At 63.8% G+C, this 57,671-nt stretch carries 48 protein-coding genes (1 of these 48 running past the window's edge); 34 read left to right on the top strand and 14 right to left on the bottom strand.

Going from position 1 to position 57,671, the window contains the following annotated elements:
* From BLU39_RS23840 to BLU39_RS23830, 3 genes are all read left to right on the top strand, one after another.
* A protein-coding gene (locus tag BLU39_RS23840) for a TonB-dependent receptor plug domain-containing protein (RefSeq protein ID WP_232731340.1) crosses the window boundary here: on the top strand, positions 1-1,992 show its 3' portion. It extends 507 nt beyond the left edge of the window; the window shows 1,992 of its 2,499 coding nt (coding positions 508-2,499); the start codon falls outside the window, past its left edge; it ends in the stop codon at positions 1,990-1,992.
* A 17-nt stretch (positions 1,993-2,009) separates the two neighbouring features.
* A complete protein-coding gene (locus BLU39_RS23835) occupies positions 2,010-2,933 on the top strand; it encodes an SAM hydrolase/SAM-dependent halogenase family protein (protein WP_092717834.1) in 924 nt (307 codons plus the stop codon).
* Between the two features lie 257 nt (positions 2,934-3,190).
* A complete protein-coding gene (locus BLU39_RS23830) occupies positions 3,191-3,544 on the top strand; it encodes a hypothetical protein (RefSeq protein WP_092717831.1) in 354 nt (117 codons plus the stop codon).
* A gap of 137 nt (positions 3,545-3,681) precedes the next feature.
* Here BLU39_RS23830 and BLU39_RS23825 read toward each other — a convergent pair whose 3' ends face one another.
* The 6 genes from BLU39_RS23825 to BLU39_RS23800 form a co-directional block, all read right to left on the bottom strand.
* The gene (locus tag BLU39_RS23825) at positions 3,682-6,741 is read right to left on the bottom strand and encodes an efflux RND transporter permease subunit (protein ID WP_092717827.1); all 3,060 of its coding nucleotides are present in this window, start codon (positions 6,739-6,741) and stop codon (positions 3,682-3,684) included.
* A 9-nt stretch (positions 6,742-6,750) separates the two neighbouring features.
* Positions 6,751-7,899, bottom strand: a complete 1,149-nt coding sequence (locus BLU39_RS23820; protein ID WP_092717825.1) for an efflux RND transporter periplasmic adaptor subunit — start codon at positions 7,897-7,899, stop codon at positions 6,751-6,753.
* Positions 7,900-7,969: 70 nt separating this feature from the next.
* On the bottom strand, positions 7,970-9,475 hold the full coding sequence (locus BLU39_RS23815; RefSeq protein WP_092717822.1) for an efflux transporter outer membrane subunit: 1,506 nt from the start codon (positions 9,473-9,475) through the stop codon (positions 7,970-7,972).
* A gap of 181 nt (positions 9,476-9,656) precedes the next feature.
* Positions 9,657-12,878 (bottom strand): efflux RND transporter permease subunit, encoded by a 3,222-nt coding sequence (locus BLU39_RS23810; protein ID WP_092717819.1) that lies wholly within the window; start codon positions 12,876-12,878, stop codon positions 9,657-9,659.
* A gap of 3 nt (positions 12,879-12,881) precedes the next feature.
* Positions 12,882-14,054, bottom strand: a complete 1,173-nt coding sequence (locus tag BLU39_RS23805; RefSeq protein WP_092717816.1) for an efflux RND transporter periplasmic adaptor subunit — start codon at positions 14,052-14,054, stop codon at positions 12,882-12,884.
* 239 nt (positions 14,055-14,293) lie between these two features.
* Complete coding sequence (locus BLU39_RS23800; protein WP_092718203.1) at positions 14,294-14,719, bottom strand: divergent PAP2 family protein; 426 nt, start codon at positions 14,717-14,719, stop codon at positions 14,294-14,296.
* Positions 14,720-14,967: 248 nt separating this feature from the next.
* On the opposite strand from BLU39_RS23800, the gene BLU39_RS23795 reads away from it, so the two are divergent.
* The 11 genes from BLU39_RS23795 (at position 14,968) to BLU39_RS23745 (ending at position 25,610) form a co-directional block, all read left to right on the top strand.
* Entirely contained in the window at positions 14,968-16,050 is a 1,083-nt protein-coding gene (locus BLU39_RS23795) for a DUF475 domain-containing protein (RefSeq protein ID WP_092717813.1), read from the top strand.
* 102 nt (positions 16,051-16,152) lie between these two features.
* Positions 16,153-16,728 carry a TerD family protein gene (locus BLU39_RS23790; protein WP_086146096.1) on the top strand — a complete coding sequence of 192 codons (576 nt, stop codon included), beginning with the start codon at positions 16,153-16,155 and terminating at the stop codon, positions 16,726-16,728.
* 201 nt (positions 16,729-16,929) lie between these two features.
* Positions 16,930-17,649: a TIGR00266 family protein gene (locus BLU39_RS23785; protein WP_092717810.1), complete on the top strand. Its 720-nt coding sequence runs from the start codon at positions 16,930-16,932 to the stop codon at positions 17,647-17,649.
* A gap of 139 nt (positions 17,650-17,788) precedes the next feature.
* Positions 17,789-18,826, top strand: coding sequence for an ATP-grasp domain-containing protein (locus tag BLU39_RS23780; RefSeq protein WP_092717807.1), 1,038 nt, complete (start codon positions 17,789-17,791; stop codon positions 18,824-18,826).
* Positions 18,823-19,980, top strand: coding sequence for a phosphoribosyltransferase domain-containing protein (locus BLU39_RS23775; RefSeq protein WP_092717804.1), 1,158 nt, complete (start codon positions 18,823-18,825; stop codon positions 19,978-19,980). The genes BLU39_RS23780 and BLU39_RS23775 overlap by 4 nt, the downstream gene beginning before the upstream one ends.
* On the top strand, positions 19,958-20,710 hold the full coding sequence (locus BLU39_RS23770; RefSeq protein WP_092717800.1) for an HAD family hydrolase: 753 nt from the start codon (positions 19,958-19,960) through the stop codon (positions 20,708-20,710). Before BLU39_RS23775 ends, BLU39_RS23770 begins: the two co-directional genes overlap by 23 nt.
* Positions 20,707-21,813 carry a cysteine protease StiP family protein gene (locus BLU39_RS23765; RefSeq protein WP_092717798.1) on the top strand — a complete coding sequence of 369 codons (1,107 nt, stop codon included), beginning with the start codon at positions 20,707-20,709 and terminating at the stop codon, positions 21,811-21,813. Before BLU39_RS23770 ends, BLU39_RS23765 begins: the two co-directional genes overlap by 4 nt.
* A complete protein-coding gene (locus tag BLU39_RS23760) occupies positions 21,806-22,792 on the top strand; it encodes an HpcH/HpaI aldolase/citrate lyase family protein (RefSeq protein ID WP_092717795.1) in 987 nt (328 codons plus the stop codon). Before BLU39_RS23765 ends, BLU39_RS23760 begins: the two co-directional genes overlap by 8 nt.
* On the top strand, positions 22,789-24,033 hold the full coding sequence (locus BLU39_RS23755; RefSeq protein ID WP_092717792.1) for a TerD family protein: 1,245 nt from the start codon (positions 22,789-22,791) through the stop codon (positions 24,031-24,033). The genes BLU39_RS23760 and BLU39_RS23755 overlap by 4 nt, the downstream gene beginning before the upstream one ends.
* 24 nt (positions 24,034-24,057) lie before the next feature.
* Positions 24,058-24,432 carry a hypothetical protein gene (locus BLU39_RS23750; RefSeq protein WP_046682297.1) on the top strand — a complete coding sequence of 125 codons (375 nt, stop codon included), beginning with the start codon at positions 24,058-24,060 and terminating at the stop codon, positions 24,430-24,432.
* A 224-nt stretch (positions 24,433-24,656) separates the two neighbouring features.
* The gene (locus BLU39_RS23745; RefSeq protein WP_092717789.1) at positions 24,657-25,610 is read left to right on the top strand and encodes a hypothetical protein; all 954 of its coding nucleotides are present in this window, start codon (positions 24,657-24,659) and stop codon (positions 25,608-25,610) included.
* Between the two features lie 123 nt (positions 25,611-25,733).
* On the opposite strand, the gene BLU39_RS23740 is transcribed toward BLU39_RS23745, so the two are convergent.
* Both BLU39_RS23740 and BLU39_RS23735 read right to left on the bottom strand, forming a co-directional pair.
* Positions 25,734-28,169 carry a coiled-coil domain-containing protein gene (locus BLU39_RS23740; protein WP_092717786.1) on the bottom strand — a complete coding sequence of 812 codons (2,436 nt, stop codon included), beginning with the start codon at positions 28,167-28,169 and terminating at the stop codon, positions 25,734-25,736.
* 245 nt (positions 28,170-28,414) lie between these two features.
* Positions 28,415-29,428, bottom strand: a complete 1,014-nt coding sequence (locus tag BLU39_RS23735) for a serine/threonine protein kinase (protein ID WP_092717783.1) — start codon at positions 29,426-29,428, stop codon at positions 28,415-28,417.
* Between the two features lie 102 nt (positions 29,429-29,530).
* Here BLU39_RS23735 and BLU39_RS23730 point away from each other — a divergent pair, with 102 nt between their 5' ends.
* A complete protein-coding gene (locus BLU39_RS23730) occupies positions 29,531-30,229 on the top strand; it encodes a UPF0149 family protein (RefSeq protein ID WP_092717781.1) in 699 nt (232 codons plus the stop codon).
* 37 nt (positions 30,230-30,266) lie between these two features.
* Here BLU39_RS23730 and BLU39_RS23725 read toward each other — a convergent pair whose 3' ends face one another.
* From BLU39_RS23725 to BLU39_RS23715, 3 genes are all read right to left on the bottom strand, one after another.
* The gene (locus tag BLU39_RS23725; protein ID WP_092717778.1) at positions 30,267-30,449 is read right to left on the bottom strand and encodes a hypothetical protein; all 183 of its coding nucleotides are present in this window, start codon (positions 30,447-30,449) and stop codon (positions 30,267-30,269) included.
* The gene (locus BLU39_RS23720) at positions 30,437-31,522 is read right to left on the bottom strand and encodes a hemin-degrading factor (RefSeq protein WP_175539408.1); all 1,086 of its coding nucleotides are present in this window, start codon (positions 31,520-31,522) and stop codon (positions 30,437-30,439) included. Before BLU39_RS23720 ends, BLU39_RS23725 begins: the two co-directional genes overlap by 13 nt.
* 201 nt (positions 31,523-31,723) lie before the next feature.
* The gene (locus tag BLU39_RS23715) at positions 31,724-32,623 is read right to left on the bottom strand and encodes a DMT family transporter (protein ID WP_092717773.1); all 900 of its coding nucleotides are present in this window, start codon (positions 32,621-32,623) and stop codon (positions 31,724-31,726) included.
* Between the two features lie 237 nt (positions 32,624-32,860).
* Here BLU39_RS23715 and gcvA point away from each other — a divergent pair, with 237 nt between their 5' ends.
* Positions 32,861-33,805: a transcriptional regulator GcvA gene (gene gcvA, locus BLU39_RS23710; protein WP_092717770.1), complete on the top strand. Its 945-nt coding sequence runs from the start codon at positions 32,861-32,863 to the stop codon at positions 33,803-33,805.
* A complete protein-coding gene (locus tag BLU39_RS23705; RefSeq protein WP_092717767.1) occupies positions 33,802-34,167 on the top strand; it encodes a hypothetical protein in 366 nt (121 codons plus the stop codon). The genes gcvA and BLU39_RS23705 overlap by 4 nt, the downstream gene beginning before the upstream one ends.
* Before the next feature lie 92 nt (positions 34,168-34,259).
* Here BLU39_RS23705 and orn read toward each other — a convergent pair whose 3' ends face one another.
* Positions 34,260-34,868: an oligoribonuclease gene (orn, locus tag BLU39_RS23700; protein ID WP_175444464.1), complete on the bottom strand. Its 609-nt coding sequence runs from the start codon at positions 34,866-34,868 to the stop codon at positions 34,260-34,262.
* Positions 34,869-34,924: 56 nt separating this feature from the next.
* On the opposite strand from orn, the gene BLU39_RS23695 reads away from it, so the two are divergent.
* The 15 genes from BLU39_RS23695 (at position 34,925) to BLU39_RS23625 (ending at position 52,862) form a co-directional block, all read left to right on the top strand.
* On the top strand, positions 34,925-36,205 hold the full coding sequence (locus tag BLU39_RS23695) for a M48 family metallopeptidase (RefSeq protein WP_092717764.1): 1,281 nt from the start codon (positions 34,925-34,927) through the stop codon (positions 36,203-36,205).
* On the top strand, positions 36,202-36,567 hold the full coding sequence (locus tag BLU39_RS23690; protein WP_092717761.1) for a 4a-hydroxytetrahydrobiopterin dehydratase: 366 nt from the start codon (positions 36,202-36,204) through the stop codon (positions 36,565-36,567). The genes BLU39_RS23695 and BLU39_RS23690 overlap by 4 nt, the downstream gene beginning before the upstream one ends.
* Positions 36,564-37,469 (top strand): ribosome small subunit-dependent GTPase A, encoded by a 906-nt coding sequence (gene rsgA, locus BLU39_RS23685; protein WP_092717758.1) that lies wholly within the window; start codon positions 36,564-36,566, stop codon positions 37,467-37,469. The genes BLU39_RS23690 and rsgA overlap by 4 nt, the downstream gene beginning before the upstream one ends.
* Positions 37,470-37,735: 266 nt before the next feature.
* Complete coding sequence (locus BLU39_RS23680) at positions 37,736-38,191, top strand: hypothetical protein (RefSeq protein ID WP_092717756.1); 456 nt, start codon at positions 37,736-37,738, stop codon at positions 38,189-38,191.
* Positions 38,192-38,371: 180 nt separating this feature from the next.
* Positions 38,372-41,221 (top strand): ATP-binding protein, encoded by a 2,850-nt coding sequence (locus BLU39_RS23675; RefSeq protein WP_254789052.1) that lies wholly within the window; start codon positions 38,372-38,374, stop codon positions 41,219-41,221.
* A 275-nt stretch (positions 41,222-41,496) separates the two neighbouring features.
* Positions 41,497-42,417 (top strand): ornithine carbamoyltransferase, encoded by a 921-nt coding sequence (argF, locus tag BLU39_RS23670; protein WP_092717746.1) that lies wholly within the window; start codon positions 41,497-41,499, stop codon positions 42,415-42,417.
* A 70-nt stretch (positions 42,418-42,487) separates the two neighbouring features.
* Positions 42,488-43,723: an argininosuccinate synthase gene (locus BLU39_RS23665; protein ID WP_086140762.1), complete on the top strand. Its 1,236-nt coding sequence runs from the start codon at positions 42,488-42,490 to the stop codon at positions 43,721-43,723.
* A 185-nt stretch (positions 43,724-43,908) separates the two neighbouring features.
* Positions 43,909-45,720: a methyl-accepting chemotaxis protein gene (locus BLU39_RS23660; RefSeq protein ID WP_092717743.1), complete on the top strand. Its 1,812-nt coding sequence runs from the start codon at positions 43,909-43,911 to the stop codon at positions 45,718-45,720.
* A 4-nt stretch (positions 45,721-45,724) separates the two neighbouring features.
* A complete protein-coding gene (locus BLU39_RS23655; RefSeq protein ID WP_092717740.1) occupies positions 45,725-46,183 on the top strand; it encodes a chemotaxis protein CheW in 459 nt (152 codons plus the stop codon).
* Complete coding sequence (locus BLU39_RS23650) at positions 46,180-47,421, top strand: CheR family methyltransferase (RefSeq protein WP_092717735.1); 1,242 nt, start codon at positions 46,180-46,182, stop codon at positions 47,419-47,421. The genes BLU39_RS23655 and BLU39_RS23650 overlap by 4 nt, the downstream gene beginning before the upstream one ends.
* A gap of 9 nt (positions 47,422-47,430) precedes the next feature.
* A complete protein-coding gene (locus BLU39_RS23645; RefSeq protein WP_092717732.1) occupies positions 47,431-48,117 on the top strand; it encodes a chemotaxis protein CheW in 687 nt (228 codons plus the stop codon).
* Positions 48,114-50,423 (top strand): hybrid sensor histidine kinase/response regulator, encoded by a 2,310-nt coding sequence (locus tag BLU39_RS23640; RefSeq protein ID WP_092717729.1) that lies wholly within the window; start codon positions 48,114-48,116, stop codon positions 50,421-50,423. Before BLU39_RS23645 ends, BLU39_RS23640 begins: the two co-directional genes overlap by 4 nt.
* Before the next feature lie 10 nt (positions 50,424-50,433).
* Positions 50,434-51,486, top strand: a complete 1,053-nt coding sequence (cheB, locus tag BLU39_RS23635) for a chemotaxis-specific protein-glutamate methyltransferase CheB (RefSeq protein ID WP_092717726.1) — start codon at positions 50,434-50,436, stop codon at positions 51,484-51,486.
* Between the two features lie 10 nt (positions 51,487-51,496).
* Complete coding sequence (locus BLU39_RS23630; protein ID WP_092717723.1) at positions 51,497-52,522, top strand: diguanylate cyclase; 1,026 nt, start codon at positions 51,497-51,499, stop codon at positions 52,520-52,522.
* Between the two features lie 25 nt (positions 52,523-52,547).
* Positions 52,548-52,862: a pyrimidine/purine nucleoside phosphorylase gene (locus BLU39_RS23625; RefSeq protein WP_092717720.1), complete on the top strand. Its 315-nt coding sequence runs from the start codon at positions 52,548-52,550 to the stop codon at positions 52,860-52,862.
* 111 nt (positions 52,863-52,973) lie between these two features.
* Here the strand turns inward: BLU39_RS23625 and murB are convergent, their stop codons facing one another.
* The gene (gene murB / locus BLU39_RS23620) at positions 52,974-54,002 is read right to left on the bottom strand and encodes a UDP-N-acetylmuramate dehydrogenase (RefSeq protein WP_092717717.1); all 1,029 of its coding nucleotides are present in this window, start codon (positions 54,000-54,002) and stop codon (positions 52,974-52,976) included.
* A 182-nt stretch (positions 54,003-54,184) separates the two neighbouring features.
* On the opposite strand from murB, the gene BLU39_RS23615 reads away from it, so the two are divergent.
* Both BLU39_RS23615 and BLU39_RS23610 read left to right on the top strand, forming a co-directional pair.
* A complete protein-coding gene (locus tag BLU39_RS23615) occupies positions 54,185-54,670 on the top strand; it encodes a YajQ family cyclic di-GMP-binding protein (protein WP_034759416.1) in 486 nt (161 codons plus the stop codon).
* Between the two features lie 183 nt (positions 54,671-54,853).
* Positions 54,854-56,119 carry a nitronate monooxygenase gene (locus tag BLU39_RS23610; RefSeq protein ID WP_092717715.1) on the top strand — a complete coding sequence of 422 codons (1,266 nt, stop codon included), beginning with the start codon at positions 54,854-54,856 and terminating at the stop codon, positions 56,117-56,119.
* 54 nt (positions 56,120-56,173) lie between these two features.
* Here the strand turns inward: BLU39_RS23610 and BLU39_RS23605 are convergent, their stop codons facing one another.
* The gene (locus BLU39_RS23605; RefSeq protein WP_254789061.1) at positions 56,174-57,472 is read right to left on the bottom strand and encodes a leucine-rich repeat-containing protein kinase family protein; all 1,299 of its coding nucleotides are present in this window, start codon (positions 57,470-57,472) and stop codon (positions 56,174-56,176) included.
* Between the last annotated feature and the right edge of the window lie 199 nt (positions 57,473-57,671).

The raw sequence follows: 57,671 nt of genomic DNA, 5'->3' as shown, positions 1-57,671 counted from the left end.
CGCGACGGCGCCGGCGCCCAGTACGGCAGCGATGCCGTGGCGGGTGTCATCAACATCGTGCTGAAAAAAGCGCGCACGGGCGGCGCCGCTTCCGTCAGCTATGGCGCCAACCACACGCATTTCGAGCCGACCGACCAGACCCTGACGGATGGCCAGACCGTCATCGTCAACGCCGACTATGGCGTGCCGCTGGGCGAGGCGGGATTCTTCCGCTTCGGCGCGGAAACACGGCGCCGCTCGCCCACGGAACGGGCCGGCCCCAGCGACGCGGGCTGGACGTCCTACAACTTCACGCCGGCCGACCAGGCGCTCGACGGCAAGGTCGTGTTCAAGTCGGGCGACTCGCGCCAGCGCAACAACTATTTGTTCTACAACACCCAGCTCACCCTGGCCAACGGCATGGACCTGTACTCGTTTGCCACCCTGAACGAACGCAAGTCCGACGGCAGCGCCTACTTCCGCTACCCGGGCGACCCGTCGAACGTACCGGCCCTGTATCCGAACGGCTACCGCCCCGTCACCAATGGCGACAAGCGCGACCTCAGCATCGTGGCCGGCGTGCGCGGCAGTCTGGGCGAATGGAACTGGGACGCCAGCGCGCGTCACGGCAGCGACCGCTTCGACTACGGCGTGAGCCACTCCGTCAACGCCTCGCTGGGCGCCGCCAGCCCCACGCGTTTCAACTTGGCCGGCTTCGACTTCCGCCAGAACGCCTTGAACCTCGATGCCACGCGGACCATCGACATCGGCTTGCCCGCGCCCTTGAGCCTGGCCGTGGGCGCCGAATGGATGCGCGAAACCTACACCAGCTCGGCCGGCGACCCCGCTTCGTACGCGGCCGGCAGCTTCACGGACGCGCCGCCGGGCGCGCAGGCGGGACCGGGCTTGCGCCCGTCGGACGCCTACGACGGCAGCCGCCAGATCCGCTCCGTGTATGCGGACGTGGAAAGCGACCTCACGCCGCGCCTGCTGGTGGGCGCCGCCGCCCGCTATTCCGATTACAGCGATTTCGGCAGCGCCAGCACGGGCAAACTGTCCACGCGCTATAAAGTGACGGACAATTTTCTCGTGCGCGGCTCGCTGTCGAACAGCTTCCGCGCGCCGGCCCTCGTTCAGACGGGTTTCCGCTTCGCCACGCTGAACTTCAACGCCGATGGCACGGCCCTGCAAACGGCGGCGCTGCTGCCGGCCAGCGACCCGCTGGCGCGCAGCTTCGGCGCGCAACAGCTGAAACCTGAAAAATCGACCAACGTGTCCCTTGGCCTTGCCTGGAAACCGGCCGCCGCCACCAGCGTGACGGTGGACGCCTACGTGATCCGCATCCGCGACCGCATCACGCGCTCGAGCGACTTGCAAAGCGACGCCGTCACGGCCTATCTGGCCGCAAATGGGCGCAGCGACATCCAGTCCGTCGCCTACCTGGCCAACCTGCTCGACACCGCTACCCGCGGCCTGGACGTGGTGCTGAACCACGACCTGGCGTTCACGTCAGGCAAGCTGAACCTGAACGCGGCGCTGAACCTGAACAAAACCAGCCTCGACAAGGTGCGCCAGAGTTCTGCTGCGCTGGCCAATATCGATCCGAGTCTGACCCTGCTGACGGAGACGAGTTTGTTCCGCATCAAACATGCGTCCCCCAACAGCAAATTGATACTCGGCGCCGACTGGCAGGCGGCCGGCTGGGGCGTGCAGGCACGCGCCACGCGCTTTGGCGAGCTGAAAGATTTCTCGTACGACAGCGATGCGCCCCTGATCGACGGCATCCCCGCGCAGCGCTTCGGCGCCGTCTGGTCGCTGGACCTGGAAGGCCAGTTAAAGCTGAGCAAGCAACTGACCTTGAGCGTGGGCGGCAACAACATCCTCGACCGCTATCCGCAGCGCGTGCGGGAAACGAATAACGCCACGTATGGCGGCGCCCTGCCCTACAATTTCATCAACCCCATCGGCGTCAATGGCGCGTACTTTTACGCCAAGCTGAACTACACCTTCTAAGGCCACGGAAAGAACACATGATCATCAAGAAAATCTCCCACCTCGTCGCCGGTGCCTGCCTGAGCGCGCTCATGCTGTCTGCCGCCCAGGCCGCCGCGCCGCTGGTGCTGATGACGGACTTCGGCACGGCCGATGGCGCCGTGTCCGCCATGCATGGCGTCGCCTATGGCGTCGATCCCCAGCTCACCATCTCGGACCTGACGCACCAGATTCCCGACTACGATATCTGGCTGGGCGCCTACCGTTTGTACCAGACGGCCAACTACTGGCCGCAAGGCACTGTGTTCGTGTCCGTCATCGACCCGGGCGTGGGGACCAATCGCAAGTCGGTGGTGCTGAAAACCAAGGGTGGACGCTACTTCGTGGGGCCGGACAATGGCCTGTTCACCCTGATCGCCGAGCGCGACGGCGTGGCGGAACTGCGTGAAATCGATGAAAAGGTCAACCGCCTGGCTGGCTCCGCCGAGTCGTACACCTTCCATGGCCGCGACGTGTACGCCTATGTCGGTGCGCGCCTGGCCTCGGGCGCCATCAGCTATGAACAGGTGGGCCCGCAGCTGCCAAGCGAAGCCGTGGTCAAGATCGCGTATCAGAAACCTGTACGCGACGGCAATACCATCCGCGGCATCGTGCCCGTGCTGGACGTCAAATACGGCAACGTGTGGACGAATATCCCGAAATCCCTGCTCGATGAATTGCAGGTCAAACTGCACGATCCGCTGCAAGTGCGCATCCTGCACAAAGGCAAGCAAGTGGCCAAGGTGACGGCGCCGTTCGAGCACACGTTTGGCGGCGTCGCCAAGGGCAAGCCGCTCGTCTACCTGAACAGCCTGCTCGACGTGGCCGTCGCCATCAGCCAGGGCGACTTTGCCGCCAAACACCACGTCGAATCGGGCGTGGATTGGGAAGTAGAAGTGAGCAAGGTTTCGTCGTCGAAATAAACACCGCTGCGGCCAGGGCGTCCTGTCCTGGCCCACTGCCTCTCGTTCACGTGGCACGTTTGCGCCATATCAAAGCGGATCGCCTCTCCTTGCGCCGATGGCCGCTGATTTGTAAATCCGGTGAACCTGCGCGCGCCTGCCTACTCTAATTTTTGCAAGCGATGCCAGCACTGCTGCGATAGCCTGCCCGCACTGTGGCAGGCAACCTGGCAAGGTAGGATCACCCACGACAGCTTTCCAACGAGAAAGGAACAATCATGACGGCCCCACTCCCTAGCACCAGCAAGCTTGTCCTCGGCACCGCCATCGTATGCGCGCTGCTGGGCGGCTGCAACAAGCACAACGAATCGACCACCACCGCCCCGGCCACGCCCGCCACCACACCCGGCACAGGCGGCAGCGGCACTTCTGGTACCAGCGGCACCACCACGCCGGACGCCACCACACCCGCCACCCCATCCGTTGCACCGGGCACCACCACCAATCCCGACGGCACGACCACGCCGCCGGCCACCACGCCCAACAATGGCACCACGCCGGGCACCGGGACCGGGACCGGTACCGGCACAGGAACCGGTACCGGCACCACCCCACCGCCGCGCAACAGCTAACAGCCGCGTTCCGGCGACCGGCCGGAACGCCAGCAACACAAAGCCTGCGGCAGCATACGCAGCAAAGAGCCTTCCGACGAAGGCTCTTTTTCTTGCACAGCGCAGCAATTCTCCCCATCACGAGGCGCCACGGTGCCTCAGTGGGCTGGCGCCGCTGTCGCTGTGCTCCGGGCGCCCAGCGCCTGATGGTCCGCCGCCAGGAACAGATACATGGCCGGCACGACGAACAGGGTAAACAAAGTGCCGATGGACAAGCCCGTGAAAATCACCAGCCCCATCGCGTGGCGCCCGGCCGCGCCCGCGCCCGAGGCGATCACCAGCGGCAGCACGCCGAACACCATGGCGGCCGTCGTCATCAGGATGGGACGCAGGCGCACGGCTGCGGCCGCTTCGACGGCCTCGCGCTTGCTCTTGCCCGTCTTTTGCAGCTGATTGGCCACTTCCACGATCAGGATGCCATGCTTGCTGATCAATCCCATCAAGGTCACCAGGCCCACTTCCGTGTAGATATTGATCGATGCAAAGCCGAGGAAGATGAACATGGTGGCGCCAAACAAGGCCAGCGGCACGGAAACGAGGATCACGACAGGGTCGCGGAAGCTCTCGAACTGGGCCGCCAGCGCCAGGAAGACGATCACCACGGCAAACAGCATGGTGACGATGAAGCCGCCCGATTCCTGCACGAACTGGCGCGACTGGCCAGCGTAATCGGCCGTGTAGCCACTGGGCGCCACTTGGGCCAGCGTCTCGCGCATGAAGTCCAGCACTTCGCCCTGCGAGGCGCCGGACACACCGGACAAGGTGACGGAGTTCAGCTGCTGGAAGCGGTTGATCGATTCGGGCACGACGTCGTACTGGATGTGCGCGACGGTACTGGCCGGTATCATCGTGCCATTGGGCGTCTTGATATGAAAATCCAGCACGGCCGACGGGTTCAGGCGGTCCACCTGCAGCACCTGCGGGATCACCTTGTATGAGCGCCCGGCGATGGAAAAGTAATTGACGTAGCCTCCGCCCAAGGCGGCTCCCAGGGCCGAGCCCACGTCCTGCTGCGTCATGCCCAGCGCGGCGACACTGTCGCGGTCGACCACGACGGTCGCTTGCGGCTTGTCGATTTTCAAGTCCGTATCGATGAAATAGAACTTGCCCGATGCGCGCGCCTTTTCCAGCACCTGCTGCGCGATGGCGTCGAGGTTTTCAAACGGTTCCGTGGTGGCGATGACGAACTGCACGGGCAAACCCGAGGAACCGGGCAAGGCGGGAAACTGGAAGGCGGCCACGCGGGCGCCGGCAATCCGGTTCCAGCCCGCCTGCAAGTCTTGCTGCACTTCCTGGGCGCTGCGCGTGCGCTCGTCCCAGGGCGTCATCAGCATGCCGCCAAAACCGGAGTTGACGGTCGGCACGCCCGTGATCTGGAACATCTGGCTGTATTCGGGCATGGCCTTGGCCACCTGGTAGATTTGCTCGGCATACACCTGCATCTGGTCCGACGTGGCCGTCGGGTCGCCCACCACTTGCGACAGCACGACGCCCTGGTCTTCCTCGGGCGCCAGCTCGGACTGCGCCATCTTGAACATCAACCCCAGCACCACCATCAAGATCGCCGCCAGGACGATGAGCACCACCCAGGTATCGAGCAGCGCGTGCAGCAGGCGCAAATACGTATCATGCACCTTGCCGAAGACGCGGTCGATCGCTTGCACGAAGCGGCCGCTGTCCTGTTCCGGACGGAAAAAGCGCGAACACATCATGGGCGACAGGGTCAGGGCCACCACGCCAGACACGGCCACGGCGCCGGCCAGGGTGAAGGCGAATTCGGTGAACAGCGCGCCCGTCAGGCCGCCCTGAAAACCGATGGGCACGTACACGGCGATGAGTACCACCGTCATGGCCAGGATGGGGCTGCCCAGTTCGCGTGCCGCCAGCAGGCTCGCTTCCAGCGGCGGCTGGCCCTGCTTCATGTGGCGGTCCACGTTTTCCACGACGATGATGGCGTCGTCGACGACGAGGCCGATGGCCAGCACGATGGCCAGCAAGGTCAGCAAGTTGATGGAATAGCCGAGCGCCAGCATGGCCGTAAACGTGCCGATCAGGGACAGCGGCATGGCGATCACGGGTACGATCACGGCCCGCAGGCTGCCCAGGAACAGATAGATGACGATGGTGACGATCAGCAGCGCCTCGACGAGGGTCTTGATGACTTCCCGGATCGACGTATTGATGAAGAAGGTCGAGTCGTACACGATTTCCCCCGTCAGCCCGGCTGGCAGCTGGGCCTGGATGTCGGGGAAACTGGCGCGCACGCGCTGGGCCACGTCGAGGATATTGGCTTCCGGCGCCACCTTGATGCCGATGAAGACGGAACGCACGCCACTGAAGGCCACGTTGAAATCATAGTTTTCCGAACCCAGCACGACGGTGGCCAGGTCTTGCAAACGCACGATGGAGTCGCCGCTGCGCTTGACGACGAGCTGCCTGAACTCCTCGACCGAATGCAGATCCGTGCCGGCCGTCAGGGGAATGGTCACCATCTGGCCCTTGCTGGAGCCCAGCGCGGCCAGGTAATTGTTATTGCCCAGGGCGGTGCTGACCTCGGCCGCCGTCACGCCGAACGCGGCCATCTTGTCCGCATCGAGCCAGGCGCGCAGGGCGAACAGGCGCGCGCCCAGCAGTTCCGCCGTCTGCACGCCGCTGACGGAATCGAGCTTGGGCTTGACCACGCGGCTCAGGTAATCCGTCACATTATTCGTCGGCAAGGTCTTGCTGTAAAAGCCCAGGTACATGGCGTCCGTCGTCTGCCCTCTCTCCACCGTCAGCACGGGCGTCTGCGCCTGGGCCGGCAGCTGGTTTTTCACGGAACTGACCTGGGTATTGATTTCCGTCAGCGCCCGGTTCGTGTCGTAATTGAGACGCAAGGTGGCCGTGATGGTCGACACGCCGCTGCTGCTGGACGAGGACAGATAATCGATGCCCTGCGCCTGGGCAATGGCCGATTCCAGCGGCTGCGTGATGAACCCGGCCACCGTCTGCGCATCGGCACCGTAATAGGTGGTGGAGATCGTCACGACGGCGTTCTGCGTCTTCGGATACTGGTTGATTGGCAAGCTGAACAGGGAGCGCAAGCCCAGCACCACCAGCAGCAGGCTCACCACCATCGCCAGCACGGGCCGGCGGATAAAGAGATCGGTGAAGTTCATGACGGCGCCTCAGTGTTCCTGCGGCGTGGGCTGCGGATTGTTGCGCGGCTCGACGACGTTGCTGATCACCACGGGACTGCCGTTCTTGAGCTTGATCTGCCCGCTGGTGACGACCTGCTGCCCCTCGGTGAGCCCCGTCAGTACGGCCACCTGGTCGCCCCGTGTCTCACCGGTCGTCACGAATACTTGCCGCACCACCCGTTCGCCTGCCGCCGGCGGTGGCGCGCCGACCTTGGGCGGCGGGGCCGGATGCACGACGAAGACGGTGGAGCCATACGGGTTGTAGGTGATCGCCGTCTGTGGCAAGGTCAGGTACTGTTTCTTGTCGCCCACTTCCACCTTGACGTTGGCAAACATGCCCGGCAACAACTGCCGCTGCGGATTGGCCACCGTGGCCTCCACCTGCACGTTGCGCGTGGCGGGATCGACCTTGGAACTGATGGCGCTGACCTTGCCCGCAAACGCCGTGTTCGCATGCGCATCGCTGGACAGGTTCAGTACTTGCCCCACCTGCAGGCCGCCCAGCTGCTTTTGCGGAATATGGAAGTCGACATAGATGGGATCGATGGTTTGCAAGGTGACGATCTTGTCGCCGGGATTGAGGTACTGGCCCGGATTGACGGTGGTGATGCCGAGCTTGCCCGCGAACGGCGCGCGGATGGTTTTCTTGTCCACCAGCGCCGCCTGCTGGGCCGCCAGGGCCTTGCGGCTTTTCACGTCGGCCACGTCGTTGTCGACCTGCGCCTGGCTGATCGCCTGCACGGCAAATTGCTGGCGGTCGCGCGCCAGCACGGATGCGGCCAGTTCGGCCGCCGCCTCCAGCGCGCGCAGCTGCGCCAGGTCGGCGTCCGCGTTCAGCTGCAGCAGCACTTGCCCCGCTCTCACCTCCTGGCCGGACTTGAAATGGATGGATCTGACGAGGCCGGCGATTTCGCTCGTCACGTCGACGCCGCGCACGGCCACCAGGGTGCCCACGGAAGACAGGTGCGGCTGCCACTCGACCTTGCGGATGATGGTCGCCGACACCGTCTGCGGCGTGGGCTTGGGCGCGCTGGCCATGAGCTGACGGATGTGCAGGAAAAATCCCAGCGCCAGCAGGGCAATCAACAGCACCACGGTTCCCAGCATGATGAACATGCGTTTCGTGCGTTTCGTCATGGATACGCTCCTAGTCATTGCTTGCGGCTGACATTGCGCGTGCGCCGCAAGACTGCCGGTGCCAAGCCCGTCAGTCCGCGCTCGCCGCCACCGGCAAGCTTGTCGCAGTGGAAACGGCCTGCAGCGCGGGACGGTTCCACCAGCCGCCGCCCAGCGCCTGGAACAGCGCGGCGCTATCGGCATAGCGGGCCGCCTGCGCCTGCACCAGGCCCACCCTGGCTTGCTGGTAGGTGCGCTGGGCGTCCAGCAGGCTCAGGTAGCTGATGGCGCCCAGCTTGAATTGCTGCGTACTGAGCGCCAGCGATTCGCTGGCCAGCGCCTCCACCTCGGCTTGCTGCTGCAAGGCGGCAGCGTCGGCATCGAGGGCGCGCAGGCTGTCCGCCACGTTCTGGAAGGCGCCCAGCACGGTGGCGCGGTATGTGGCGGCCGCCCCCTCGTAGGCGGCGATGGCGGCACGCCGGCGGGCGCGCAGCGCGCCGCCATTGAAAATGGGCTGCGCCAGCCCGGCCGCCACGCCCCACACGGAAGAGCTGGCGTGCAGCAGCGCGGAAATGCTGGTGGACAGCGCGCCGACATTGCCCGTCAAGGTGAACTGCGGATACATGGCTGCCGTGGCGACGCCGATCTGCGCGCTGGCCTGCTGCAGCAGCGCTTCGCTGGCGCGGATGTCGGGGCGCTGGCGCACGAGGACCGACGGCAGCGAAACGGGCAAGTCCTGCGGCAGGCGCAGCGACGCCAGGTCGAATTCAGGCATGCCGGACTCGCTGGGCAAGCGGCCCGCATACACGGACAGCTGGTGGCGCGTCAGGGCCAGGGCTTTTTCCAGCGGCGGCACGCTGGCCCGCGTCTGCGCCACCGTGTTGCGCTGGACCAGCACCGTGGCGCGGCCGATGGCGCCAAAGCGCAGTTGCTGTTCGATCAGCTCCAGCTGCTTCTGCTGCGCGTCGAGTATCTCGCCGGTGGCCTGCAGCTGGGCGCGCAAGGATGCTTCGCGTATGGCCGTCGTCACCAGGTTGGCCGTCAGGGCCAGGTAGGCCGCTTCCAGCTGGTACTGCTGATATTCGGCCTGGGCTTGCAGGCTTTCCAGCTGGCGCTTGTTGCCGCCAAACACATCGAGCGCATACGACACATTCACCGAGGCATTGTACAAATTGAGGACGCCGCCCGCCCCTTCCAGGCCGCTGTTTTTTTCGCGGCTGGCGCCCAGCTGGGCGCCCACCTCGGGATACAGCAGGCTGCCCGACAGGGCGCGGTAGTTTTCATCGGCCTGGCGCAAGGCCGCCTGGGCCGACGCAAGGCCGGGATTGCGCGCGAGGGCGCCGCGCACCAGCTGGTCCAGCGCCGGCGACTGGAATAGCGACCACCATTGCGCGGGGATATCCTGGCCCGGCACGAAGCGCTGCGCCAGGCCAGCGGGACCGGGCGCCGCCGCCGTTTGCGCCGGCAACGGTGCCGGCGTGTAGCCGTCGCCACCGCCGGGAGCGGCGGGACGCCGGAAGTCCGGCCCCACGGCGCAAGCGGCCAGCAGGCATGCCATGAGGATGCCGAGTATGGGCTGCCGGATGCTGGAGAACATGGTTCTTGTCCGATACGTTGCAGTATCACATCACCGTTGAAAAGGGGGGCAAAAGTATTCCATTACGGGCTGGCGATCCCGCCCACCCGTTCTACGATTGTAGAGCACCAGACGTAAAAAGAGCCTTCCGAAGAAGGCTCTTTGACCTGGCACAAGGATTACCCAGCCGAGGCTGCCTGACTTACTTTTGCAGGCCGACCGGCACCGCTTTCGGCGCGCGGCGTCCCATCAGGAACAGCACGGCCTTCTTCAGCATGCGGTAGACGAAGCGCACCAGCAGCAGGGTCAGCACGCACTCGAGCAAGGTCAGGATCAGGGCAAAAGCCACGGGCATGCGCGCGGCGCGGCGGTGGAACTTGGCCACGGCGCCATCGCGGGCGATCTCGATGCTGTCATAGAAGGTCGGCACGACCAGCAAGGTCAGAATCGTCGAGGTGATGGTGCCGCCGATGATGGCGATCGCCAACGGGCGGTAGAACTCGCCGCCCTCGCCCAGGCCCAGCGCCACGGGGAACATGCCGGCGATCAGCGCAAATGTCGTCATCAGGATGGGGCGCAGCCGCATGCGGCCCGCATACATGAGCGCGTCTTCGCGGCCATGGCCCTCTTCCTCGCGCTTGCGCGCCGCGTCCAGCAGCAGGATGGCGTTCTTGGCGACCAGGCCCATCAACATGATGATGCCGATAAAGCTCATCAGGTTGAGGGTGTTGTTCGTGATCACCAGCGCCACCACCACGCCGATCAGACTGAGCGGCAAGGACATCATCACGGCCACCGGCGCCGTGAAGGAACCAAACTGCATCACCAGAATCAAATACATCAGGCCGATACCCATCACCAGCGCGATCAGCATTTCCGTGAACAGCTCTTGCTGGTCTTGTCCCGCGCCGCCCAGCGCCAGGCCGTAGCCAGGCGGGAAGTCGATGGAATTGGCCAGCTTCATGGCGTCGCTCGTCACTTCGCCGTTCGAGCGGCCCTGCGCATTGGCCGACACGGTGATCGTGCGCTTGCCATTCTTGTGCTCGATGCCGGATGGGCCCTTGCCCATGGTAATGGTGGCAATCTGGTCGAGCGGCACCATTTGCGACGTGCCCGTCACGCTGATCGGCAGGCGCTCGATATTTTCCGATGCCACGCGGTCGTCGGGATGCAGGCGCACGGCCACGTCGCGCGTCTCGCCCGTCGGATCGACCCAGTCGCCCACTTCCACGCCGGCAAAGGCCACACGCAACGATTGCGCCGCGTCGTTGACGGAAATACCCATCGAGTTGGCCAGGCCACGGTTGAGCTCAATCTGCAGCTCGTTCTTCGGGTCCTGCTCGGACAGGCCCACGTCGACGGCGCCGGGAATGGCGCGCAGCTTGTCCATGTAGGCATTCGTGATTTCCATCAGCTTGCGCGAATCCGGGCCCGTGAATTCCACCTGGATCGGTTTTTGCGAACCGTTGCTCAAGTCATCCTGCACCACGTATTCGGCACCCACCAGGCGCGACATCTTCTCGCGCAGCTCGACCGCGATTTCCTTGGCCGAACGCTTGCGGGTGTTGCGCTTGCCGATGTCGACATACACACGTCCGCCGCCCGCATTGATGGAGCTGTTGGTATCCTTGGTTTCAGGCAAGGTACGCGCCAGCACAGCCGCCGCTTCCAGCTTCAGACGCGAATATTCGATGCTGCTCGACGATGGCGTGCGCACATTGATCATCAGGTTGCCCGAATCGGATGCAGGCAGGAAACTCGTGCCGCCATGCGTAGCGTGCAGAACGATGGCGCCCACCAGGCTGCCGAAGGCGATGACGGCCATCCAGCGGCGGTGATGCAGGGCCCAGGCGATCACGCGGCCATAGCGGTCGGCCTGGTGGTCGAACCAGTGGTTGAATTTTTCCAGCACGCGGCCGATGCCTTTTTTCGGCGCCGAATGTTCCTCGACCGGGTCGCCCCAGTAGGCCGACAGCATGGGGTCGAGCGTAAACGAGATGCCCAGGCTGACGAGCACCGAGCACGTCACCGTCAAGGCAAACGGACGGAACCATTCGCCCGAGATCCCCGGCATGAAGGCCACGGGAATGAAGACGGCGATGATGGAGAAGGTCGTGGCGGCCACGGCCATGCCGATCTCGGCCGTGCCTTCCAGCGCGGCCGTGCGGCGGTCCTTGCCCATCTGCATGTGGCGCACGATGTTTTCGCGCACGACGATGGCGTCATCGATCAGCACGCCAATGGCCAGCGACAGGCCCAGCAGGGTCATGAAGTTCAGGGTAAAGCCGCACAGCCACACGGCGATGAAGGCGGCAATCACGGACGTGGGCAGGCTCAGCGCCGTGATCAGGGTCGAACGCCAGGAGTTCAAAAAGGCGTAGACAACGAAGATCGTCAGCACGGCACCCAGCACCAGCGATTCGATCACGTTGTTCAAGCTGTGCTGGGCGTTTTCGCCGCCGTCGCGCGTCACTTGGAGGATCGTGCCTTTCGGCAAGGTCTTGTTGATTTCCGCCACCATGTCGCGGATCTTGTTGGCCACGCTGACGGTGGAAGCGTCACGCACGCGGGTGATCGAAATGCCCACGTTGGGCTTGCCGCTGCGCATGCTCAGGCTGTTGACTTCGGCAAAGCCATCTTCGATGGTGGCCACTTGCGCCAGGCGCACGATTTCCTCGCCGCGGCGCTTGATCACCACTTTTTCGAAGTCGCTTGGCGACTCGATGCGGCCCACGAGGCGGATGCTTTTCTCGTCCAGCGTGCCGCGCACCTTGCCCACGGGGGCATTGGTATTCTGGTTGCGCAAGGCGGTGACGACGTCGCTGACGGACACATTGTATTCACGCAATTTTTCCGCCCGCAGCAGCACGGACAGTTCGCGCTTGAGCGAACCGCCCACGTTGACGAGCGCCACGCCATCGACGGTGCGGAAGCGGTCCGACAGCACGTCCTCGGCCAGGCGCGAAATTTCCGCGTGGCTTTGCGAATTCGACGACAGCGCCAGCTGCATGATGGGCTCGGCAGCCGGGTCGATGCGCTGCAAGATCGGTTCGCGCATTTCCGTCGGCAACTTGTAGCGCACGGCGGCAATCGCATTGCGGATATTGTCGGACGCTTCGATCAAATTGGTATTGAAGGAAAACTTCAGGAAGATGCTGGCGGCACCCTCGTTGGAATCGCTGTTGACCTCGGTCACGCCGGAAATGCTCTGCAGCGACTTTTCCAGGCGGTTCACCACTTCGCGCTCGACCGTGTCGGGCGATGCGCCAGGATAAGGAATGCTGACGACGATGAACGGCACTTCGACGTCCGGGTTCTGGTTGACGCGCAGTTTCTTGAGCGCCAGCAAGCCGACGCACATCATCGCCAGGATCAGGACGATGGTGGCCGTGGGCCGCTTGATACTGAAATCGGAAAGGAACATGGCTTAGTTTCCTTTACCGGCAACGGCGACGCTGCTGCTGGCCACGGCGGCGGCGGGCACGGTCTTGGCTGCCGTCAATTCCACTTTCTGTCCATCCTTGAAGGTCGAGCCCGGCGTGCGCAGCACGGTATCGCCGCTGGCCAGGCCGCTTTGCACTTCCCACTGGCCCGTGCGCACGTCGCGCGCGCCGATGCGCAAATTCACTTTATGCAAGGCCTTGTCCTTGACTTTCCACGTGTACGTGACGTCGCCCGCCTTCACCAGGGCCGAGTCGGGGATCATCAGCGCGCTGACGGTTTCCGTCTCGATGCGCCCTTCCGCGTACAGGCCCGCCACGCGCGGCTGTTCCTTGTCGTTGAAATCGACCAGCACGGCCACCTGGCGCGTGACGGCGTTGGCGGCAGGATCGACACGGCGCACCTTGCCCGCGAAATCCTGGCCCGGATAGCCATTGATGCGGAACAGCACGGGCTGGCCCACCTTGACGACGCCGATCTTGTCGGCCGACACCAGGCCTTCGAGCCGCATGCTGGTCGGATCGATGACCTTGATCAATTCCTTGCCGATTTGCGCCGTATCGCCATTCGAGACCTTGCGCTCGCTCACGATGCCATCGAACGGCGCGCGCACGAGGGTGCGCTGCAACTGCTGGCGGGCCTGGGCGGCGCGGCTTTTCGCGGCCGACAGATCGCTTTGCGCATTGTTGCGGCGGATTTCCGCGTCTTCCAGCGCCTGCGTCGACGTCATGCCCGAGGCGCGCAGGGTTTTCATGCGCTGGAACATGCGTTCGGACTGTTCCAGCACCTGGCTCGAAGCACGGCTCGCTTCCTCGGCCGAATTGAGGCTGTCGCGGATGGCCGTTTCGTCCAGGCGCACGAGCACGTCGCCCCGTTTGACGATTTCGCCATTTTCCTTCAGGACCTGGATCACGACGGCCGACACTTCGGCGCGCAAGTCCGCGTTGCGCTCGGGCTGCACGGAACCGGTGATGACGGGGCCGGACGCCAGCGCATTGCTCTGGATGGTCAGCAAGTCTTCCGGAGAGACGAGCAGATTGACGGCGGCGCCCGCCTGTTCCTTGCCATCCTTGCCGCCCTTGCCGGGATCTTTGGACTCTTTGCCGCAGGCGGTCAGGGCAGAAGCGATTGCCAGAACAAACAGGGTTTTGCGCAACATGGGTATTTCTCCGGATAGATAGCGCCACGACCGTCCCGGCGGCCCGGATAAGGCTGCAGGCGATAGCAAGCATTTATTTTTATTAAAACCACAAGCGCCAAAGTATCCATGAGCGCATCCGGGCATGTCAATCGGCCGTTTCCTGTAATGCTTTATTCAATGGATGAAACGTAGTTTTTACGCCCTGAAACGCAAAACCCCGCCTTCAAGCGGGGTTTTGCGTTGCAGGGGAAAGATGCCTACCGGGCAAACACGGTGTTGATCAGGAAACCGATGGCCACGCCCGTGCACAGGCCGCCGGCGATTTCCACCAGCGTGTGGCCCATGCGCTCGCGCAAGGTCTTGTGCGCGGCGCTGCCCGCTTCCTTGGCCAGGCGGTTGATGGCGGCAGCCTGCTTGCCCACGTGCTGGCGCAGGCTGTTGGCGTCGATGATGACGATGAAGGCCAAGGTCACGGCCACGCCGAAGGCGGGATGGCCGATGCCTTCGCGCAAGGCGATCAGCGTTGCCATGCTGGACACGACGGCGCTATGGTTGCTGGGAAAACCGCCATTGCCGACCAGGCCGAACGCCCATTGCCGCGTGCGGGCACTGTTGATCAGGAATTTGATCGGTCCGACCAGGATCCAGGCGATCAGGGGCGTGACGAGGTAAGCGATATCCACGGGGTATTCCTTCTTATATATATGTCGAGAGTGTGTCAGGGGCTGCGGCAGCCAGACAGGCGCGCCGCAATTATCGCAGATCAGCCGCGCCAGCAGAACTGTCCATTGCCAGGCCATAAAAACGCCGCCGCCGCCGGCGATCATATAAAATCATGGCATATACAACAATTGACGTATATCAACACTGAGTGCGGCGCGCACAGCGGCGCGGATAATCAAACGTCTTTCATACTTGCAACGGGGTACTCATGCGGCATTTCAGAATTTCCTTTTTAGTCACTTTTGTCCTGATGGCGGTGTCGGGCTGGTGGGGTTACAGCCATGGCGGCATGCCGGGCATGATCCAGGCGCTGTGGATCACGGGCGTGCTGGGCATCATGGAAGTGTCGCTGTCGTTCGACAATGCCGTGGTCAACGCCTCGGTCTTGCGCCACTGGAATGAATTCTGGCAAAAACTGTTCTTGACGGTCGGTATCCTCGTGGCCGTCTTCGGCATGCGGCTGCTGTTCCCGCTCGTCATCGTTTCCGTCGCCACGGGCCTGGGCCTGGTCGACGTGTGGACCATGGCCACCACGACGCCGGACGTGTATGCCAAGCACCTGACGGACAACCATGCGCAAGTGGCGGCCTTCGGCGGCGCTTTCCTGCTGCTGGTCTTCCTGAACTTCCTGTTCGACGACGAGAAGGAATTGCACTGGCTGGGCTGGGCCGAGGAAAAAGTCAACGCGCTGGGCACCGAAAGCCTGGCCGTGCTGATCACCATGGGCGCCGTGGCCGCTTGCGTGGCCATGGGGCCGGTCGATGAAAAATACAGCGTGCTCGCGTCGGGCATCGTCGGCATCGCCGTCTACATCGGCGTGAACTGGATCAGCGGCTTGCTGGAAGAAGGCGAACCGGACTTGCAGGATGACGAAGAAGAAGGCGCCGCGCCAGCCCGCAACGGCAATGGCGACCTGGTAAAAAGCGTGGCACGCGGCAGTATCGGCGGCTTCCTGTACCTGGAAGTGCTGGATGCCTCGTTCAGCTTTGACGGCGTGATCGGCGCCTTCGCCATCACCAACGACGTCGTCGTCATCATGCTGGGCCTGGCCATCGGCGCCATGTTCGTGCGTTCGATGACGGTCTTCCTCGTGCACAAGGGTACCCTGGACGAATTCGTCTACCTCGAGCACGGTGCCCATTATGCGATCGGCATCCTCGCCCTGATCATGCTGGCGTCCGTCAAATACCATATTCCGGAGTGGTTCACGGGCCTGTCGGGCGTGGCTTTCATCCTGGTCTCGCTGTGGTCATCCTTGCGTTATCGCAAACGGCACGCGGCACAAGCTTGAAATCGGGGGTTCCGCCCCCAATTGAAAGAGTAATGGCACGAGCGCCATGCGCGCTCATCCCATGCAGGCATGTTTGAGTTATTTACTGAAAAGGAGCACCACATGGCAATCAGTTTGCAAAAAGGCGGCAACGTCAACCTGAGCAAGGAAGCACCGAACCTGAAGAAGATCATCGTCGGCCTCGGCTGGGATCCTCGTTCGACGGACGGCGCCACCTTCGACCTTGACGGTAGCGCGTTCCTCCTGAAAAGCGACGGCAAAGTCCGTGGCGACTCTGACTTCATCTTCTACAACAACCTGAAGTCGACCGATGGCTCCGTCGTCCACACGGGCGACAACACCACGGGCGAAGGCGAAGGCGACGATGAGCGCATCGAAATCGACCTGACCCGCGTGCCAAACGACATCGACCGCATCAGCATCACCGTCACCATCCACGACGCCGATGCGCGCCGCCAGAACTTCGGCATGGTCTCGAAAGCCTTCATCCGTTGCCTGAACGCGGAAGGCGAAAAAGAAATCGCCCGCTACGACCTGTCCGAAGACAGCTCGACGGAAACGGCGATGATCTTCGGCGAAATCTACCGCTACAACGGCGAATGGAAGTTCAAGGCCATCGGCCAGGGCTTCAACGGCGGCCTGGGCCCCCTCGCACGTTCGTTCGGCGTCAACGCCTAATTCACGCTCGTTAAACCTGCTGCGCCGCTCACTTTCGGGCCTGCGTTGCTCGCTACCTCGGCGGTCCCGTACCTCCGTACAGCTGCGCGACTTAACCCGAAATCGAGCTTGCTCGCTACGGTTTTCCGAGGTGAATTATCTTAATGTCATATCATTACTGCCGCCTGCACAGATCAGGCGGCTTTTTTTTGGAGATTTATCATGCCAGTATTTAGTGTCACGGGCGACGTCGATCCATTCCTGCACGTCAGCATGAAGCAGGGTGAAACCATCTATTGCGAATCCGATGCGATGGTGATGATGGAGACGGCGCTCGACTTGAAGGGCAAGATGACGGGCGGCCTGGGCAGCGCCATCATGCGCCGCTTCGCGAATGGCGAATCGTTCTTCCAGCAGCATATCGAAGCGGTGCGCGGCAGCGGCGACTGCCTGCTCTCGCCCACCCTGCCGGGCGCCATCGAAGTGGTCGACGTGGGCGCGCGCCAGTACCTGCTCAACGACGGCGCCTTTGTCGCCGCCACCTCGGGCACGGAAATGAAGGTGCGCACGCAAAGCATCGGCAACGCCCTGTTCGCCCAGTCGGGCGGCTTCTTCGTCATGGAGACGGCCGGCACGGGGCAAGTGGTGGTGTCGGGCTTCGGCTCCATGTTCCAGCTCGACGTCGAGCCGGGCAAGGACGTCGTGATCGACAATTCCCACGTGGTCTGCTGGGACAACAGCCTGAAATACGAGATTTCCGTGACCACGGGCGGCGGCTCGGGCAGTGGCGGCGGCATCGGCGGTTTCCTCGGCAATATCGTCAATAGCGTCACCAGCGGCGAAGGCATCGTGCTGCGCTTTTCCGGCTCGGGCAAAGTATTTATTTGCTCGCGCAACCGCGACGCCTTCCTGAAGTGGACGGCGTCGGGCAAAGCCGGCTGATCCCCAAACGCCCGCCAAAACCGTCCACGATGCGCAGCAGGTCTGGGCTGGCGTTTTTCTAAGGCCAGGTTAAGTTTTTCTAGCTACACTCCCCGCGCGCGCACCTGCGCGCGCCTTTTCTTTTACCCGGTCACCGTACATGCAAAGAGTCTGGTTCAACAAAACATTTTCCTCGGTCGGCACGGCCATGCGTTTGATCCGCGAAGCCGACATGGCCGCGACAAACGGCGTGCCCCGCTATCACATCGTGTGCAGCAATACGAATGCGCACGCTGCCGCCTTTTTGGCGGCCCACGAATATGCGGTCGAGCCGTCAGGCCTCACGGGTCTCGATTATGTCGAGTGGTGCCTGGAATTTTGCCGCGAGCGGGGCATCACGATTTTCTGGCCCGGCAAGGAAGCGGGCCTGATCGGCAGCGCCAGCGCGCGCTTCGCCGCCATCGGCACGCGCGTGCTCAGCGTGGCCAGCGAAGAGACCCTGACCCTGATGCACGACAAGGCGCGCTTCTGCGACGGCCTCGATCTGCCGATGGCGCGCCCGGCCGACTACCGCGCCGTGACCACCATTGCAGAATACGACGCCGCCTACACCGAGCTGCGCCCGCTGCATCGCAAGCTGTGCATCAAGCCGTCCGAATCCGTGTATGCCCTGGGCTTTGCCATTCTCGATGAGGAGCGCACCAGCGCCCAGCTGCTGCTGGCCGGCGCCGCCTACCAGATCAATGCGCAGGAATTGCGCAACGGCCTGGCGCAGATGGCATCGTTCAAGACCCTGCTGCTGATGGAATACCTCGATGGCCACGAATACAGCGCCGACTGCGTGGCAGACCAGGGCACGCTCGTTTGCGCCGTGCCGCGCAAGAAGCTGCACGGGGGCGGCAGCGGCCAGCTGATCGAGCTGCGCGCCGACTTGCTGGCGGCCTGCGAGAAACTGGCGCGCGACTACCGCCTGAATGGCGTCTTCAACATCCAGTTCCGCGAAGGCGCGAACGGCCTGGCGCTGCTGGAGATCAACCCGCGCATGTCGGGCGGCATCGGCATGGCTTGCGCGGCCGGCCCGAATTTGCCCTACCTGGCGCTGGCAGGTTTCGACCAGGGCTTTGACAAGCTCGCCGTGCCCGCCATCGCCGAAGGCATGCGCGTGGGCGAAGCCGCCTACGCCGTGGAGCTGCCATGAACCTCGTCAAGCAGCAGATGCCCACGGGCGAGCTGACCTTGAAAGTGGACGAGGCGCGCTTTCCGCTGGACTGGCTGATCGGCTTTGCCGCGCGCGCCAACGCCAAGCGCGGCTTCCTGTTCCTTTCAAAAGTGCTGGGCAAACACTGGCCCGTCACGCCGCGCGCCATGCAAACCATCCACGACGACCTGGCCGCGCAGATCCCTCCCAGCCTGCCCGGTCCCGTCGTCTTCATCGCCATGGCGGAAACGGCCGTCGGCCTGGGCCAGGGCGTGTTCGAAGCGTGGCTGCGCGCCAACCCGAACGGAAAAGCGTTGTTTTTGCACAGCTCGCGCTACCGCGTGGGCACGGTGCCCTTCTTCGAATTCGAGGAATCGCACAGCCACGCGCCGCGCCAGTTTTTGCATTTGTCGGACGCGGCCAGCGCCCTGTTTTCCACGGCCAGCAGCCTGGTGCTGATCGACGATGAAGCGTCGACCGGCAACACCTTCGCCAACCTGGTGCAAGTGTGCCGCGCGCGCTATCCGCAGCTGGAAAAGCTGCACCTGGGCGTGATCACCAACTTCATGGGCCAGGCCGCCAATGCGGGCTTGAGCGAGCGTTTCGGCCTGCCCACCAGCATAGGCGCGGCGCTCTCCGGCCAGTATGCCTTCCAGGCCGGCGCTGCGCCGGCTCCCGTGGCGGCCAGCGCGCAGCGCTTCGAGGCGAATGCGGAACGGGGCGCCAGTCCCGCGTTCGGCCGCATCGGCGTGGGACGCGCCCTGACGCCGCCGCAAGGCCTGGCCGTGCGGCTGGCGCAGGAAATCGGCGCAGGCGACTCCGTGCTCGTGCTGGGCACGGGCGAATTCATGCACCCGTCGTTCCTGCTGGCGCGCGAACTCGAAGCGCTGGGCAAGAACGTCGTGGTGCAATCGACCACGCGCTCGCCGATTTTGTCATGGGGCTCCGTCGGCCACATCGTCCACTGCGACGACAACTACGGCGAAGGCATCGCCAATTACCTGTACAACGTGGCGCCTGGCCAGTACCAGCACGTTTTCATCTGCCATGAAACCCCGGCCAGCCCGGCCCTCATGCAACTCGCCGGCCAGTTGAACGGCCGCCTGTTCCACTTTCAGTCAGAGACCACAATTGAAGAAATTCCTGTTTGTTGACCTGGACGACACACTGTTCCAGACCCCGAAAAAATGCCCGGGCGAGACCGACCTGCAAGCGGCCGCCTATTTGAAAAATGGCGACGCCTGCTCGTTTACGACGGCGCGCCAGCGCGCCTTCTTCGAGTTCGCGCAAAGCGGCATGACCCTGATACCCGCCACGGCGAGAAATGGCGACGCCTTCCGCCGCGTCGACCTGCCGTTTACCAGCTACAGCGTGCTCGATTACGGCGGCATCGTGCTGCAGCCGGGTGGTGCGCTCGACGCTGGCTGGCTGGCCCTGATGCAGAACGACATGCAGACGGCCTTGCCCGGCCTGCGGGACGCGATGCGCATCATCGACGATTTCCAGACCAGGACGGGCATGCCTTCGCGCGCGCGCCTGATCGAGGATTACGACACGCCGTTCTACATCGTCGTCAAGGACCATGAAGCGCGCGGCGAGCGCCTGGCCGACATCGAAGAGCAGGTGCTGCGGCAGTGGATCGCGGCGGAAGGTTCCGACTACTTCATCCACCGCAACGGCAACAACCTGGCCGTGCTGCCGAAGACCTTGAACAAGGCGCGCGCCGTGGCCTACCTGCGCGCGGAACTGGAAGCCGAACACGGCCCCATCGTCAGCTTCGGCATGGGCGACAGCCGTTCGGACGCGCGCTTCATGGCTGCCTGCGACTACGCCATCATCCCCAACGGTACCCAGCTGGCGGCACTCACGGTGGCGGCGCTATGACCGAAGGCACGCAGCATTTCAGCGGCAGCTACCGCCAGGAAGACGTGGAGTTCCTGCTCACGCCGATGGCGCTCGAGCCCATCCTCGACCTGGCCGAAAAAGAGCGTCTGATCCAGTCTGGCCAGCGCCACTACAGCGAAATGCTGTCGCCGGAATCCTTGCCCTCGCCCGCCTACCTGGCGTTGTTCCAGAGCGCGTTTGCGGCCAATCGCCTGCAGATGGCGCGCGACTGCCTGCGCCTGGCCGCCCTGATCGCGGCGCGTCGCACCGGGCCCATCACCTTGGTATCGCTGGCGCGCGCCGGCACGCCCGTGGGCGTGATCCTGGGCCACTTGCTGCGCCAGGTGTTCCAGCGCGACTGCAGCCACTATTCCGTCTCCATCATCCGCGACCGCGGCATCGATGCGAACGCCCTGCGGCACATCCTGGCACAGGGCCATGGCGACGCTTCCCTCGTCTTCGTCGACGGCTGGACGGGCAAGGGCGTGATCTCGCGCGAACTGCGCCAGACCGTCAACGACTTCAATGCCGCGCATGGCACGGCCATCGACGGCGGCCTGTTCGTGCTGTCCGACCTGGCCGGCACGGCCGCCTGCGCCGCCTCGGCCAGCGACTACCTGATCCCGTCGAGCATCCTGAACGCCACCGTCTCGGGCCTGGTGAGCCGCTCCGTGCTCAATGATGCCATCGGTCCCGACGACTTCCACGGCTGCGTGTACTACGCGCAGTTCGAGCAGCACGACCAGTCGCGCGCTTTCGCCGACGGCCTGGTGGCCGACGCCATGGCCATTGCCGCCAGCAGCGGCGTGCCGCTGGCCGAAGCGAGCGATGCGCCGGCGATGGCGGCCCGCTCGCAAGCCTACATGGCCGCCGCGCAGCAGGCATACGGCATCAGCGACATCAACCTGATCAAGCCGGGCATCGGTGAAGCGACGCGCGTGCTGCTGCGCCGCGTGCCCGAGCGCCTGATCGTGCGCGACACGAATGCGCCGGACGTGGCACATTTGCTGCTTCTGGCGCAGGAAAAAGCCATACCCGTCACAGTAGAACCGGCGCTGCCTTACCAGGCGGTCGCCCTTATCAGGAGCGCAGTCGATGGATAACAACTCCCTACACCCACAAAGCGAACATAAGGCGGCGCTGGGCGCCTCCATGTATGTGCCGACCACGCACAAGGACTTGCTGGCGATCGCCAATGGCGACAAATTCAGCCATCTGCGTTCGGTCATTCTTTGCACCGAAGACGCCATCGCGGAACGCGACCTCAGTTACGCGCTGTTCAACCTGTCGCTGGCGCTGCAAAACATGGGCGACGACTCGGATACCTTGCGCTTCGTGCGCGTGCGCAATCTCGAAGTGCTGGCGCGCGTGCTGGCCATGCCCGGCGCCGACAAATTGAGCGGCTTCGTGCTGCCGAAATCCACGCGCAGCAATTTCAGCGCGTATTTCGAGCTGGTGCGCCACACGCACCACTGGCTCATGCCGACGCTGGAAACGGCGGAAGTGTTCGACGACGAGGAAATGAAGCAGTTCCGCATCGAGCTGTCGGCGCCGGAAGTGCGGCGCCGCATCCTGGCCCTGCGCATCGGCGGCAATGATCTGCTGGCCCTGCTGGGACTGCGCCGCCCCACCAGCGGCACCATTTACCAGACGCCGCTGGGCCAGGTCATCGGCCGCCTGGTCACCACCTTCAAGCCGCACGGCTTCCAGCTGACGGCGCCCGTCTTCGAGCACCTGTCGCAGGGCGGGTGGCTCGACGTGGAAGTGGCGCAGGACATGGCACACGGCATGATCGCCAAGACGGCCATCCACCCGGACCAGGTGCCGCAGATCGAGCGCCACTACCAGGTGGCGCAGTCCGACATCGAACTGGCGCTGCGCATCATCGACCCGGACAGCCCGGCCGTGTTCCGCATGCAGGAATCGATGTGCGAAGTGGCCACGCACAGCAGCTGGGCCTTGCGCATCATCGAGCAGGCGCGCCTGTTCGGCATCCGCCATGCGGCCGACGCGGCGCCCGCGCACCTGCCCACTACCACATTGACTCAACTCTCAAGCGACGAAGGGATTGCACGACCATGACCAATTTCACACGCGGACAAAAAGGCAAACTGGCTGACCTGGGCTTGAACGGCCCGTTTGCCGTCACCCTCGATATCGCATCGGGTTCGATGGAAGTGGACGTCAGCTGCTTCGGCGTCGATGCGGCAGGCAAGCTGTCGGACGACCGCTACATGGTGTTCTACAACCAGAAAAGCGCGCCGGACAACGCCGTCACGGTGGAGCTGAACGGCCCCCGCTCCACCTTCAAGGTCGACCTGTCGCGCCTGCCCGCCTCGATCGACAAGCTGGTGTTTACCGCGGCGACGGAACATGGCAGCATGCGCGCGCTGGGCAACTCCAGCATGGCGCTGGGCCAGGCAGCCACGTTCGCCTTCACGGGCACGGACTTCCAGGATGAAAAAGCCGTCATCATCGGCGAACTGTATCGCCGCGACGGCAGCTGGCGCTTCGGCGCCGTGGGCCAGGGTTTCGCGGGCGGCCTGGCGGCCCTGCTGAAGCACTTTGGCGGCAGCGAGGCCGCTTCGTCTTCCCCTGCGCCAGCACCGATCCCGGTGCCCACGCCAGCGGCCCCGCCGCCGGCAAATAAGATCTCGCTGTCGAAAATTCGCCTGGAAAAACGCGGCGACAAGATTTCGCTCGACAAGCGCGACAGCGGCGGCTATGGCCGCATCCGGGTCAACCTGAACTGGAACCAGAACGCGTCGCAAGGCCAGGCGCCCGCCTCGAAACTGGACACGGGCTTCCTCGGCAAACTGTTCAACAAGCCGGCCGGCCGTTCGGGCGGCATCGACCTCGATATCGGCTGCCTGTTCGAGATGAGCAACGGCAGCAAAAGCGCCGTGCAGGCGCTGGGCAACAGCTGGGGCGCCTACGACCGTCCGCCGTACATCCACCTGGAAGGCGACGACCGCACGGGCAGCATCAGCAGCGGCGAAAACATCTTCATCAACGGCACCCATTTCGACCAGATCAAGCGCGTGCTCGTCTACGCCTTCATCTACGAAGGCGTGCCGAACTGGGCCGCCACCGATGGCGTCGTGACGATCGAGATTCCCGGCCAGCCGACCGTGGAAGTGCGCCTCGACAGCGACAGCCAGCACGCCATGTGCGCCATCGCCATGCTGGAAAACCACGGCGGCAACCTGCAGGTGACAAAATTGGTGGAATACTTCGGCGGCCAAGGTAAAATCACGGCGCACCAGGCCATGGACGAACGCTACAATTTCGGCCTGAACTGGAAAGCCGGCCGCAAGGACTGATCCTTTTACCTAGACAACCCAACCATGACCCCTACGACCAAAAAAGTCACCTTCGCCTTCGCCATCTTCCTCGTGGCCGGCTTCCTGCTGCTGGCAGCCTACACGTGGATGGCCCTCAGCTTCTCGTACTCGGAAGGCGAACGGGCGGGCTACCTGCAGAAGTTCTCCAAGCGGGGCTGGATCTGCAAGACATGGGAGGGGGAATTGCTGCTGACGGCGCTGCCGGGCACCATCCCGGAAAAATTCCAGTTCAGCGTGCGCGATGAAGAGGTGGCGAAGCAGCTGACGGCCGCCGCCGGCAAGCGCATTCTCGTCACCTACAGCCAGCACAAGGGCGTGCCCACGCAATGCTTCGGCGAGACGGAATATTTTGCCGATAAAGTCGTCTTGAGCCAGTAACACCACAATTCGGCAGCATCGCGCCGGCCAGCCCTTCCAGGCCGGCGCCTCCCCTCCCGCCTCATCATTGGCGCGCCTCACACATTCTCACTTTCTTATACACTTGTGCTGAGTTCTGGCCAATACAGTCCATAAATGTAGCCAATGTGCAAGATTCTTGCGCAATCGCATGATGCCCCGCCAGACGACCTTTAGCGTGTATTCACCTGTCACTGGAAAACGTCATGCGCCTGCCATACACCGCCCTGGCCTTGCTGGCCGCCTCGCTCCCCCTGTCCGCTCAGGCACAGGATATCTCCGGCATGGCCGGCGCCCTGAAAGTGAACGCGACCAATGAGCGCACCTTTGTCGCCGCCGTCAGCTACACGCAGCCCGTGAACACCTACAGCGCCGTCAGCCTGTCGTACATCAACGAGGGACACCCGCAAGACCATCACCGCGACGGCATGGCGGGCCAGGTGTGGCTGCGCACGAAAAACGTGGAGCAAGGGCTGATGCTGGGCGCCGGCGTGGGCCGCTATTTTTTCTTCGACACGGCCAGGACGGACGACGGCCTCCACAACTTCGCCAATGACCATGGCTGGGGGTCCATCGCCAGCCTGCAGGCGCGCTGGCAATTCGACAACCGCTGGTATGCGCAGGCACAGCTCAACCGGATCAAGCCAGACGGCAAGGACAACACGACGCACCTGCTGATCGGCGCCGGCTACCGCTATGACGGCGTGCCCGGCGCCAAGCTGCACTTGCAGAACTGGGCATACGACGACACCCTGACCCTATCGACGGGCCACACCATCGTCAACAGTTTCCGCTCCGAAACCGCGCGCCCGTTCACCCTGGAATACCGGCGCGCGGCAGGAAAATACGTGGACTGGAGCGCCACCCTCATCGACGAAGGCGGCACGGCGCTGGCGCACCGGCGCGGCCTGGCCGCCCAGCTGTGGCTGATACGCTCGCTCAATGAAAAAGTGGAATTCGGCATGGGCGGCGGCCCGTACATGGCGTGGGATGCACGCGACACTCCGGGCCACGACGCGCGCCTGAACGGCCTGCTGTCGGCCGTGGCCCGCTACCACGTCAACCGCCACTGGGTGGCGCACGTGGTGTGGAACCGGGTGGTGACGGATTACCACCGCGATGCCGATGTGTTCCTGGTCGGCGTGGGCAGGAAGTTTTGAGGAAGATACAGACGTAACCCAAACCCAGGACTGGGGTCGGTCGCTGCGCGATTGAAACGCAGTCCATTGGACTGCGTTTCCCCATTAGGGTCCGACCCCGGCTGTTATCGGGTTCTCAGACTCTCAGCGCGAACGCCACACGGCTCCCGCGTCATTCGGCTGCGTCAGCCGCTCGATCACTTCCCGCGTCAAGCTGGCCGAACTCACCTGTTCGGCTTTCGCGCGGGCGGCGGTCAATGAGCTGGAAAACGCGCTTTGCGGCTGCTCCAGGCTGGCGCGCAGGGCGGCCAGTTCGCGCTCTTGCTGCTGCGCACGCTCCATTTCCCGTTCCAGCAACTGCTGCTTGGCAGCCGCCATCGCGCGCGTCGTCTCGGCCGCCTTGCGCTGCAGGGCCGCATGGGCCTGGGCGCTGGCCAGCAAGGCTTGCTGCGCGTCGAGCTTCTCGCTGGCGGCCTGCTGCGCGGCCAGTTCCAGCTGCTCGCGCTGGCGCATGGCGTCGAGCGCCTGCTGCTCCAGGGCGGCGCGCGCTTCGGCAGCCGCCGTCGCCTGCTTTTCCGCTTCCAGGCGGCCGGCGATGGCTTGCGAGGCGCGCTCTTCGGCGCTGCTGGTCTGGCGCTGCTGCACCAGTTTTTGCGCGATCAGGGCCAGCGACTCGCGTTCGGCCGCGACGAAATCGCGCTCGGACGCCAGCAGCGCTTCGGCCGCTTGCGCCTTGTCTTCTTCCACGCGGGCGCGCTCGCTATGCACCTGGCCCAGTTCCACGGCCAGGCGCGCCTGCGCCTGCACGGCTTGCGCGGCAGCGGCTTTCTGTTCGCCTTCGACGAGGGCCTGGTCCATCAGGATGCGGATGGCGTCCGCTTCCTTTTGCGCCGCTTCCCGCAAGGCCAGTTCGGCCGCGTGCTGGCCGCGCAGCAGTTCCGCTTGCGCGCCTTCGGCGGCGATGCGTTCCTGCGCCGCGCCAAACGCCAGCGCTTCCGCTTCCAGCTTTTCTTTCAAGGCGGTGATGGCGGCTTGTTCGGCGGCCAGGCGCTCCTGCTCCGCCTGCAGCAGCTGCTCTGCCTGACGGGCTTTTTCCTGCGCCAGTTGCGACACTTGCGCCTGCGCGGCCAAGGTCGCCTTGCCGGCATCGACTTCGGCCTGCTCGGCGTCGTTCTGGCTGGCGGCCAGTTCCGACGCCTGGCGCGCCAGTTCGGCGCGTTCCTGCGCCAGGCTGGCGGCGCGCTGCTGCTCTTCCAGTTCGCGGGCGGCGGCCACGGCGGCGGCCTGCTCGGCCGCTTCGCGGGCCTTGGTTTCTTCGAGAGCCGCTGTTTCCGCTTCCAGCTTGGCGTGGCCGGCGATTTCCGCATCCTGTTCGGCAGCCACGCGGGCCAGCGCCACGGCGCGCAGCTGGCGGTCCACCTCGATGCGCGCTTCGGTGGCGGCCAGGATGCGCACGTCGGCATCGCGGCGCGCCTGCGCGCTGGCCACGGCGACCATTTCCAGGCGCTCGCGGTGGATGGCCGCGTCGCGCAATTCCTTTTCCGTCTGCAGGCGCAAACGCAGCGACTGCGCCGCATGGCGTTCCGATTCCGCCTGCGCCAGCGCGATGGCTTCGCGTTCCTGTTCCAGGTGCGCCAGCGCGCGCGCTTCTTCCAGGGCGCGCACTTCGGCGGCGGCGCGATTGAATGCCGATTCCAGCGCGATCTGGTCGGCGCGCTCGCGCTGCACCGTCAAGTCCAGCGCTTCGCTTTCCGCTTCGGCCAGCATCTGCGCCGTCTGGCGCGCGCCGTGCGCATGGCGCTCGCGTTCGCGGGCCAGCACGGCCACTCGCGCGTCGGCCGAGGCGATGCCCACCATTTCTTCCTTGGCCGCCTGCACGGCGGCGACGCGCTCGACGGCCTGCAGGCGCGCCTGCTCCGTCTGCGCCTGCAATTCCTCGGCGGCGCGGGCGGCCTGCTCGGCCAGTTCCGACTGCACGGCCACCTGCTCGCTGGCGCGCAAGCGGCTTTCCTGCTCGGCGCGGGCGCGCTGTTCGGCGGCCAGGCGGATTTCATTGTCGGACTCCACGCGGGCGCGCAGTTCCGCCGTCTCCTGCTTGACGGCTTCCAGGCGGGCCACGCTCGCTTGCGCGGCGGCGCGCATGGTATCGAGACGTTCGCGGTTGGCGGCAATCGCTTCTTCAGCGGCCTGCGCATTTTGCTGCGCGGCGGCGGCGGCGGCCGCGTCGATGGCGGCGCGGTCCTCGGCCAGCGAGCGCACGCGTGCCTCGGCCAGGGCCCGGCTTTCGGCGGCGCAGGTGGCCTTCGCTTCCGCTTCCACACGGGCGATCGCCTCGTGGATGGCTTTCAATTCCATTTTCTGGCGTTCGGCGGCGGGTGCCTTGCTGTCGGCTTCGACTGCCGGCTCGGCCTGTGCTTCGGCTTGCAGCTCGGGCGTGATGGCGGCGGCAGGCGCTTCCGCCTTGCTTTCCAGGTCCTTGAAATCATGCAGCGAGACGATGCTGTCCTGGTCGAACTCGTCGTCGGCGGAATACGCGACGGTAAGGGAGGCGGCCTGGCGCTGATTTTGCTGTGCTTGCATGATTTCTCGCTTGTTCGGGTGAATTCCGTTGCTTATGGGAATTTATTACCACCATTATCGAACAGGCATGCACAAATCAGCGCGGCAAGAAGAGCGCCTTTTACCGCCCTTTTCATCATTTCACCAATCAAACCTACTGCGCGTCGCGCTTTGTGTCCGGCGATGCTCACTGGGCGTCAGCCCAGTTGCGCTTCTCGGACGCAAATCACTGCCGCTCGCTACGGTTTTATTGGCAAAATATGCATTCAGATGGGCCACAAAGGCGCCTCGTCCATCAACGCCACCTGTTCGCGCAATTCCAGGATGCGGTCCTGCCAGTAGCGCTGCGTGTTAAACCACGGGAAGGCGACGGGGAAGGCGGGGTCGTCCCAGCGGCGCGCCAGCCAGGCCGAATAATGGATCAGGCGCAGGGTGCGCAGCGCTTCGACCAGGTACAACTGGCGCGGGTCGAAATCGCAAAAATCCTCGTAGCCGGCCAGGATGTCGCCCATCTGGCGCACCTGGTCGCTGCGCTCGCCCGACAGCATCATCCACAGGTCCTGGATGGCCGGTCCCATGCGGCTGTCGTCGAAATCGACGAAATGGGGGCCGGCGTCCGTCCACAGCACGTTGCCGCCATGGCAGTCGCCGTGCGTGCGCAGCATGGCCACGTCGCCCGCGCGGTCATAGCAGCGCTTGACGCCGTCGAGCGCCTGCTGCGCCACGCTGGAATAGGCGGCCAGCAGTTCGGGCGGCAGGAAATTACCCTCCAGCAGAAACTCGCGCGGTTCGACGCCGAACGTCTGGTGATCGAGCGCCGGCCGTTCCTTGTAGGTCGACAGCGCGCCGACGGCGTGGATGCGGCCGATGAAGCGCCCTATCCATTCCAGCGTGGCCGGGTCGTCCAGCTCGGGCGCGCGTCCGCCATGACGGGGGAAGACGGCAAAGCGGAAGCCCTGGTACTGGTGCAGGGTGCTGCCATTGATGGACAGCGCCGGCACCACCTGGATTTCGCGCTCGACCAGCTCGGACACGAACGCGTGTTCTTCCAGGATGGCCGTATCGCTCCAGCGCGCGGGGCGGTAAAACTTGGCCACCAGCGGCGCGCTGTCTTCGATGCCCACCTGGTAGACGCGGTTTTCATAGCTGTTCAAGGCCAGCAGGCGGCCATCGCCGCGCAGCCCCACGCTATCGAGCGCGTCGAGCACGCAATCGGGGCTCAGGGCGGAAAAGGGATGGACGGGCCGGTCGTCCTCGTGCGGCTGGTTTTCATTGTGCATAAGCGACATTGTAAGGCGCCCGCGGGCCGCCGGTGCAAACACTTCGGTGCTGAAGCGCCGCAAGGCGTATACTGGCGCCTTACATTCATAAAAGAGCAAGCCATGCAACTCGAACAGCCATTATCAGAAAAAGAATTTGACGAATTAGACCAATTCCTGTTGTCGGACCGGTGCTCCGAAGACGCGATGACCATGGATATGCTGCACGGCTATCTGACGGCCGTGGCCATCGGTCCTGAGCCGATCATGCCGGCCGAATGGCTGCCGCGCGTATGGGGCGAAGATGCCAACGACGCGCCGAAGTTCAAGAACAGCAAGGAAGAAGAACGCATCGTCAATCTGATCATGCGCTTCATGAATGAAGTGCTGGTGACGTTCGAAGTGGCGCCGAAGGAGTTCGAAGCCCTGTTCGTCGAACACGACTACGAAGGCCAGACCCTGATCGATGCCGAAGCCTGGTGCTGGGGCTTCTGGGACGGCATGGAACTGCGTCCGGGCTCGTGGAACGAGATCTGGGATTCCGAAGTGGCCGAACTGATGCAGCCTATCTACCTGCTGGGCGCCGACGAAATCAAGGAAGAAGAGCTGAAACTGGTGGAAGACCCGGTCAAGGCGCACAAGCTGGCGCAGGAACTGGAAGCGAACCTGCCGGCCATCCACCGATTCTGGGTCCCGCGCCGCAAGGCTCCCGTGCAAACCATGAAGCGCGAAGAGCCGAAAGTGGGCCGCAACGACGACTGCCCTTGCGGCAGCGGCAAGAAGTTCAAGAAATGCTGCGGCGCCGAGCCGGCAGCCGAGTAATCAAGTCATTCGCGCCGGGCACTGTCCCGGCGTTTTCTTATCCCCTCTTGTAACGCCCCCCGCTGCCCACGCTGACGATGCGCCGCGCCTTGGCCACCGGCTTGGCCGCGTCTGGCACGGCGGCCAGCACCTGCATCGGCGCGGCCAGGGCCAGCGCGCCCGCCCCCGTTTTTTTCAGCGCGATGCGGCGCGCCACGCTGGCGGCGATCATGCGGCGCATAGCTCGCCCTCCCGCACCACCCGGTCGACGATATGGCGCCATTCGCACAGCTCGTGCACGCCCGGCTTGCGTTCGCCGAAGAACATGACGATGGTGTCGCCATTCGCGTCGAACAGTTCCACCGACGTCACCAGGCCATCGACCGTCGGTTTTTTCACCACCCAGGCGCTGGCGACATGGTCTTCGCGCAAATGCAGGTTGAAGCGCGCATCGAGGACATTGATCCACGGTCCCATCACGGCGATCTTGTGCACGGGTCCCGAATGGATCTGGATCATGCCGGCATTGCCGACGAAGGCCATGATCGATACTTTTTCAAGGGCGGCGTCGTTGAGCAGGTCGAGCACGCAGGATTTGTCGAGCTGCTGCACGAAGCGCGCCTCGGCCAGGCGCAGGCCCTGCAGGCGCGAGACCGAATATTTTTTCAACATGGTGAAAAATTCATGCGTGTCGCGCAAGTCTGCCCAGGCGGCGCGAAAGCCGGCCACGTCGATCTGCGCGTCGGGCAATTCGGCCGGCGCCGGCGCCGGCGCCTTCACGGCGATGCCGGCCGCCTGGTCCGCGTCGGCGAAATGCGCGACCAGCGCGTCATAAGCGGCAATATCGCTGTGCGGCTTCATGAAAATCTTGTGCACGGCCTGGCCGGCCGCGTCGAAAAACTGCAGGCTGCGCTGCACTTCCTTTTCTCCCATCTCGCGTACGGCAAAGCCATGCGCCCACTGACGGTAGAACACGCGCAAGTCGATGTCGCCGCCGAGCACCAGGCCCACGTGGTTGTTGTGGCTGGCATTTCGATAGACGCCCGTCTTTTCATGGACGCACGAGGCGTTGCGCGTCAGCGCCATGACTTCGCCCAGCGCTTCCAGCGCCTGGACGATGGCGGGCCAGTCGGGCTGCAGGCGCACGGCGCCCAGCAAGGCGCCGTTGGCCAGCGACAGGCCCGCATGCGAGGCGATCAGCTCGCCTTCGGAAATGGCCAGTTGCTCGGCGAAGTCGCGGTGGCGGGCTTTTTTCTCGCGGCGCAGGCGGGCAAATTCGCCGGCGATCATCTCGGTATTGCAAATAGGGGGCATGCTCGTCACGGTGTCTCCTTTCAAGGCGAACACTGGCTGGCATGGGCTGGCTGGTGGTGGGGAATCTTGAAATCAATTATAAATGAGAATCATTCGCAATCAAGAGATATTTGTGTCCGGCAAAAAAAAGCGCCGCGACAGGAAACCCGTCGCGGCGCCAAAGGAGACCGATCGATACAACCGATCAGTTCGGAAAAAAAGTCAGGCGCTGGCCTGCACGGCCGGCATGGATACCGGCTTGGCAGTGGGCCGCTGCGCCAGCAGGACGACGGCGGCCAGCACCATGGCGCCGCCCAGCAATTGCGTGCCGCTGACGGACTCCTTCAGCAAGGTCACGCCGAAGGCCATCGTGATCACGGGCTCGAACGTGGAAATAATCGAGGCCTTGGCCGCGCCGATCTGCGCCACGCCGGCAAAGAAGGCGGCAATGGCGATGGCCGTCGAGAACAGGGCGATGGCGCTGACGGCCAGCCAGCCCGTCGCCGTGCCCGGCAAGGACACGCCCTGCCACAGGGCGATCGCGCTGTTCGACAGGCCTGCCGTCCCCAAAATCACGACGCAGGCCGCCAATGGGTGAATATTCTCGCGGCTTTTGGCCAGGCTGTTGCCAAACAGGATGTACACGGCGTACACGCCGGCCGCCATCAATGCGAGGGCGATGCCGATGGGCTGACCCTGCAGCTTGCCGCCCAGGGTGATGGCCATGCCGGCAATGGCCAGCGCCATCAGCACCAGCATGCGCCGGTCCAGCTTTTCCCAGCCCAGCGCCAGCGCGAGGATGGTGACCAGCACGGGATACACGTACAGCAGCATGCCGCACAGGCCGCTGCTGGCATACATGAGGGCATTGAAATAGCCTTGCGACTGGGCCGTGTACATCAGGCCCATCAGCATGTAGCCGGCCAGCAGGCGGCCGCGCGGCAAGCGCCAGCCACCGAGCCACACGAGCGGCAGCAACAGCATGGCGGCGATGACGAAACGCAAGGCCAGCATGGTCGACGGGTTGACCCCGGACGCATAGGCCGCCTTGGCAAACACTGCGGAACTGCCGAAACCGGCGGCCGACAGCAACACCAGCGCAACGGCGCGGCGATCAGACATGACTAACCTCTTTGAGTACACTTGGGCAAACCTGCTGCGTATCGCGACGGTTTTCCAGGCGTTGTAACGTTGCAAATATAAATGCCCAGCAAGGCCGGGAGATGATGCATGCGTAAATCCTATTGCGGGTCGCTTCACGCAGTGACGGCATCATATTCGCTTGCGCAAAATGAAACAAACCAATATTCTTCACGGATAGGCCCAATAATACTGAGGCTCAATTCTCCTGAGAACGCCATGTCACGTCCCTTGCCCCCACTTGCCGCCCTGCACGCCTTTGAGGCGGCCGCCCGCCATGAAGGCTTCCAGCGCGCGGGCGAAGAATTGCACGTGTCGGCCGGCGCCATCGGCCACCACGTCAAGCAGCTGGAAGCATGGCTGGGCATCGTACTGTTCCAGCGCCTGCCGCGCGGCGTCGTGCTGACCAATGCCGGCCAGCGCTATGCGGCCTCGCTGGGGCCGATCCTCAACCAGCTGGCCGACGTGTCCGAGCAGGCGCGGCGCCAGGGCGATGACAAGGTGGTGACGGTGACGGCCACCAGCTCGCTCGTCTCGCGCTGGCTGATGCCGCGCCTGGGCCGGCTGCGCGACCGCTATCCGCAGATCGAACTGCGCGTGCTGGCGTCGATGCACCCCGTCGACCTGGCGCGCGATGGCGTGGACGTGGCCATCCGCCTGGGACCGGGACGCTATCCGGGCCTCAAAGTGGATTTACTGATGGAAGAATGGTTTTCCGCCGTCTGCAGCCCCGGCTTTCGCGCCAACGCGGCCAGCCTGCGCCAGCCGGCCGACCTGCTGCGCTATCCGCTGCTGCACGACGAGCCGGAGGTGCACCTGCCCGGCGAAATCGACTGGACGCGCTGGCTGCACAGCTGCGGCGTGCATTACAGCGGCAATAGCGGCAACAGCGGCGCGCGCTTTTCGCACACGTATTTATGCCTGGACGCGGCCGCCAGCGGCCAGGGCGTGGCCATAGCCGCCAGCCCCCTGATCGGCGACGATCTGCGCTCGGGCCGCCTGGTGCGCGTGTTCGAACACGCCGTGCGCGGCCCCCACTGCTATTATCTGCTGCGCTCGCCCCAGGCGGAAACGCGGCCCCTCGTGCATGCATTCTGCGAATGGCTGATCGCCGAGGCGCGCGCCGACCAGGAAACCGTCTGGCCCACCGTGGAGACCGCATGACTCAGCAGGAATTGGCGCGCAGCGCCGCATATAGCGTGCAGCACGAATACGAACAGGCCACGGTGACGGCGGCCGATGGCCGGCAAGCGAGCCTGGGCGAGTTCTATGGCGACCCGGCCGTGGCCTTGATCGATGCGAATGAGCAATGGTGCGCCGTGGCGGGCGAGGGATTGGTGCTGTGCCGGCTGGGCCAGCTGTTCGGCCAGTGCGCGGCCTATTTCCGCCAGCCAGGCGCGGTGCGCTGGATCACGGCTTTACGGCAAACGGGACCGTTTGCGCTGGAGTGGCAGGGTGAGGATGGCGCTTGGCACAGCCTTGTCTTTGAGGCGGCGGATGTGTCGGCTTACGCGCCGGGGTGCTAAGCCGACCTACGCCGACCTACGCCGACCTACGCCAGCGGCGGTGGCTGGCCCGTAGGTCGGCTTAGCGCGCAGCGCGTAAGCCGACAACATCATTACAACTTGATGAAGTGCTCGCGGTAGTACTTCAATTCTTCGATCGACTCAAGAATATCGGCCAGCGCCGTATGCTTCTGGTGTTTCTTGAAACCGGTGGCGATTTCCGGTTTCCAGCGCTTGCACAGCTCTTTCAGTGTTGACACGTCAACGTTGCGATAGTGGAAGAACGCTTCCAGCTTCGGCATGCCGCGCACCATGAAGCGGCGGTCCTGGCCGATGGTGTTGCCGCACATGGGCGACTTGCCTGCCGGTACGTATTTCTTCAGGAACGCGATCAGTTCCGCTTCCGCCTGCGCTTCCGTCACGGTCGACGCCTTGACCTTGTCGATCAGGCCCGAGCGGCCGTGCGTACCCTTGTTCCAGGCATCCATCTTGTTCAGGGTTTCATCCGACTGGTGAATCACGAACACGGGGCCTTCGGCCAGCAGGTTCAAATGCATGTCCGTCACCACGACCGCCACCTCGATGATGCGGTCGGTATCGGGCTCCAGGCCCGTCATTTCCATGTCGACCCAGACCAGGTTCATCTCGTTTGGACGTGCCGGCACGGTGGGTGCGGGGGCGGATGCAGAGGTGGCTGCAGTTAAGTCGGTCGCTTGTGACATAATTCTCTCTTGGCCTAATCAAACTAAATAATCAGCCATTTTCTCACAGGCACAGAATGTATTCACTCGCGTTTTCGATTTTGTTTGTATCCGTCCTCGTTTTGACCCTGGCCGTGCGCTTCTGGCTCGCTTCACGGCAGATTCGCCACGTGCTGGCCCACCGCGCGGCTGTTCCGCCCGAATTCGCGGAAAAAATCCCGCTCGCCGCGCACCAGAAGGCGGCCGACTACACGGTGGCCAAGACCAAGTTCGGCCTGCTGACCCTGCTGGTCAACTACGCCGTGCTGATCGGTTTTACCTTGCTGGGCGGCCTGCAATGGCTGGCGCTGTACCTGAACGAACTGACGGGGCCGGGTTCGCCCATGCTGTACCAGATCGGCCTGATCGCCGCCTTTGCCGCCATTTCCGGCCTGATCGACCTGCCCTTCGATTACTACCGCCAGTTCGTGCTGGAGCAGCGCTTCGGCTTCAACACCATGGCGCGCAAGCTGTTCTTCATGGACATGCTCAAGGGCGTGGGCCTGGGCGCGGCCATCGGCCTGCCGCTGATCTGGGTCGTGCTGACCCTGATGGCCAAATCGGGCGGCCTGTGGTGGCTGTACGCGTGGTTCGTCTGGAGCGGCTTCCAGCTGCTGATGATGGTGCTGTTCCCCACCGTCATCGCTCCCCTGTTCAACAAATTTACGCCGCTGGCCGACGAATCCCTGAAAAGCCGCATCGAAGGCTTGATGCAGCGCGTCGGTTTCGCCTCGAAAGGCCTGTTCGTCATGGATGGCTCGAAGCGCAGCGCCCACGGCAATGCCTATTTCTCGGGTTTTGGCGCCAACAAGCGCATCGTATTCTTCGACACCCTGCTGTCGCGCCTGGCGCCGCAGGAAATCGAGGCCGTGCTGGCGCATGAACTGGGCCACTTCAAGCTCAAGCACATCGTCAAGCGCATCGCCATGATGTTCGTCATCTCGCTGGGCTTCCTGGCACTGCTGGGTTACTTGAAGACGCAGCCGTGGTTCTATGCGGGCCTCGGTGTCGACCCGGTCGCCCTGGCGCTCACTGGCCAGCCGACGGACGCGCTGGCCCTGCTGCTGTTCATGCTGGCCTTGCCCGTCTTCACTTTCCTGCTGGGACCGTTGACGTCGCTCAGCTCGCGCAAGCACGAATTCGAAGCGGACGCCTTTGCCGCCACGCACACGCAGGCGGACGATCTCGTCTCGGCCCTCGTCAAAATGTATGAAGACAACGCGTCGACCCTGACGCCCGACCCGCTGCACTCGGCCTTTTACGATAGCCACCCGCCGGCCAGCGTGCGCATCCGCCACCTGAAAGGGGTTCCCGCATGAATACGCCATCGACTTCGCAAGACCTGGCCCAACTGAGCTGCGCTCCTCGCCAGCAGGCGCTGGGCGACTCGGACATCGCCACCCTGCACGCCCTGCTGCCCCAGTGGACGCTGCAAAACGGCAAGCTGTGCCGCGACTTCGGCTTCAAGAATTACTACCAGACCCTGGCGTTCGTGAACGCCCTGGCCTATATGATCCATACGCAAGACCACCATCCGGAGCTCATCATTACTTACAAAACCTGCGCCGTGCGCTACGACACGCACTCGGTCAACCAGGGCGCCGGCGGCCTGTCCGAAAACGACTTCATCTGCGCCGCCAAGGCAGACCTCATCTACCAGAGCAGCCAGGTGGCCCCATGAGCGAAGGCAAGTTGACGGGCGTCATCATCGCCGCCCACGGCCGCCATTACCTGGCCGACGTGGACGGCGCCAAGCTGCAATGCGTGACGCGCGGCAAGAAAACCAATGTGGCCGTGGGCGACATCGTGCACCTGACGCGCACGTCCAGCGACCAGGCCGTCATCGACCGCATCGAGGAACGCAAGACCCTGCTGTACCGTTCGGACCAGTACAAATCGAAATTACTGGCTGCCAACCTGACGCAGCTGTTCATCGTCGTGGCGACGGAACCGGGCTTTGCCGACGACCTGATCTCGCGCTCGCTGGTGGCGGCCGACGCGGCCGGCATCGAGGCGCGCATCATCCTCAACAAGACGGACGTGACCGCGTCGCTGGAACGCGCCCGCGAACGCCTGCTGCCGTATTCCTCGATGGGCTATCCCGTCGATGAAGTGTCGGCGCGCGCCGAACCGGAACATGCCGTGGCCACGCTGGCGCCGCTGCTGGCGGGCCAGTCGTCGATCCTGATCGGCCAATCGGGCATGGGCAAGTCGTCGCTGATCAACCTGCTGGTGCCGGACGCGGACATCGCCGTGCGTGAAATCTCGGCCGCGCTCGACACGGGCAAGCACACGACGACCTTTACGCGCCTGTACAAGCTCGACGAACTGGGCGCGAACAGCTCCATCATCGATTCGCCCGGCTTCCAGGAATTCGGCCTGTACCACCTGTCCGAAGGCATGCTGGAGCGGGCCTTCCGCGAATTCCAGCCCTACCTGGGCGGCTGCAAGTTCTATAACTGCCGCCACCTGATCGAGCCGCAGTGCGCCATCCTGCAAGCCGTGTCTGAAGGCAAGATCGCCAAGATGCGCCACACCCTGTACGGCCAGCTGCTGCACGAATCGGCGCAGACCCTGTACTAAGCTCCCGCCGCAACGCAAAAATAGCGCCAAAAAACCTCGGCCGGCAAAATTTAATTTTGCCGTCGAGTTCGCTTTCCGTTTTTAATCCCAAAACCATTCGTCTGCCGTTTTACGCACTTCATCGCCTAAAACCTGCCTTCCATCGCCTGTCGCTGGCGATGGCCAGGCGTGTTTGCTAACTTGACACCAGTCCCTGCCGGAAACCTGCCAGCGACCACACGATCTAATTTCCATCCATCCAGCCATCCTGATCGAAGGTGAATGTCATGCATACCAAACGCGTCCGCCCCCTCCTCGCCACCCTCTTCGCACTTGCCGGCGCCGCCGCCCAGGCGCAAATCGCCGCCGCACCGCAAGCCACGGACAGCGTGCGCGTGACCTCGGGTTCCTACTATCACGTCACGGCCCAGGAAGCCTTCGACATCGAACAGCAATACCGCCTGTCGAATGGACAACGCCTGGAGGTCCACCAGCAGGACAACCATTTTTTTGGCCGCCTGATCGATGACCGCGAATGGCAGGAAAAACCCAGCGTGGAAATCTACCCCACCGGCCCCGGCCAGTTCGTCAGCAAAAAGGGCGCCAACTTCGTCTTCAGCAACGAAGGCACGCACGTGGTGATCGACGACGCCCAGTTCCTGCCCGGCTTGCACGTGCCTGCCGACACGCGCAGCGCCAGCACCGCGAATGGCGGCACCAGCATCCGCCTCGTGTCGCGCTAGGCGCCTGGTCCGCCATCGAACGACGGGGCCAACCGCCCTCGCCTGTGGCGCCATGACGGACGCAGAATTCTGACTGGCGCACTGAACAATTCCCCTGAATGCAGCTTACAATGCGATGACACATGGCCTGTGCGGTCGCAGGCTGGCGCCACTGTTTGCGGGGAGAATGCTTGAATGGAAATGTTCGCGCTCGAACATGACGTAGCGCAGTGGGAAAGCGCATTGCTGCCGTTGCGCGGCGCCGGGCGCGTACCGCTGCTGTTGTTGCTGTCCTGGCATTTGCGCCAGCGCGATTGCGCCAGAGCAATTCAACTGAGCGAAGAAGCGCAGCTGCTGCTGCCGCTAGCCGGCCTGGAAGCGGGCGCACAGGAACGGGCGCGCGCGCGCCTGCAACTGGTGCAGGCGGAAGTGGCCTGGCTGCAAGGCGCGCTCGACTCCGCGGAAAGCCTGGCCATGGCGGCGCGCGCCACCTGCGACGCGCACGGCGACGGCGCCGGCTGCGCCGATGCCCACTGGCTGCTGTCTTCGATCGCCGTCGACCGCGGCGACCATGCCCGCTGCGATGCCGAACTGCTGGCCGCGGCGCAGCAAGCGCGCGACGCCGGCGATGCGATGCGCGCCAGCCTGGCCGACGCGGCCACGGCGCGCTGGGCCGTCCTGCGCGATGCGCCGGCCGCCCAGGCCCGCTGGGGCGGCCACTTTCAGATCGACGGCGCCGGCGGCAAGCTGCCCGCGCCGCTGGCCGCCTGGGTGCACGACTTCCGCGGCTTGCTGGCGCATACGTCGCGCGACCTGGGCACGGCCGCCGGCCACTACATGCAAAGCTACGAGGCGGCGCTGGAAAGCGGCCAGTTGCGCGGCGCGATCACGGCCGCCATCAATATCGGCGACTGCTTCTCCAGCCTCAACGACAACGAATCGGCCCTCGAATGGATGCAGTGCGCGCTGGACCTGGCGCGCCCCACCGGCTGGCCGCGCAGCATCGGCGCCTGCCAGACGCATACGGCCGAGACCATGCGCAAGCTGGGGCGCCTGGGCACGGCGGAAGACTTGCTGCGCGAAGCGCTGCACATCCTGGCCCCCGTGGCCGGCGCGCGCACCTATGCCAACGCCCTGTTCCACCTCGGTGAACTGAGCCTGGACAAGGGCGATTACGACACGGCGCTCGACGCCTTCAGCCGCCTGGCACAGCGGGCCGAAGCGCTGGGCCAGGCCGATTTCCGCAGCATGGCGCAGCGCGGCAGCGCCCACGCGCTGTCCTATCTGGACCGTCCGGACGAAGCGCTGCAGGCGGCCGAACGGGCTTGCCAGCTGGCCACCGCGCAGGGCGACGCCATGCACCAGGTGGCGGCGCTGCGCGTGCTGTCCATGCTGCACGCACGCCACGACTTGCCGCCGCCCGCAGGCATGCAGGAACGCAATCCCGCCCTGCATTTCCTGCACCAGGCGCTGCAGGTGGCCGACTCCATCGACGGCTATGTGCCGCCCGGCGAACTGCTCGATGCGCTGGCGCGCGAATACGCGCATGCGGGCGACTATGCGCGCGCCTACGATATCGCCCTCGCGGCGGGCGTGGCGCGCGAAAAAAGCCACACCCAGCAGGCGAGCAACCGCGCCACCGCCATGCAGGTCTACCACCAGACGGAACATGCGCGCTCGGAAGGCTATCACCACCGCGAACTGGCCGCCTCCGAAGCGCGCCGCGCCGAAGTGCTGCAGCAAACCAGCGACACCCTGGAGCGGCTGTCGGCCATCGGCCAGGAAATCACCACCCACCTCGACGCCAGCGCCGTGTTCCAGGTGCTCGACCGTCACGTGCACGCCTTGCTGCCAGTCAATACCTTCGCCGTCTACATGCTTGATGCGGCGGGCACGGCGCTGCGCCGCGCGCACGGCATGGAAGCGGGCCGGCCCCTGTCGGACAATGCCATTCCGCTGAGCAACCCGCGCGCCTACTCCGTGCGCTGCCTGCTGGGCCGGTGCGAAGTGTATATCGACCAGGTACCACCGAAGCGCCACGCCTACACCGTGCCCGGCACCCTGCATAACCAGAGCGTGCTGTACGTGCCCTTGACGGTGGGCGAGCGCGTGCTGGGCGTGATGACGGTGCAGGCTTGCCATGCCCATGCCTACGGCGAACGCGAACGCCTGATCTTCCGCACCCTGTGCGCGTACGGCGCCATCGCGCTCGACAATGCCAGCGCCTACCGGCAACTGCAGGACGCCCAGGCGCAACTGGCGTCGCAGGAAAAGCTGGCCGCCCTCGGCTCGCTGATGGCCGGCGTGGCGCATGAACTCAACACCCCGATCGGCAACAGCCTGCTGATCGCCAGCACCATGCTGCAAAAGACGGAAGACGTGGAACGCCTGATGAACGGCCCCGGCTTGCGCCGCTCGGACCTGGCAGCCTACATCGACGATGCGAGCAAGGCATCGGCGCTGGTGATGCGCGGCCTGCACAGCGCGGCCGACCTCGTCAACAGCTTCAAGCAGGTGGCCGTCGACCGCACCACCGAACAGCGGCGCCAGTTCGACCTGCAGCAGGTGAGCAATGAAATCATCGCCACCGTCATGAACCGCATTCGCAGTTCGGGCCACCGCATCGAGACGGACATCGCGTTCGGCATCGTACTGGACAGCTATCCGGGCCCGTTCGGCCAGGTGATCACCAATCTGATCAACAACGCCCTGCTGCACGCCTTCGCTCCCGCGCCCAACAATGGCGCCGCCGGCACGGGCTGCATGCGCCTGTCCGCCACGCCAGACGGCGCGCGCGTGCAGGTCGTCTTCGCCGACAATGGCGGCGGCATCGCCGAACAGCATTTGTCGCGCATCTTCGACCCCTTCTTTACCACCAAGCTGGGCCAGGGCGGCAGCGGCCTCGGTTTGTCGATCAGCTACAACATCGTCACGGCCCTGCTGGGCGGCACCATCCAGGTGGCCAGCAGCCCCGCCGGCACGCGTTTCACCCTCGACCTGCCGCTGGTGGCGCCCCAGCTCGATGGAGCCGCGTCCGCCAGCATCTATTGACCCGTTTCCCGGGCGCAGGCTTGCCTATACAAGTACGCGTCCGGACGGTCTTTCCAATCTAAAAGCAAAACCCTTATAATTGAACGGCTGAAGTACTTGTCATTGCATTATTTTCAACATGGCAAACCGCATCGGCCCGCGCGACAAACAGGCGCGGCACCGATCAACACAGCAGCGCGCCGGGCGAGGCAGTCATCAGACGAGATGTTGTACGCTGATGCAACCCGGCGGGAAAGGCACGCCGCCGGCGGCCTGCGCATCTTCAAGTGGTCATTATGTCGACAAAAAAACCGATCAAGCACTACCTCCAGTTCTCCGATTTCACGTTGGAAGAGTACGAATATGTGATCGAACGCGCCCATCTGATCAAGCGCAAGTTCAAGAACTACGAAATCTACCATCCACTGATCGACCGCACCCTGGTGATGGTCTTTGAAAAGAACTCCACCCGCACGCGCTTGTCGTTCGAAGCCGGCATGCACCAGCTGGGCGGCGCCGCCATCTACCTGAACACGCGCGATTCCCAGCTGGGCCGCGGCGAGCCGGTGGAAGACGCGGGCCAGGTCATGTCGCGCATGTGCGACATCATCATGGTGCGTACCTTCGGCCAGGACATCATCGAGCGTTTCGCCGCCAATTCGCGCGTGCCGGTGATCAATGGCCTGACCAATGAACACCACCCGTGCCAGGTCTTTGCCGACATCTTCACCTACATCGAACACCGCGGCTCGATCGCCGGCAAGGTCGTTGCCTGGATCGGCGACGCCAACAACATGCTGTACTCGTGGCTGCAGGCGGCCGAAGTGTTCGGCTTCCACGTCAACGTGTCGACGCCGAAGGGTTACGACATCGACCTGTCGCAAGTCAAGACGCAGCGCTATACCTTCTTCGCCAACCCGTCCGACGCCTGCGAGGGCGCGCACCTGGTCAACACGGACGTGTGGACCAGCATGGGCTACGAAGCGGAAAACGCGGCCCGTATCGCCGCCTTCGACGGCTGGATCGTCGATGGCGCAAAGATGTCCCGCGCCGCGCCCGACGCCCTGTTCATGCACTGCCTGCCCGCCCACCGCGGCGAGGAAGTGGCCGCCGAAGTGATCGACGGCCCGCAATCGGTGGTGTGGGACGAGGCGGAAAACCGCTTGCACGTGCAAAAAGCGCTGATCGAATACCTGTTACTCGGTAAAATCCAATAATTCGCCCGGCACTGCACAAAAACCTGGCAGCATCGCAACACATACATCGACAACGACAACTGGAAGCAATATGAGCGACATTAAAAAAGTAGTCCTGGCCTATTCCGGCGGACTCGACACCTCCGTCATCCTGAAATGGCTGCAAGATAACTACCAGTGCGAAATCGTCACCTTCACGGCCGACCTGGGCCAGGGCGAAGAACTGGAACCGGCGCGCGCCAAGGCCATCAAATTCGGCATCAAGCCGGAAAACATCCACATCGAAGACGTGCGCGAAGAATTCGTGCGCGATTTCGTCTTCCCGATGTTCCGCGCCAATACCGTGTATGAAGGCGAATACCTGCTGGGCACCTCGATCGCCCGTCCTTTGATCGCCAAGCGCCTGATCGAAATCGCCAACGCCACGGGCGCCGATGCCATCTCGCACGGCGCGACCGGCAAGGGCAACGACCAGGTGCGTTTCGAACTGGGCGCCTACGCGCTCAAACCTGGCGTGAAGATCATCGCCCCATGGCGCGAGTGGGACCTGCTGTCGCGCGAAAAACTGCTGAAGTACGCGGAAGACGCCGGCATCGAAATCGACATGAAGCACAAGAACGGCGGCGCGCCGTACTCGATGGATGCCAACTTGCTGCACATCAGCTTTGAAGGCCGCCACCTGGAAAACCCGAGCGCCGAAGCGGAAGAAACCATGTGGCGCTGGACCGTCAGCCCTGAAAAGGCGCCGGACGAAGCGGAATACCTGGACATCGAATACGAAAAAGGCGATATCGTCGCCATCAACGGCGTGCGCATGTCGCCTGCCACCGTGCTGGCCGAACTGAACAAGGTTGGCGGCAAGCATGGCGTGGGGCGCCTGGACCTGGTGGAAAACCGCTACGTGGGCATGAAATCGCGCGGCTGCTATGAAACCCCGGGCGGCACCATCATGCTGAAAGCCCACCGCGCCATCGAATCGATCACCCTGGACCGCGAAGTGGCCCACCTGAAAGATGACCTGATGCCGCGCTACGCGTCGATGATCTACAACGGCTACTGGTGGGCGCCCGAGCGCGTTGCCCTGCAAACCCTGATCGACCACACGCAGCAAACCGTGAACGGCTGGGTACGCATCAAGCTGTACAAGGGCAATGTGATCGTCGTGTCGCGCGATTCGAAGACCGATTCGCTGTTCGACATGAACATCGCCACCTTCGACGAAGACGGCGGCGCCTACAACCAGGCCGACGCCGGCGGCTTCATCAAGCTGAACGCCTTGCGCATGCGCATCGCCGCCATCGCCCGCGAAAAGCGCGGCCAGAAGTAATTAGTTACTAGGAGGCACTACCTCCCGCATAACAGAAGCCGCCCACGGGCGGCTTTTTTACATTTGAAACGCACTCGTCCGCGATTTACGGCCCGGCGCGCGCCCAGATTACCCCCATTTTGCTGTCCCCGTGGCAAAATGCTACAGTGCAATTGTGCTGACCTTCCCGCTTCCGGAGCCCTCCCATGTTCAAAGACCTGAGTATCAAGAATAAACTGTACCTGGGCTTCGGCTCCATCGTGGCCATCATCCTGATCCTGCTGGGCGTGGCCTACAACAGCTTTTCGCGGCTGTCGGAAGCCAATGCATGGGACCGCCACACGATGGAAGTGCTGGTCGAGATCGACAAGATTCACAATGCCGTCCTGCAAATCCAGGTGGAAGCGCGCGGTTTCATCCTGACCGGCAGTGAAACGTCGCTGACACCGCAAACGGATGAGGCGGCAATGCTGAGCCAGCACACGCAAAAAGCCATCGCCATGACCGTCGATAACAAGGTGCAGTCGGAACGCTTCCGCAAGATCGACGCGCTGACCAGCACCTGGGTCAAGGACTGGATCACCCCCCTGATCGAAAAGCGCCGCGCGCTGGGCAATGCGCCAGGCGCCACGGAATCGGTGGCGCGCACCATGCCGCCGGGCGGCTACCCTGCCGTCGCGCAAGCGAACAAGCTGCTCGACGAAGTGGCGGCGGAAGAATCGCGCCTGCTGGCAGAACGCACGGCCACCACGACAAAATTGCAGGAAACCATGCTGCTGACCCTGGCGCTGGGAGGCCTGCTGTGCGTGGTGCTGGCGCTGGGCATTGCCTATCTGCTGGGCCGTTCCATCCTCGGCCCGCTGAACAGCCTGACGGACGCCGTCGGACGCATCGCCGGCGGCGAGCAAAGCGCGCGCGCCGCCATCCTCTCGCGCGACGAACTGGGCAAGGTGACGGAAGAATTCAACCGCATGGCGCAAACCATCCAGGACAACCAGGCCAATGAACTGGCCGCGACGAATAGCTTGCGGGCCAAGGTCGATTCCCTGCTGGAAGTGGTCTCGAAAGCCGCCTCGGGCGACCTGACGGGCAAGGTCGGCATCACGGGCAGCGACGCCATCGGCCAGCTGGGCAATGGCCTGGCGAAGATGTTTGAAAACCTGCGCAGCCTGCTCAACAATGTGCAAAAGGCCGGCATCCAGGTGACGACCTCGGCCACGGAAATCGCCGCATCGGCGCGCCAGCAGGAAGCCACGGGCATCGAGCAAGCGCAAACGAGCGTGGAAATTCTCAGCACCACCAAGGAAATCTCGGCCAACACGAGCCAGCTGCTGAAAACCATGGAAGACGCCACCGCCGTGGCCGACTACACGACGAATGCCACGGCCGAAGCGCAAAACAACCTCAAGCGCATGGATTCGACCATGCAGCATATGGTGTCGGCCACCGATTCCATCAACGCCAAGCTGGCGGCCCTGTCGGAAAAAGCCAGCAATATCAATAGCGTGCTGATCACCATCACCAAGGTGGCCGACCAGACCAACATCCTGTCGCTGAACGCCGCCATCGAGGCGGAAAAAGCGGGCGAGGCGGGCCGCGGCTTCTCCGTGGTGGCGACGGAAATCCGCCGCCTGGCCGACCAGACGTCCGTCTCCACGTGGGATATCGAGCAAATGCTCAAGGAAATGCAGTCGGCCGTGTCCGCCAGCGTGATGGGCATGGATAAATTCTCGGAAGAAATTCGCCGCAGCGTGGGCGAAGTGCGGCAAGTGGCCGAGCAGCTGTCGTCCGTGATGGACCAGGTGCAAAAACTCACGCCGCAATTCGACGCCGTGCTGCAAGGCATGCAGTCGCAGGCGATCGGCGCCTCGCAGATTTCCGACACCATGATGCAACTCAACGACGCCACCCAGCAAACGGTGGAGTCTTTGAAGGCCACCAGCGAAGCCGTGCACCAGCTGCAATATGCGGCGGGCGACCTGCAATCGAGCGTGTCGACCTTCGCCGTGACCATCTGATCCCATGAAAGTGCTGCTCTTTCACATCGGACGCGACCGTTATGGCCTGCCCCTGGCCGGCATCGTGCGCGTCTTGCCGCTGCTGGAGCTGAAACAGTTGCCGCTCACGCCAGACTATGTGGCCGGCCTGATGGACTTGCATGGCACGCCCGTGCCCGTGATCGACCTGTCGCGCCTGGCCGGGCTGCCGGCCGCCGCCGCACAGTTCGACACGCGCATCGTCATCGTCGACTACCGCGCGCCTGGCGGCGAGAGCACGCACGCGCTGGGCCTGCTGGCCTCGCAGGTGCGCGGCATCGCCGACATCGACCCGCTCCGGCTTGAAGACAGCGGCGTGGCCACGGCGCCCTTCCTGGGCCAGGTGGCCAGCGACGCCGACGGCATCGTGCAGCTGGTGGAACTGGAACACCTGCTGCCGCCGGACGTGCGCGCGCTGCTGTTTCAAGACGCGAGCGCGGCATGACGGCGCAGGCCCTGCTGCGCCGCGCGACCGGCCTGTCCGTCTCCAAATCCGTGGCCGAACGGGCCGTCGGCCAGCGCATGGAGCAGACGGGCTTTGCCGACAGCGAAGCCTACCTGCAGGCGCTCACGCCGGCCGAAATGACGCAATTGATCGAACTGGTGGTGGTGCCCGAATCGTGGCTGTTCCGCGATCCGCAGGCGTTCTACGCCACCGTCGAACTGGTGCAGGAACGCTGGGCGCGCGGACGCGCCACGCGCATCCTGTCGATCCCGTGCGCGGGCGGCGAGGAACCGTATTCGATGGCCATGGCGCTGCGCGACGGCGGCGTGCCGAAACAGGCGTTCAGCATCGATGCCTATGACCTGAGCCCCGGCTGCATCGAGCGGGCGCAGGCGGGTATCTATGGCCGCAACGCCTTCCGCGCACAGGACGTGGCCTTCCGCGAGCGCTATTTCACGCACGTGGCCGACGATGCCTACCGCATCATCGACTCCTTGCGCGAACAGGTGACCTTCAGGCAAGGCAACCTGCTGCAGTTCGACACGGCCACCTACAGCCGCCACTACGACGTCATCTTTTGCCGCAACCTGCTGATCTACTTCGACAAGCCGACCACGCGCGCGGCCATCCAGAATCTGTCCACCCTGCTGGCCGACGACGGCATGCTGCTGGCCGGCTATGCGGAAGTGCCGTCGTTCTGCCAGAACGGCTTTGCGCCGCTGCAATTCCGCCAGGCCTTCGCCCTGAAAAAGGACAGCACGCCGCCGGCCGCCATCATCCCGGTGGCCGCCTTGCCACCGGCGCGCGCGCTGCGCAGCGTGCCGCCCACGCCACGGCCGGCGCCTTTGCGTCCCCCATCGGCACCGGCGCCAGAGGCGGCGCGCCCGCGGCCCGTGCCGGTACAAGCAGCCGCCGCGCAAACGGACTTGCTGGCCGAAGCGCGCCTGCTGGCCGACCGCGGCCAGCTGCGCGAAGCCGGCGAAAAATGCCACGCCCACCTGGCGAAAGTGCCCGAGGCGGCGGAAGCGTATTTCATGCTGGGCATCATCAATGAACTGGCCGGCAAGATGGACCTGGCCGACGACTACTGGCGCCGCTGCATCTACCTGCAGCCCGACCATTACGAGGCGCTGTGCCACCTGTCCCTGCTGGCCGAACGCAATGGCAACCACACGGCCGCCGCCACCCTGAAGGCGCGCGCGGCACGCATCTACGAGCGCCGCCAGGCGTCCAACTAAGGGGCAAGCATGACAAATCTCATCGCCACCGAGTCCCCCGCCACCATCGACGACTGCTGGAACCATATCGGCGTGGTCGGCGACCAGAGCTGCCCCAGGCTGCCAGTCAACGTGCATTGCCGCAACTGCGACGTGTATGCGGGCGCCGCCCAGCGCAACCTGCAGCGGCCCGTGGACGAACACTACCGGCGCGACTGGGCCAGCCACTTCCGCCAGCTGGACGCGGGCGGTGAAGTGCGCGACAGTTCGGCGCTGGTGTTTCGCATCGGCCGCGAATGGCTGGCGCTGCCCACGCGCGTGTTCGACTCCGTGGCGCCGCAGGCCAAGCCGCACGCGCTACCGCACCGCGGCGGAGGCGGCCTGGCGGGCATCGTCAATATCGGCGGCAAGCTGTATCCGTGCATGTCGCTGGCACACTTGCTGGGCATCGATGAACAGGGCGCACCGCCGGCCAAGGGCCGCCACACGTTTGCGCGCCTGCTGCTGATGCGCTGGGAAGAGCAGGCTTACGCGCTGCCCGTGGCCGACCTGCACGGCATCGTGCGCTATGCGTCGGGCGCCGTGCAGGCGCCGGCGGCCACCATCAACAAGGGCCTGTCGCGCTTCCTGTCGGGCGTGATCACCGAGGGCGACATGCGCATCGGCTGCCTCGACACGGCGCTGATCGGCTTTCAACTTGCGAGACTATTACGATGAGCCAGGACCAGCACGGCGACCTCAGTGCCTTTTCCATGCTGGACCTGTTCCGCATGGAGGCGGACAGCCAGACCCAGATCCTCACCGACGGCTTGCTGGCCATGGAGCGCCATGCGGGTGACGCGGCCGCCGTCGAAGCGATGATGCGCGCGGCGCACTCGATCAAGGGCGCCGCCGCCATCGTCGGCCTGCAAGTGGTGGTGCAGCTGGCGCACGGCATGGAAGACAGCTTCGTCGCCGCCCAGCACGGCCGCTTGAAACTCACGCCGGAACGGGTCGACGTGCTGCTGTCGGGCGTCGACCTGATCGTGCAGCTGTCGCGCCTGGACGACGCGGGCGCCGAAGCGTGGCTGGCCGCCAATGCGGCGCAGATCGACCAGACCCTGAACGCCATCGCCGGCATCGCCGACCTGCCCGAATTGCCGGCCTTGCCTTCGGCGCCGGCGCCCGTGGCTGTCCCGGCCCCGCTGTCGGAAGCAGCCGAACCGCAAGTTCCCGTGGCCAGCGGGCTGGCAGGGGATGAACCGGAAGCGGCCGCTCCCGCGCCACGTACGGCGACCAGTGCAGGTGCGCCGGCCAAGGCCCAGGCGCAGAACTTCGACAAACTGCTGTCGCTGGCCAGCGAATCGCGCATCAATGCGCACCAGATGCACCCGTTCGTCGGCGCCCTGCAACGCTTCAAGCGCAACCAGAGCAGCCTGTTTTCCGCCATCGAGCACCTGCATGAAGCCATTGCCCGTTCGGCCGACCCGGGCCTGATGGAAAAGTCCCTGTTGGCGCTGCAAAAGACGCAGCCCCTGAAGCAGTTCATGCTCGAGCACATCGCCGACATCGAAACCTATGAACGGCGCTTGCTGGCCGTCTCGCAAGGCATGGTCGACGAAGTGCTGGCCCTGCGCATGCGCCCTTTCCGCGACGGCATCCACGCGTTTCCCCGCATGGTGCGCGACCTGGCGCGCAGCCTGGGCAAGGAAGTGCAGCTCGAGATCGACGGCGAAGACACCCTGGTCGACCGCGACATCCTGGCGAAGATCGAAAGCCCGCTGAACCACATGCTGCGCAATGCCATCGACCATGGCATGGAAGGCCCGTACGAGCGCATCGACGCGGGCAAGGAAGCGCTGGGCACGATACGCATGGAGGCGCGCCACCGCGCCGGCATGCTGAGCATCGAGATCAGCGACGACGGGCGCGGCGTCGACCTGGAAAAAATCCGCCAGTCCGTCATCGAGCGCAAGATGGCCAGCCCCGCCATGGCCGCCGCGCTGTCGCCGGGCGAGCTGCTGGAATTTCTGTTCCTGCCCGCCTTCAGCCTGAAGGAAAAGGCGAATCAATTGTCCGGACGCGGCGTGGGCCTCGACATCGTGCACGAGACGATACGCCAGCAAAACGGCACCGTGCGCCTCGAATCGGAACCGGGCCGCGGTTTCCGCGCCCTGATCACCCTGCCCCTGACGCAATCGATCGTGCGCGCGCTGGTGGTCGACGTGCACGGCGAAGCCTACGCCATCCCCATCGTCAAGGTGGAAAGCGTGGTGCGCGTGCCGCAAGCGGCCATCCATACCCTGGAAAACAAGCAGTTCTTTGAACTCAAGGGCGAACATCTGGGACTGGTATCGGCGGCGCAGGTGCTCGAGCTGGGCGAAGCGGCCAGCCAGGCCGACGATTTACCGGTGGTGGTGATCGGACGCGGCAAGCAAAGCTATGCGCTGGTGGTCGACGCCATCCGCGGCGAGCAAAGCCTGGCCGTGCAGGCCATCGACCCGATCTTCGGCAAGATGCGCGACATTTCCGCCGCCGCCCTGCTCGACGACGGCGAACCGGTGCTGATCCTCGACGTGCCCGATTTGCTGCTGTCGATCGACAAGCTGCTGCACGAAGGCGGCCTGCACCAGCTGGCGCAGGCGGGCCACGCCGAACGCCGCAAGGCCAAGCGCATCCTCGTCGTCGACGATTCGCTGACGGTGCGCGAGATGGAGCGCAAGCTGCTGCTGGCGCGCGGCTTCGACGTCGACGTGGCCATCGATGGCATCGACGGCTGGAACGTGGTGCGCAGCGGAGAGTATGACCTGGTGATCACCGACGTCGACATGCCGCGCATGGATGGCATCGAACTCGTTTCGCTGATCAAGAAGGACCTGCACCTGCACAAGCTGCCGGTGATGATCGTGTCGTACAAGGACCGTCCGGAAGACCGCGCGCGCGGCCTGTCCGCCGGCGCCGACTATTATTTGACCAAAGGCAGCTTCCACGACGAGACCTTGCTCGACGCGGTGGCCGACCTGATAGGAGATGCCCGCTTATGAGCTGTCATTCATGAAAATTGCCATCGCCAACGATGTCGCCATGGCCGCCGAGGCCCTGCGCCGGGTGGTCGCCAGCACCCAGGAACACCAGGTGCTGTGGATCGCCCGCACGGGACTCGAAGCCGTGCGCATGTGCGAGGGCAACCGTCCCGACCTGATCCTGATGGACTTGAACATGCCGGAGATGGATGGCGTGGAAGCGACGCGCCTGATCATGGAGCAAAGCCCGTGCGCCATCCTCGTCGTCACGGGGCGCCCGCAGGACAATGTCAACCAGGTCTTCCGCGCGCTGGGTGCGGGCGCACTCGACGTCACGGCCACGCCCGTGCTGCAGGGCGAAGTGGGCGGCGACAGCGAACTGCTGGCCAAGATCAAGACCATTGGCAAGCTGATACGCCACAGCGCCGAAGCGCCGCCGCCGCGCCAGGCGAACGGCAATGGCGGCGACCGGGGCGATGGCCAGGTCAGCACTCTGGTGGCCATCGGCGCTTCGACGGGCGGGCCGTCGGCCGTGGCCAAGGTGCTGTCCGGCTGGACGGCGCCGCCCGGCTGCGCCATCGTCGTGGTGCAGCATATCGATGAAACCTTCGCCTCGCACTTCGCCAAATGGCTCGATGACCAGCTCAGCATGCCCGTGCGCGTGATCGCCGACGGCGACGAACTGGTGGCAGGCAGCGTACTGATCGCCAAGACCAATGATCACCTGCTGCTAGATCAAAATTATCGTTTGGGGTACGATGCAGCACCACGCGACTATGTTTACCGCCCGTCCGTCGATGTCTTCTTCAACTGCGTGGCACAGCACTGGCGCGGCGACGCCATCGGCGTATTGCTCACTGGCATGGGGCGCGACGGCGGCGATGGCCTGCTGGCCATGCGCCGCGCGGGCAAGACGACGATTGCGCAAGACCAGGCCAGCAGTGCCGTGTACGGCATGCCGCGTGCGGCGGCCGAACTCGATGCGGCGCAGCAAATCCTGCCATTGGATAGAATAGGCGCCAGCCTGCGCAGCCGCCTGGGCGCCAAGCTCAACAATGGGTGGGAGCCCTCCCCTAACATCTGAAAAGAATGCAATGCCAGAATTCTCCTCCAGCTTCACCCAGCATGAGCCCGCATTGACCGAATTCAAGGTCAGCGTGCTGCTGGTGGACGACCAGTTGATCATTGCCGAGGCAGTCCGGCGCATGCTCAGCGACCAGCAGGATATCGAATTTCATTACGTGACGGACGCCACGCAGGCGCTCGACACGGCGCTGCGTTTGCAACCGACCGTCATCCTGCAAGACCTGGTGATGCCCGGCATCGACGGCTTCGCGCTGATCCAGCTGTACCGCGACAACGCGGCGCTCGCGCATGTGCCCGTCATCGTCATGTCGGCCAAGGACGACCCGAAACTGAAGGCCCACAGCTTTGCCGTCGGCGCCAACGATTATGTGGTGAAACTGCCGGACCGCCTGGAGTTGCTGGCGCGCATACGCTACCATTCCAACGCGCACATCAGCCGATTGCAGCGCGACCAGGCGTTCCGTTTCCTGCGCGAAAGCCAAAAGAATCTGGCGGATGCGAACATTGAATTACAGAAACTGGCCGCCCTCGATGGCTTGACGGGCATCGCCAACCGCCGCCGCTTCGATGAAACCCTGCAATTCGAATGGCAGCGGGGCCAGCGCGACAAGACGCCGCTGAGCCTGCTGTTTTGCGATATCGACCATTTCAAAAGCTATAACGACCACTTTGGCCACCTGGCGGGCGACCTGGGCCTGAAAAAAGTCGCCGCCGTGCTGACGGAACATTTGAAACGCCCGGCCGACCTGGCCGCCCGTTATGGCGGCGAAGAGTTCGCCCTGATCCTGCCGGAAACGGAAGCGGCCGGCGCGCGGCTGATCGCCGAGGCATGCCGGCGCCACCTGGAAGGTTTGCAGATCGAAAACCCGGCGGCCACCACAGGCATCGTCACCATCTCGATCGGCGTGGCCACCGTCGTCCCATCGCCGGACTCGACGATCGAGCAACTGATCAACCGCGCCGACCAGGCCCTGTACGCGGCCAAGCGCGGCGGACGCAACAGCGTGCTGAGCGCCAATGACGTCCGCGACTGATTTTTAACAGCAAGGAAAGTGAAGCATGAGCACACAACTGGACAATGTCAGCGTCGTCAAGAAGTCGAATATCTACTTTGACGGCAAATGCGTGTCGCACAACGTCATCCTCGCCGATGGCACGAAGAAAAGCGTGGGCGTGATTTTCCCGTCATCGTTGCGCTTCAACACGGGCGCGCCGGAAATCATGGAAATCGTCGGCGGCCTGTGCAAGGTACGTTTGGCTGACGCGGCGGAATGGAACAGCTATGGCGCGGGCACGCAATTCAATGTGCCGGGCAATAGCTATTTTGACATCGAGACCGTCGAAACCGTCGACTACGTCTGCCACTTCGGTTAATCCACGCAGAAAAAACGCCCATGGCTGCGTTGCACTGCCTCGCCGTACTATACGTACTGTCTTCGGCAATGCGCCTTGCCCTGAACATTTTTTCAAGCGCGGATTGACTATTTAGACAAACACAGGCTCGGGCGACAGGCGCACGCCATATTTCGCCTCTACATCATCCTGTATCGCTTCCGCCAGCCGGGTAATGTCCGCGCCACGAGCGCCGCCATTATTCACCAGAACCAGCGCCTGCTTGGGATACACTCCCGCGGGCCCCAGGTTTTTCCCCTTCCAGCCACACTGATCGATCAACCAGCCGGCCGCCAGCTTTTCCGTGCCATCGGGCTGCGCATGGTGCACCAAGGCAGGAAAACGTTCCAGCAAGGCTGCACACTGTTCGCGCGACACCACGGGATTCTTGAAGAAACTGCCCGCATTGCCGATCACGGCCGGGTCCGGCAATTTGCGCCGGCGGATCGCCATCACCGTGTCGGCTACCTGTTGCGGCGTCGGCTCGGCAAGATTGCGCTCGGCCACGGCCTGCGCCAGTTCCGCATAGCGCAAGTTCGGCTGCCATTCGGCCGGCAAGGCAAACGTCACTTCCAGCACGATCAGTTCGCGCCCGTCCGCCTGCTTGAAGATGCTGTCGCGGTAGGCGAAGCGGCAAGCATCGCGGTCCATGTCGAAAACGATGCCGCTGGCGCTGTGCATGACGCTCACGCTATGCAGATAATCCTTGATTTCCACGCCATACGCGCCGATATTCTGGATAGGCGCGGCGCCTACCGTGCCGGGGATCAATGACAGGTTTTCCAGCCCGCCCACGCCTTGCGCCAGGGTCCATTGCACGAAATCGTGCCAGTTTTCGCCGGCCGCGGCCGTGACGAGTATGGTCTCGAAGTCCGCCTGTGCCAGGCGCATGCCGCGCGTGGCCATGTGCAGCACGGCGCCGGGAAAGTCGCCCGTGAGCACGATGTTGCTGCCGCCGCCCAGTATCAGGCGCGGCATGGCGGACAAGGCGGGGTCTTGCAGCGCCGCATGCAGTTCGGCCTGCGAAGTGATGCGTACGTAGGCGGCCGCGTTGGCCGTGATGCCGAAGGTATTCAGGCGCTGGAGGGAGTAATTGTGTTCGATGGTGAGCTCTGCAGACATGGGATAGCGATTATTTTGCTCGATTATAGAGTGAAACCGACAAAAAACCAGCGCAAGACAAGGGCAGGCCGTCCGTTGTCCGTTAAAATGTCGCATCTTTAACGGGGCTGTGCCATTTTGCAAAGAATGCGCGCGCCCGGCGCGCCAGCAGCGCGCTCGCTCTAACACGAAAGGAACAGACCATGCCGTCATTTGATGTAGTCTCCGAAGCCGATATGATCGAAGTCAAGAATGCCGTCGAGCAATCCAACAAGGAAATCACGACGCGCTTCGACTTCAAGGGCAGCGACGCCCGCGTCGAACACAAGGAAAACGAATTGACCGCGTTTGCGGATTCGGAATTCCAGCTCAGCCAGGTGCGCGACGTACTGACCAACAAATTGACCAAACGCAAGGTCGATGTGCGCTTCCTCGACGAAGGCGACATCAAGAAGATCGGCGGCGACAAGGTCAAGCAGATCATCAAGATCAAGAATGGCATCGAATCGGATGATGCGAAGAAAATCGTGCGCGTCATCAAGGACAGCAAGATGAAAGTGCAAGCGAGCATCCAGGGCGAAGCCGTACGCGTCACGGGGGCCAAACGCGACGACCTGCAAGCGGCCATGGCCATGCTGCGCAAGGACGTACCCGACATGCCGCTGGAATTTAACAATTTCCGCGATTAATTTCGATCAAGCGCACGCTCCGGCCTGCGCTTGCACCGGCATGGCGGCAAGCTGCCTCGGAGCGCTTGCCCGCTTGGGGTAGAATTGAAGCTGCGCACAGCTACATGCGCCCGCGCGCCTGACCGGCGGCGGGCTTGACCGTACATCTGGCTCAGTGATAACCACGGTAGTCTAAGGATAGCAATGAAACGTGTTGATGATTTCCGCCTGCGATTTGGCAAAAAAGAATATGTGCCCATCATGATAGGCGGAATGGGTGTGGATATTTCCACGTCGGAGCTGGCCCTGGAAGCGGCCCGGCTGAACGGTATCGGCCATATCTCCGATGCCATGGTGGAAGACGTGTCGGATCGCCGTTTCGACACCACCTTCGTCAAAGATAAGACGAAACTGTACAAGTTCAACATCAATAACAGCGACAAGGCCGTGGTGCAGTTCGACCTGGGCCGTCTGGCGGAAGCGCAGCGCCTGCATATCGGCCGCACCATGGAAGCGAAAAAAGGCGATGGTTTGATCTTCGTCAATTGCATGGAAAAGCTGACCATGAATGGACCGCGCGAAACCTTGCGCGTGCGCCTGAATGCGGCACTGGATGCCGGCATCGACGGCATCACCCTGTCCGCCGGTTTGCACTTCGGTTCGTTCGCCCTGATGGCCGATCACCCGCGTTTCCGTGATGCCAAGCTGGGCATCATCGTGTCGTCCGTGCGCGCCCTGCAGATTTTCCTGCGCAAGAACGCCAAGCTGGACCGTTTGCCCGACTTCATCATCGTCGAAGGACCTTTGGCTGGCGGCCACCTGGGTTTCGGCATGGACTGGGCCAATTACGACCTGCACACGATCACGGCCGAACTGCTGGCCTACCTGAAGGCCGAGCAGCTGGATATCCCGCTGATCGCCGCTGGCGGCATCTTCACGGGCAGCGATGCCGTCTCCTTCCTGGAAGCGGGCGCGGCCGGCGTGCAAGTGGCGACGCGCTTTACCGTCACCAAGGAATGCGGCTTGCCAAACAAGGTCAAGCAGGAATACTACAAGGCATCGGAAGAAGACATCATCGTCAATGGCGTCTCGCCGACGGGTTACCCGATGCGCATGCTGAAGAACACGCCCGCCATCGGCGCCGGCATCCGTCCAGGCTGCGAATCGTATGGCTACCTGCTCGACGCGACCGGTAACTGCGCGTACATCAACTCGTACAACCGCGAAGTGGCTGCCCATCCGGAGCAAAAAACCGTCGTCGTGATGGACAAGACTTGCCTGTGCACGCACATGCGCAACTTCAATTGCTGGACCTGCGGCCATTACACGTATCGCCTGAAGGACACCACGCACAAGCTCGACAACGGCGAATACCAGATCCTGACGGCCGAACACGTCTTCAAGGATTACCAGTTCAGCGTCGACAACCAGATCGCCCTGCCGGAAAAAGAAATCCTGGCAGCAAGCTGAATCTTGTCAGCCTGATATAAAAATGGCGCAGCCTGCGAAGGCTGCGCCATTTTTTTATGCGGGGAGCATGTCACGCAATGCCCGTTCGATCGCGTCGAACGTGGGCCGCCGCAATACGTCTTCCTGCAGGCAAGCATCCATCAAGGCCTGCAAGGCGGGCAAAGGCGTCGTACCATGCGTGATCAACTCGCCCAGCAGCACGCCAAAGGCGCGCGCCTCCATGCCCTGCAGCACCTCCCCTTGCGGCGAACCCGGCGCAAACATCGAGGCCGCGCCAAAGTCGCCCAGCAGGCAGGCGCCGGCGTCCGCATGCAGGATATTGTGCGCATACAGGTCGCCATGCACGATGCCGTGCGCATGCAGTTGGCCCACGGCTGAGGCGATGCCGTGGGCAATGGCCAGCGCTTGCTGTGCCTCAAAGCACTCGCCATCGGCATACACGTCGCGCGTGCACGATGCCAGGCTCGGCGGGTCGGCCAGGTTGCGGTAGGCAACGTCGATAAGCGGCATGACGAGCCCCATCGCCCCTTGCGGATGCGCATCGAGCGTCCCAAGGATGGGAATCAGTCCCGGATGGGCACCGGCGCGGATACAGGCGGCCATCTCGCTGCGCGGCAAGCCATCGCTGGTCATCGCCCCCTTGAACACTTTGACGGCGACATCATCGACGCCATCGAGGCGGGCACGGTAAATCACACCCGACGCGCCCTCACCCAGCTGCTGCGCCAGTTCCAGGCGCTGCCATGCCACGCCCGCCACAGCTGTACCGGCCAGAGCGGCCAGCTCACGCGCTTCCGTAAAGGGATTGCCCGCATATGCGAGCCAGCTCAGGCGTTGCAAGGACAGCAGGCAGTCGGGCAGCGCCGTGAAACGGTTGGCGGCAATGCGCACCAGCTCCAGCCGACGGCAAGCCGCCAGGGTAGCGGGCAAGTGGCTCAGGCAGTTCCCAGCCAGCATGAGTTTCTGCAATTGACTGCACTTGCCCAGCTCATCGGGCATGGACTCGATGGCATTGTCGGTCAGGGTCAGCCAGCGCAGCTTGGGCGGCAAGGCTGCGGCCGACACGTGGCGTATCCGGTTCGCCTTGAAACCGATCATTTCCAGGGCAAGGCATGAACCGAGCACGGCCGGCAAGGTGGTGAACAGATTATCCGAGCAAAAAATGATGCGCAGCTTGTGCAGGCGCGGCAAATCGTCGGGCAATGTGGATAGCGCGTTGCCGGACAGGTCGAGGATTTCCAGGCTGTCGGCCAGGTCGAAGATTTCGCGGGGGAATGCCGTCAGGCCGCAGGACAGTTTCAGGCGGCGCAGGCCAGCCAGTTGACCAGCACGTAATTGTTCCAGTGTATGCACAGCAGACAAGATATCCCTTTCAAGGTAGCACGCGGTCGATGCCATGCATAAAATCATTGGACGTAAAAAAACCCCAACCGGATCACCGGAAGGGGTTTTTTTGTATAACAAGCCTGACGATAACCTACTTTCACACTGGTTGCAGCACTATCATCGGCGCAAAGTTGTTTCACGGTCCTGTTCGGGATGGGAAGGGGTG

This window comes from Janthinobacterium sp. OK676 (genome assembly GCF_900103595.1).
Lineage (GTDB): Bacteria > Pseudomonadota > Gammaproteobacteria > Burkholderiales > Burkholderiaceae_D > Janthinobacterium.
Note: the sequence above shows the minus strand (reverse complement) of the source record. Positions and strands in the feature narration are given on the sequence as shown.

Coding starts and splice junctions, on each gene's coding strand:
- BLU39_RS23835 (WP_092717834.1), top strand. CDS start 2,010: ATGATCATCAAGAAAATCTCCCACCTCGTCGCCGGTGCCTGCCTGAGC.
- BLU39_RS23830 (WP_092717831.1), top strand. CDS start 3,191: ATGACGGCCCCACTCCCTAGCACCAGCAAGCTTGTCCTCGGCACCGCC.
- BLU39_RS23825 (WP_092717827.1), bottom strand. CDS start 6,741: ATGAACTTCACCGATCTCTTTATCCGCCGGCCCGTGCTGGCGATGGTG.
- BLU39_RS23820 (WP_092717825.1), bottom strand. CDS start 7,899: ATGACGAAACGCACGAAACGCATGTTCATCATGCTGGGAACCGTGGTG.
- BLU39_RS23815 (WP_092717822.1), bottom strand. CDS start 9,475: ATGTTCTCCAGCATCCGGCAGCCCATACTCGGCATCCTCATGGCATGC.
- BLU39_RS23810 (WP_092717819.1), bottom strand. CDS start 12,878: ATGTTCCTTTCCGATTTCAGTATCAAGCGGCCCACGGCCACCATCGTC.
- BLU39_RS23805 (WP_092717816.1), bottom strand. CDS start 14,054: ATGTTGCGCAAAACCCTGTTTGTTCTGGCAATCGCTTCTGCCCTGACC.
- BLU39_RS23795 (WP_092717813.1), top strand. CDS start 14,968: ATGCGGCATTTCAGAATTTCCTTTTTAGTCACTTTTGTCCTGATGGCG.
- BLU39_RS23790 (WP_086146096.1), top strand. CDS start 16,153: ATGGCAATCAGTTTGCAAAAAGGCGGCAACGTCAACCTGAGCAAGGAA.
- BLU39_RS23785 (WP_092717810.1), top strand. CDS start 16,930: ATGCCAGTATTTAGTGTCACGGGCGACGTCGATCCATTCCTGCACGTC.
- BLU39_RS23780 (WP_092717807.1), top strand. CDS start 17,789: ATGCAAAGAGTCTGGTTCAACAAAACATTTTCCTCGGTCGGCACGGCC.
- BLU39_RS23775 (WP_092717804.1), top strand. CDS start 18,823: ATGAACCTCGTCAAGCAGCAGATGCCCACGGGCGAGCTGACCTTGAAA.
- BLU39_RS23765 (WP_092717798.1), top strand. CDS start 20,707: ATGACCGAAGGCACGCAGCATTTCAGCGGCAGCTACCGCCAGGAAGAC.
- BLU39_RS23760 (WP_092717795.1), top strand. CDS start 21,806: ATGGATAACAACTCCCTACACCCACAAAGCGAACATAAGGCGGCGCTG.
- BLU39_RS23755 (WP_092717792.1), top strand. CDS start 22,789: ATGACCAATTTCACACGCGGACAAAAAGGCAAACTGGCTGACCTGGGC.
- BLU39_RS23750 (WP_046682297.1), top strand. CDS start 24,058: ATGACCCCTACGACCAAAAAAGTCACCTTCGCCTTCGCCATCTTCCTC.
- BLU39_RS23745 (WP_092717789.1), top strand. CDS start 24,657: ATGCGCCTGCCATACACCGCCCTGGCCTTGCTGGCCGCCTCGCTCCCC.
- BLU39_RS23740 (WP_092717786.1), bottom strand. CDS start 28,169: ATGCAAGCACAGCAAAATCAGCGCCAGGCCGCCTCCCTTACCGTCGCG.
- BLU39_RS23735 (WP_092717783.1), bottom strand. CDS start 29,428: ATGCACAATGAAAACCAGCCGCACGAGGACGACCGGCCCGTCCATCCC.
- BLU39_RS23730 (WP_092717781.1), top strand. CDS start 29,531: ATGCAACTCGAACAGCCATTATCAGAAAAAGAATTTGACGAATTAGAC.
- BLU39_RS23725 (WP_092717778.1), bottom strand. CDS start 30,449: ATGCGCCGCATGATCGCCGCCAGCGTGGCGCGCCGCATCGCGCTGAAA.
- BLU39_RS23720 (WP_175539408.1), bottom strand. CDS start 31,522: ATGCCCCCTATTTGCAATACCGAGATGATCGCCGGCGAATTTGCCCGC.
- BLU39_RS23715 (WP_092717773.1), bottom strand. CDS start 32,623: ATGTCTGATCGCCGCGCCGTTGCGCTGGTGTTGCTGTCGGCCGCCGGT.
- gcvA (WP_092717770.1), top strand. CDS start 32,861: ATGTCACGTCCCTTGCCCCCACTTGCCGCCCTGCACGCCTTTGAGGCG.
- BLU39_RS23705 (WP_092717767.1), top strand. CDS start 33,802: ATGACTCAGCAGGAATTGGCGCGCAGCGCCGCATATAGCGTGCAGCAC.
- orn (WP_175444464.1), bottom strand. CDS start 34,868: ATGTCACAAGCGACCGACTTAACTGCAGCCACCTCTGCATCCGCCCCC.
- BLU39_RS23695 (WP_092717764.1), top strand. CDS start 34,925: ATGTATTCACTCGCGTTTTCGATTTTGTTTGTATCCGTCCTCGTTTTG.
- BLU39_RS23690 (WP_092717761.1), top strand. CDS start 36,202: ATGAATACGCCATCGACTTCGCAAGACCTGGCCCAACTGAGCTGCGCT.
- rsgA (WP_092717758.1), top strand. CDS start 36,564: ATGAGCGAAGGCAAGTTGACGGGCGTCATCATCGCCGCCCACGGCCGC.
- BLU39_RS23680 (WP_092717756.1), top strand. CDS start 37,736: ATGCATACCAAACGCGTCCGCCCCCTCCTCGCCACCCTCTTCGCACTT.
- BLU39_RS23675 (WP_254789052.1), top strand. CDS start 38,372: ATGTTCGCGCTCGAACATGACGTAGCGCAGTGGGAAAGCGCATTGCTG.
- argF (WP_092717746.1), top strand. CDS start 41,497: ATGTCGACAAAAAAACCGATCAAGCACTACCTCCAGTTCTCCGATTTC.
- BLU39_RS23665 (WP_086140762.1), top strand. CDS start 42,488: ATGAGCGACATTAAAAAAGTAGTCCTGGCCTATTCCGGCGGACTCGAC.
- BLU39_RS23660 (WP_092717743.1), top strand. CDS start 43,909: ATGTTCAAAGACCTGAGTATCAAGAATAAACTGTACCTGGGCTTCGGC.
- BLU39_RS23655 (WP_092717740.1), top strand. CDS start 45,725: ATGAAAGTGCTGCTCTTTCACATCGGACGCGACCGTTATGGCCTGCCC.
- BLU39_RS23650 (WP_092717735.1), top strand. CDS start 46,180: ATGACGGCGCAGGCCCTGCTGCGCCGCGCGACCGGCCTGTCCGTCTCC.
- BLU39_RS23645 (WP_092717732.1), top strand. CDS start 47,431: ATGACAAATCTCATCGCCACCGAGTCCCCCGCCACCATCGACGACTGC.
- BLU39_RS23640 (WP_092717729.1), top strand. CDS start 48,114: ATGAGCCAGGACCAGCACGGCGACCTCAGTGCCTTTTCCATGCTGGAC.
- cheB (WP_092717726.1), top strand. CDS start 50,434: ATGAAAATTGCCATCGCCAACGATGTCGCCATGGCCGCCGAGGCCCTG.
- BLU39_RS23630 (WP_092717723.1), top strand. CDS start 51,497: ATGCCAGAATTCTCCTCCAGCTTCACCCAGCATGAGCCCGCATTGACC.
- BLU39_RS23625 (WP_092717720.1), top strand. CDS start 52,548: ATGAGCACACAACTGGACAATGTCAGCGTCGTCAAGAAGTCGAATATC.
- murB (WP_092717717.1), bottom strand. CDS start 54,002: ATGTCTGCAGAGCTCACCATCGAACACAATTACTCCCTCCAGCGCCTG.
- BLU39_RS23615 (WP_034759416.1), top strand. CDS start 54,185: ATGCCGTCATTTGATGTAGTCTCCGAAGCCGATATGATCGAAGTCAAG.
- BLU39_RS23610 (WP_092717715.1), top strand. CDS start 54,854: ATGAAACGTGTTGATGATTTCCGCCTGCGATTTGGCAAAAAAGAATAT.